The sequence below is a fragment of the Fibrobacter sp. UBA4309 genome (assembly GCF_002395745.1).
GTDB lineage: Bacteria > Fibrobacterota > Fibrobacteria > Fibrobacterales > Fibrobacteraceae > Fibrobacter.
In genome coordinates this window covers 57,672-113,836 of record NZ_DGUN01000046.1, presented here as the reverse complement: position 1 = coordinate 113,836, position 56,165 = coordinate 57,672, and the positions used below count along the sequence as shown (strand labels likewise).

The 56,165-nt window shown below is 54.5% G+C and carries 46 protein-coding genes and 1 pseudogene (1 of these 47 only partly in view); 29 read left to right on the top strand and 18 right to left on the bottom strand.

Annotation, left to right across the window (positions count from 1 at the left end; genetic code table 11):
* From B3M32_RS05810 to B3M32_RS05785, 6 genes are all read right to left on the bottom strand, one after another.
* The coding region (locus B3M32_RS05810) for a valine--tRNA ligase (RefSeq protein WP_290744156.1) at nucleotides 1-1,483 on the bottom strand (1,483 nt) is incomplete at its 3' end.
* Nucleotides 1,484-1,616: 133 nt separating this feature from the next.
* Entirely contained in the window at nucleotides 1,617-3,110 is a 1,494-nt protein-coding gene (locus B3M32_RS05805) for an FISUMP domain-containing protein (protein WP_290744155.1), read from the bottom strand.
* 93 nt (nucleotides 3,111-3,203) lie between these two features.
* Nucleotides 3,204-4,736, bottom strand: coding sequence for a hypothetical protein (locus tag B3M32_RS05800; RefSeq protein WP_290744154.1), 1,533 nt, complete (start codon nucleotides 4,734-4,736; stop codon nucleotides 3,204-3,206).
* Nucleotides 4,737-4,813: 77 nt separating this feature from the next.
* On the bottom strand, nucleotides 4,814-6,025 hold the full coding sequence (locus B3M32_RS05795; RefSeq protein WP_290744153.1) for a glycoside hydrolase family 18 protein: 1,212 nt from the start codon (nucleotides 6,023-6,025) through the stop codon (nucleotides 4,814-4,816).
* 84 nt (nucleotides 6,026-6,109) lie between these two features.
* Nucleotides 6,110-6,535 (bottom strand): ACT domain-containing protein, encoded by a 426-nt coding sequence (locus B3M32_RS05790; protein WP_173379659.1) that lies wholly within the window; start codon nucleotides 6,533-6,535, stop codon nucleotides 6,110-6,112.
* Nucleotides 6,536-6,546: 11 nt separating this feature from the next.
* Nucleotides 6,547-7,884 (bottom strand): phenylacetate--CoA ligase family protein, encoded by a 1,338-nt coding sequence (locus tag B3M32_RS05785; RefSeq protein WP_290744151.1) that lies wholly within the window; start codon nucleotides 7,882-7,884, stop codon nucleotides 6,547-6,549.
* Nucleotides 7,885-8,218: 334 nt separating this feature from the next.
* Between B3M32_RS05785 and B3M32_RS05780 the strand changes: the two genes are divergently transcribed.
* The 11 genes from B3M32_RS05780 to B3M32_RS12410 all read left to right on the top strand — a co-directional run bounded on the left by B3M32_RS05780 (nucleotide 8,219) and on the right by B3M32_RS12410 (nucleotide 21,370).
* Complete coding sequence (locus B3M32_RS05780) at nucleotides 8,219-10,906, top strand: BamA/OMP85 family outer membrane protein (protein WP_290744150.1); 2,688 nt, start codon at nucleotides 8,219-8,221, stop codon at nucleotides 10,904-10,906.
* A gap of 9 nt (nucleotides 10,907-10,915) precedes the next feature.
* Nucleotides 10,916-11,446 (top strand): OmpH family outer membrane protein, encoded by a 531-nt coding sequence (locus tag B3M32_RS05775; protein WP_290744149.1) that lies wholly within the window; start codon nucleotides 10,916-10,918, stop codon nucleotides 11,444-11,446.
* 59 nt (nucleotides 11,447-11,505) lie between these two features.
* Nucleotides 11,506-13,200 carry an energy-dependent translational throttle protein EttA gene (gene ettA / locus B3M32_RS05770; RefSeq protein WP_290744148.1) on the top strand — a complete coding sequence of 565 codons (1,695 nt, stop codon included), beginning with the start codon at nucleotides 11,506-11,508 and terminating at the stop codon, nucleotides 13,198-13,200.
* Nucleotides 13,201-13,349: 149 nt separating this feature from the next.
* Complete coding sequence (locus B3M32_RS05765; protein WP_290744147.1) at nucleotides 13,350-14,225, top strand: hypothetical protein; 876 nt, start codon at nucleotides 13,350-13,352, stop codon at nucleotides 14,223-14,225.
* 199 nt (nucleotides 14,226-14,424) lie between these two features.
* Nucleotides 14,425-15,456, top strand: coding sequence for a hypothetical protein (locus B3M32_RS05760; protein ID WP_290744145.1), 1,032 nt, complete (start codon nucleotides 14,425-14,427; stop codon nucleotides 15,454-15,456).
* A gap of 143 nt (nucleotides 15,457-15,599) precedes the next feature.
* Nucleotides 15,600-17,015, top strand: a complete 1,416-nt coding sequence (locus tag B3M32_RS05755; protein ID WP_290744144.1) for a hypothetical protein — start codon at nucleotides 15,600-15,602, stop codon at nucleotides 17,013-17,015.
* A 167-nt stretch (nucleotides 17,016-17,182) separates the two neighbouring features.
* On the top strand, nucleotides 17,183-18,949 hold the full coding sequence (locus B3M32_RS05750) for a type II secretion system protein GspD (protein ID WP_290744143.1): 1,767 nt from the start codon (nucleotides 17,183-17,185) through the stop codon (nucleotides 18,947-18,949).
* Nucleotides 18,930-19,955, top strand: coding sequence for a hypothetical protein (locus B3M32_RS05745; RefSeq protein ID WP_290744142.1), 1,026 nt, complete (start codon nucleotides 18,930-18,932; stop codon nucleotides 19,953-19,955). Before B3M32_RS05750 ends, B3M32_RS05745 begins: the two co-directional genes overlap by 20 nt.
* Before the next feature lies 1 nt (nucleotide 19,956).
* Complete coding sequence (locus tag B3M32_RS05740; RefSeq protein WP_290744141.1) at nucleotides 19,957-20,856, top strand: hypothetical protein; 900 nt, start codon at nucleotides 19,957-19,959, stop codon at nucleotides 20,854-20,856.
* Nucleotides 20,853-21,155, top strand: coding sequence for a type IV pilus modification PilV family protein (locus tag B3M32_RS05735; protein WP_290744139.1), 303 nt, complete (start codon nucleotides 20,853-20,855; stop codon nucleotides 21,153-21,155). Before B3M32_RS05740 ends, B3M32_RS05735 begins: the two co-directional genes overlap by 4 nt.
* The gene (locus B3M32_RS12410; protein ID WP_414655174.1) at nucleotides 21,146-21,370 is read left to right on the top strand and encodes a type II secretion system protein J; all 225 of its coding nucleotides are present in this window, start codon (nucleotides 21,146-21,148) and stop codon (nucleotides 21,368-21,370) included. Before B3M32_RS05735 ends, B3M32_RS12410 begins: the two co-directional genes overlap by 10 nt.
* 5 nt (nucleotides 21,371-21,375) lie before the next feature.
* Here B3M32_RS12410 and B3M32_RS05730 read toward each other — a convergent pair whose 3' ends face one another.
* Nucleotides 21,376-22,926, bottom strand: coding sequence for a glycosyltransferase (locus tag B3M32_RS05730; protein WP_290744138.1), 1,551 nt, complete (start codon nucleotides 22,924-22,926; stop codon nucleotides 21,376-21,378).
* 88 nt (nucleotides 22,927-23,014) lie between these two features.
* Here B3M32_RS05730 and B3M32_RS05725 point away from each other — a divergent pair, with 88 nt between their 5' ends.
* The 4 genes from B3M32_RS05725 (at nucleotide 23,015) to B3M32_RS05710 (ending at nucleotide 26,577) form a co-directional block, all read left to right on the top strand.
* Complete coding sequence (locus B3M32_RS05725; protein WP_290744137.1) at nucleotides 23,015-23,635, top strand: sulfurtransferase TusA family protein; 621 nt, start codon at nucleotides 23,015-23,017, stop codon at nucleotides 23,633-23,635.
* Between the two features lie 9 nt (nucleotides 23,636-23,644).
* Nucleotides 23,645-24,229, top strand: a complete 585-nt coding sequence (locus B3M32_RS05720; RefSeq protein ID WP_290744136.1) for a hypothetical protein — start codon at nucleotides 23,645-23,647, stop codon at nucleotides 24,227-24,229.
* 17 nt (nucleotides 24,230-24,246) lie between these two features.
* Nucleotides 24,247-24,585, top strand: a complete 339-nt coding sequence (locus B3M32_RS05715; protein ID WP_290744135.1) for a hypothetical protein — start codon at nucleotides 24,247-24,249, stop codon at nucleotides 24,583-24,585.
* Between the two features lie 84 nt (nucleotides 24,586-24,669).
* Nucleotides 24,670-26,577: a SulP family inorganic anion transporter gene (locus tag B3M32_RS05710; RefSeq protein ID WP_290744134.1), complete on the top strand. Its 1,908-nt coding sequence runs from the start codon at nucleotides 24,670-24,672 to the stop codon at nucleotides 26,575-26,577.
* Nucleotides 26,578-26,867: 290 nt separating this feature from the next.
* On the opposite strand, the gene B3M32_RS05705 is transcribed toward B3M32_RS05710, so the two are convergent.
* From B3M32_RS05705 to B3M32_RS12375, 5 genes are all read right to left on the bottom strand, one after another.
* Nucleotides 26,868-27,845 carry a SufB/SufD family protein gene (locus B3M32_RS05705; RefSeq protein WP_290744133.1) on the bottom strand — a complete coding sequence of 326 codons (978 nt, stop codon included), beginning with the start codon at nucleotides 27,843-27,845 and terminating at the stop codon, nucleotides 26,868-26,870.
* Complete coding sequence (sufC, locus tag B3M32_RS05700; RefSeq protein ID WP_290744131.1) at nucleotides 27,845-28,591, bottom strand: Fe-S cluster assembly ATPase SufC; 747 nt, start codon at nucleotides 28,589-28,591, stop codon at nucleotides 27,845-27,847. Before sufC ends, B3M32_RS05705 begins: the two co-directional genes overlap by 1 nt.
* Nucleotides 28,592-28,594: 3 nt before the next feature.
* Nucleotides 28,595-30,511, bottom strand: coding sequence for a DNA primase (gene dnaG, locus B3M32_RS05695; RefSeq protein ID WP_290744129.1), 1,917 nt, complete (start codon nucleotides 30,509-30,511; stop codon nucleotides 28,595-28,597).
* Nucleotides 30,512-30,705: 194 nt separating this feature from the next.
* Nucleotides 30,706-31,002: a HigA family addiction module antitoxin gene (locus B3M32_RS05690; protein WP_290744127.1), complete on the bottom strand. Its 297-nt coding sequence runs from the start codon at nucleotides 31,000-31,002 to the stop codon at nucleotides 30,706-30,708.
* 8 nt (nucleotides 31,003-31,010) lie between these two features.
* Complete coding sequence (locus tag B3M32_RS12375; RefSeq protein ID WP_349679860.1) at nucleotides 31,011-31,292, bottom strand: type II toxin-antitoxin system RelE/ParE family toxin; 282 nt, start codon at nucleotides 31,290-31,292, stop codon at nucleotides 31,011-31,013.
* A 180-nt stretch (nucleotides 31,293-31,472) separates the two neighbouring features.
* On the opposite strand from B3M32_RS12375, the gene B3M32_RS05685 reads away from it, so the two are divergent.
* Nucleotides 31,473-32,876 (top strand): FISUMP domain-containing protein, encoded by a 1,404-nt coding sequence (locus B3M32_RS05685; protein WP_290744125.1) that lies wholly within the window; start codon nucleotides 31,473-31,475, stop codon nucleotides 32,874-32,876.
* Here the strand turns inward: B3M32_RS05685 and B3M32_RS05680 are convergent.
* The 3 genes from B3M32_RS05680 to B3M32_RS05670 form a co-directional block, all read right to left on the bottom strand.
* Nucleotides 32,873-34,213 carry an MATE family efflux transporter gene (locus B3M32_RS05680; protein WP_290744123.1) on the bottom strand — a complete coding sequence of 447 codons (1,341 nt, stop codon included), beginning with the start codon at nucleotides 34,211-34,213 and terminating at the stop codon, nucleotides 32,873-32,875. The two genes, B3M32_RS05685 and B3M32_RS05680, sit on opposite strands and share 4 nt — an antisense overlap.
* A 76-nt stretch (nucleotides 34,214-34,289) precedes the next feature.
* Entirely contained in the window at nucleotides 34,290-34,802 is a 513-nt protein-coding gene (locus B3M32_RS05675; protein WP_290744121.1) for an acyl-CoA thioesterase, read from the bottom strand.
* A complete protein-coding gene (locus B3M32_RS05670; protein ID WP_290744119.1) occupies nucleotides 34,799-35,941 on the bottom strand; it encodes a DegT/DnrJ/EryC1/StrS family aminotransferase in 1,143 nt (380 codons plus the stop codon). Before B3M32_RS05670 ends, B3M32_RS05675 begins: the two co-directional genes overlap by 4 nt.
* A 126-nt stretch (nucleotides 35,942-36,067) precedes the next feature.
* On the opposite strand from B3M32_RS05670, the gene rpsT reads away from it, so the two are divergent.
* The 7 genes and pseudogenes from rpsT to B3M32_RS05635 all read left to right on the top strand — a co-directional run bounded on the left by rpsT (nucleotide 36,068) and on the right by B3M32_RS05635 (nucleotide 45,263).
* Complete coding sequence (rpsT, locus tag B3M32_RS05665) at nucleotides 36,068-36,328, top strand: 30S ribosomal protein S20 (RefSeq protein ID WP_173342198.1); 261 nt, start codon at nucleotides 36,068-36,070, stop codon at nucleotides 36,326-36,328.
* Between the two features lie 190 nt (nucleotides 36,329-36,518).
* Nucleotides 36,519-37,082 (top strand): annotated as a pseudogene (locus tag B3M32_RS12370) (GTP-binding protein); the annotation flags it as partial.
* A gap of 401 nt (nucleotides 37,083-37,483) precedes the next feature.
* A complete protein-coding gene (locus B3M32_RS05655) occupies nucleotides 37,484-37,900 on the top strand; it encodes a roadblock/LC7 domain-containing protein (RefSeq protein WP_290744114.1) in 417 nt (138 codons plus the stop codon).
* 38 nt (nucleotides 37,901-37,938) lie between these two features.
* The gene (locus B3M32_RS05650; RefSeq protein WP_290744113.1) at nucleotides 37,939-38,427 is read left to right on the top strand and encodes a hypothetical protein; all 489 of its coding nucleotides are present in this window, start codon (nucleotides 37,939-37,941) and stop codon (nucleotides 38,425-38,427) included.
* A 5-nt stretch (nucleotides 38,428-38,432) separates the two neighbouring features.
* Nucleotides 38,433-41,342 (top strand): hypothetical protein, encoded by a 2,910-nt coding sequence (locus tag B3M32_RS05645; protein ID WP_290744112.1) that lies wholly within the window; start codon nucleotides 38,433-38,435, stop codon nucleotides 41,340-41,342.
* A gap of 233 nt (nucleotides 41,343-41,575) precedes the next feature.
* Nucleotides 41,576-43,000, top strand: a complete 1,425-nt coding sequence (locus tag B3M32_RS05640) for a BamA/TamA family outer membrane protein (protein WP_290744111.1) — start codon at nucleotides 41,576-41,578, stop codon at nucleotides 42,998-43,000.
* A gap of 97 nt (nucleotides 43,001-43,097) precedes the next feature.
* Nucleotides 43,098-45,263: a fibrobacter succinogenes major paralogous domain-containing protein gene (locus B3M32_RS05635; RefSeq protein ID WP_290744110.1), complete on the top strand. Its 2,166-nt coding sequence runs from the start codon at nucleotides 43,098-43,100 to the stop codon at nucleotides 45,261-45,263.
* A gap of 28 nt (nucleotides 45,264-45,291) precedes the next feature.
* Here the strand turns inward: B3M32_RS05635 and B3M32_RS05630 are convergent, their stop codons facing one another.
* On the bottom strand, nucleotides 45,292-46,266 hold the full coding sequence (locus tag B3M32_RS05630; protein WP_290744108.1) for a KamA family radical SAM protein: 975 nt from the start codon (nucleotides 46,264-46,266) through the stop codon (nucleotides 45,292-45,294).
* Between the two features lie 41 nt (nucleotides 46,267-46,307).
* On the opposite strand from B3M32_RS05630, the gene efp reads away from it, so the two are divergent.
* Nucleotides 46,308-46,892 carry an elongation factor P gene (efp, locus tag B3M32_RS05625; RefSeq protein WP_290744107.1) on the top strand — a complete coding sequence of 195 codons (585 nt, stop codon included), beginning with the start codon at nucleotides 46,308-46,310 and terminating at the stop codon, nucleotides 46,890-46,892.
* A gap of 200 nt (nucleotides 46,893-47,092) precedes the next feature.
* Nucleotides 47,093-48,673 (top strand): carbohydrate-binding protein, encoded by a 1,581-nt coding sequence (locus B3M32_RS05620; RefSeq protein WP_290744106.1) that lies wholly within the window; start codon nucleotides 47,093-47,095, stop codon nucleotides 48,671-48,673.
* 35 nt (nucleotides 48,674-48,708) lie between these two features.
* Here B3M32_RS05620 and B3M32_RS05615 read toward each other — a convergent pair whose 3' ends face one another.
* Together B3M32_RS05615 and B3M32_RS05610 are read right to left on the bottom strand one after the other, a co-directional pair.
* Complete coding sequence (locus B3M32_RS05615) at nucleotides 48,709-49,746, bottom strand: hypothetical protein (RefSeq protein WP_290744105.1); 1,038 nt, start codon at nucleotides 49,744-49,746, stop codon at nucleotides 48,709-48,711.
* The gene (locus B3M32_RS05610; RefSeq protein WP_173799400.1) at nucleotides 49,683-50,102 is read right to left on the bottom strand and encodes a hypothetical protein; all 420 of its coding nucleotides are present in this window, start codon (nucleotides 50,100-50,102) and stop codon (nucleotides 49,683-49,685) included. Before B3M32_RS05610 ends, B3M32_RS05615 begins: the two co-directional genes overlap by 64 nt.
* Before the next feature lie 150 nt (nucleotides 50,103-50,252).
* Between B3M32_RS05610 and thiL the strand changes: the two genes are divergently transcribed.
* From thiL to B3M32_RS05590, 4 genes are all read left to right on the top strand, one after another.
* Nucleotides 50,253-51,233, top strand: a complete 981-nt coding sequence (thiL, locus tag B3M32_RS05605; protein ID WP_290744104.1) for a thiamine-phosphate kinase — start codon at nucleotides 50,253-50,255, stop codon at nucleotides 51,231-51,233.
* A gap of 14 nt (nucleotides 51,234-51,247) precedes the next feature.
* Entirely contained in the window at nucleotides 51,248-53,164 is a 1,917-nt protein-coding gene (locus B3M32_RS05600; protein WP_290744103.1) for a GspE/PulE family protein, read from the top strand.
* A 70-nt stretch (nucleotides 53,165-53,234) separates the two neighbouring features.
* Complete coding sequence (locus B3M32_RS05595) at nucleotides 53,235-55,334, top strand: FISUMP domain-containing protein (RefSeq protein ID WP_290744102.1); 2,100 nt, start codon at nucleotides 53,235-53,237, stop codon at nucleotides 55,332-55,334.
* On the top strand, nucleotides 55,335-56,165 hold the start of the coding sequence (locus B3M32_RS05590) for an ATP-dependent helicase (protein WP_290744101.1). It continues 1,581 nt past the right edge of the window; 831 of the gene's 2,412 nt are visible here — the first part of the coding sequence; its start codon is at nucleotides 55,335-55,337; its stop codon lies beyond the right edge, outside the window.

Genomic DNA, 56,165 nt, shown 5'->3' with positions numbered 1-56,165 from the left:
AGTAGCGCTTGAGCGTGTCGGTGTTGTCCGGCCAGCCCATGGTAGAATGCGGCCAGAGTCCACTGGAGAACCACGTGTCGAGCACGTCTTCTTCCTGCTTGAGCACGCGGCCCGGAACTGCGTCTTCCTTGAGGTCTTCTTCCTGGCTACACACCAGGTAGCCGCCGTTTTCGGCCTTGTAGAAGAAGATGTCGTCGCGGCCGGCAAATGCGGCCTTCAGTTCGTCTTCGCTTGCGTCCGTGTGCCAGATAGGAATGCGGTGGCCCCACCAGAGCTGACGGCTGATGCACCAGTCGCGCTTTTCGGCGAGCCAGTCCAGGTACTTGTTGGCGTAGCGTTCGGGGATAATCTTGATTTCGCCCGACTTCACGGCGTTCATCGCGTTTTCGGCGAGCACGTCCATCTTCACGAACCACTGGTCGCTGAGGTACGGCTCGATAACGGTCTTACTGCGGTCGGAGTGGCCCACGTCCATTTCGTGGTCTTCCACCTTGATCAAAAGTCCGAGTTCTTCGAGACCAGCCACCACGGCGTCGCGTGCGGCCTGGCCCTTGAGACCCTGGAACTTGCCGGCGTTCTCGTTCAGGCTGCCGTCGTCGTTCATGATGTTGATCATCGGGAGCTTGTGACGCAGGCCCGTCGCATAGTCGTTGGGGTCGTGTGCGGGCGTCACCTTCACGGAACCCGTACCGAAGTCCTTGTCCACCAAGATAGCGTCGGCAATCACCGGAATTTCGCGGTCAACGAACGGCACCTTCAGCATCTTGCCGATGTACTGCGCATAGCGTTCGTCGTTCGGGTGCACGGCGAGGGCGGTATCGCCCATGATCGTTTCCGGACGGGTCGTCGAAACGGGGATAAATCCCGAACCGTCGGCCAGGGGGTACTTGAACGTCCAGAAGTGGCCCTTCACGTGTTCGTAGTAGATTTCATCGTCGGCAACGGCGGTCTGGAGCTTGGTATCCCAGTTCACCAGGCGCTTGCCACGGTAAATCAGGCCTTTCTTGAACAGGTTGAAGAAGGCGTGACGTACGGCCTTTGCGCAGACCGGGTCCAGCGTGAAGCGCTGACGGCTCCAGTCGCAGCTGACGCCGAGGCTCTTGAGTTGCTTCGTGATACGGGCTTCGTATTCGTCCTTCCACTTCCAGATGCGTTCCACCAGCGCGTCGCGGCCGATGTCGTGGCGGGTCTTGTGTTCGTCCTGGAAAAGGCGCTTTTCGACGACTGCCTGCGTGGCAATGCCCGCGTGGTCCGTACCCGGAATCCACAGCGTGTCGCGGCCCGTCTTACGGCGGTAGCGTACCAAAATGTCCTGGAGCGTATCGTTGAGCGCGTGTCCCAGATGGAGCGCGCCGGTAACGTTCGGGGGCGGAATCACGACCGAGAACGGTTCGCCCTTTCCGCTGGGTGCAAAACTGTTATTCTCAGCCCAGGTCTTATGCCATCGGGCTTCCACATCTTTAGAATTGTAACGAGTTTCCATAGTGCGCCCAAAGATAGAAAAAGGCAGGCTCTACGGCAAAGTGACCTATTGCTTTGGCATGGTCATGTTATGCAAAAGGCGCCCCAAAAGGGCGCCTACATGTGCATTTTTCCTTAAAATATAGAGTTGCGCATTATAGTTTTTTTACGCAACGAACGTTTATGGCCTGTGTCGAATCAATGCTCCAGCTACTACCGTCAAAGTAGTGGTAGTAGACATCGAGTGAGAAGTCGGAACCGATAATGCCACCCTCTATGTTCAAACCGTCCCACTCGGGCCTGTAAGAATTGGGTCTTGTTTCGTGGATGCCCCCGTATACGAAGCTAAGCCCGGTAGTATTTTGATGGTTGTACATTTCATGGTTTGTATCGTAGCCGATAATTTTTGCATAAATGGTTTCTTGGGGGCGTTTGTCGCCGATCGCGGCACTGAACTCATCCATTGTTGGCAGGCGCCAGCCGTCGGGACAGATGCCCTGGATGTTTTCATCGTAGTCTGTAGGCTTTTTGCCATTTCTGGCCTGAGCTTTGGTATACATGCGTCCGTAAAGATCGCAGTACATGGAATCGTTTTCGAAGCAGACGGAACCTTCGGAGGCGTAGTTCAAGTGTTCGGCCATCCAGACAAGGGTGTCGATGACGATAGTCTTGTAGAATTGATTGTCGCGAGGATCCTGGAAAATGCCGTATTCCTTTTCGGGGTTGAGCCAAACCCAGGAGTATTTGTAGATACTGTCTGTTGCTATGCTATACAGCTGCTGGTCCCTGCAGACATAAGTGCCGCTGTCGTATTTGCGCCCCCTGCAAAGGGGATGGACTGTACTGTTCTGGCAGAAATGGGTGCGGTTGTTGTAGGCGACGGGGCCACAACTAGAAATGTTGCTAAGGCAGCGGACTGAAAGCTTTGTATCCGGTTCTGCATTCAGGAAGCAGGCGCTATCGGCGGACTGGCTACAGCGGTATTTAGATGTGGGATAAGGGTTGATTTTCAACATCATCCCCGTGCTGTACCTATGATAATCGTGGGTGGTTGTCCAGAAGTTTTCGTCGGTACCGCCGTCACCGCTATCGATGGGTATTGCGTTAAATCCAAATTCATCTGTGCCGTTCCAATCCCCAAGTTCGCCGTTAGGCCACCCCGAAGTGCTTTTGAGGGCCTTGGCTGCCACGGCAAATCCGCCCACAAAGTCTATAAGTTCCTGGAATTCCTCCATGCTGGGCAGGTGGAAGTTTTCGGGGCATACCTTTTGGGCGTCATCGAAGACGTAGATAAGGCTGTCGGCAAAGTGGAGGTTTTCTGCCATCCAGGTTTGGTCGCCGATTTTAACGAGCTTGTAGCTTTTCCCGTCGCGGGAATCCGTAAAGGAGTCCTTTGGTTCCTGGAGTACGGAAGATTCCGAGGAAACAATACTGCTTGATGAACCTGTAGAGGACGTGTCTGTAGAAGAAATCCCGGCGCTGGAAGATGTCGGGTTGACCCCGGAACTAAGAGTTGCCGGTTCATTGCCGCTAGAAACATTGTCAACGTTGTCAATGTTGTCAACATCATCTGCGCTGCTTCCGTTGTCTCCGCACGCTGCAATCATGGCAGCAATGCTCAATGTCGTCAAAAGAGAGATTTTTTTCATATGAAAAAATATAGCCCTTTTTGCCGATTCCGGCTAAGTTGAAACTTATCCGATGCACAATAATTGTTGTTTTATGACACTTATTGTACTAGACTATTTCACCAACGGATAATACGCCCCGCGAGCGGCCTTGCTCTGGACGCTGCGGCCCTTCAAGTCGGTTTTGGCACGGGATTTGCCGAAATTGCTCGCGTCCTTGCCTTTGTCGGGGGTTAAACTGCGCGCGCCTGCGATGCCTGTGGTTCCGCCTTCATCGAGCAGGCCCGCGATGATTTCGGCGTTTGCACTGAGGCTCGCCTTGTAGGGAATGGTCGCGTCTTTCAAAAGCTTGTCGCCGGTGATGGTGAGTTCGGGCGTTTCGCTGTCGCCGATTGTGAGGCCCGCGACGGTGAAGGTCGCTTCTTCGCCGGGGAGGAGTCCCTTGAGCGATTTCTCGCTGCGTACGCCGTTCACGGTCACGTAGGCGTTGTGGTACAGCGGGGCGATGCCGATGTTTTTCACGCGGACAGCGGCAGACACCTTGTTGACCGCGTAACCTGTGATTTCGAACTTGTAGCCCGCATAGGAACTGGCCTCGTACACGCGGTCCTTGGTGGCGTACTTGCCTTCGGGTGCGTCGTTGCCGATTACATACGTCATGTGGTACTTGGCGGCGGCATCTTCCCATGTGACGCCGTAAAGGCCTGCCGGGTTCAGGAACTCGTGCTGGTCCTTGTCTTCGTAGTAGCTGATTTCACCGCCGGCGGGAGCGGTTTTCCAGCGGTCCGTACCCAGGTCGCGCCAGTTACGCTCGTTGTCGCCGTTGCCCTGCGAAATGTCGTGTTCCTTGTGCATGAAGGAATCGTCGAACAGCCCGAAATTGAGCCCGAGCAGGGTCTTGTTGCCTGCGACGGGCGTGTAGTTGTTGTCTGCCGCATCGATGGAGATGCTCCACGGGGTCTCTTTGAACAAACTATCAAGATGCGTCAGGAATTCGGCCTGGTAATCCTTGGTAGCGAAGTTGACTCCGAAATTGAGCTTGGTGCCGTAAATATGATATTCGCCCCAGTGCCCGAAACCCGCCTGCACGAATGCGATACGCGGGTCGTTGTCGTATTTCGCGGCAAAGTCGGTGTAGAACTGCTTGTAGAACCACAGGAGTTCCTTGTTGCTCCAGTCGGCATAGTAGGTGGGGCCGTCGCCGCCCGGGTCTTCGGAATACGTCTCGGTGTAGGACTTGTTCGCCTTGATGTAGTTGGGGACTGCGGTGGCGCCCTTTACATTCTCGGTGCAGCCCGATGCGTTCGTGATAGTCTCGCTTGGGTACTCGATGCGGAAACGCACGATGGCCTGGTGCCCGCGGCTCTTGATGTCGTCGAGCATCTTTTCGAAACTGCTCCAGTCGTAGTCAATCTTGTCGTCGGTCTTGCCCTTCACCACGGCGCAGGGGAGGCAGTACGAGAATTCGAGCGAGATGGATTTTTGAAGGTCCTTCTGGTCTTTCGCCTGGTCGGGCCAGAACACGATGCCCTTCATGGGCTCAAGCGTCTCGATTTCTTTGTTGAGGGCAACGGAACGGTCCGCCGCGAATGCCGCTGTTGCCAAAAAGGCAACCGCGCTACCTGCGATTATCAAGTTTTTCACCATACACACTCCTGTCGGGAATACCCGTTACTCTAAATCTATCGTGTTGAATGGCTTAAGTCAAGTAAAAAATGAATCTTTTAAGGTTCGAAAATACGGATAAACTTCGGTTTGCCTTTCACGCTTTTGCCGAGGGCGTCTACCTGCTTGCCGGTGGCGTTTTGCTGGCGAAGTTGCTGTGAGGCGCGGACCTTGCGGGCGTTAAGAATTGCGGTTGTGGAACCGTCGCGCAGCACGACCGCGATGCTGTCGAGAATCGGGTTCCCGGTGCCTTCGATGTAGTCGTGCGAGACTTCCCACACCATGATGCCCGCGTAACCGTTGTCCTTGACCCAGCGGCTCTTGACGGCAGAGGAATGCGGGTCTTCGAAGGTCACGTAGCCGGTCGAAGATACGCCGTAAGGTGACATGGAGACGCTGTCGAAAAAGAATTCCCATTCGGAATTCGTGACAATGTCCTTGTACGGGACCTGCTTTGCCGTTCCCTTGGTGAAATCGGTGCCGGGGCCCGTGGCGCCCTTGAATTCAAACCCGAAGGAGGGAATGCCGAAGACCATCTTTTCGGTGGGAACGCCGCGTTTTTTCCAGTAGTCGCGTGTCTGTTCCCACGACCAGGTGGTGTAGCCTTCGTGCGGGTAGAGCGGCGAATCGAACATGGCCTTTTCGTCCCAGTCGCCGGTGATGTCGTAGGTCATGAACCCGAACCAGTCCAGATTTGCAATGAGGACTTCGGGCGTGAAGTATTTTCCGTAATACTGCGAGCACGGGAGCGCAGCCGAGAGCGTCTTGCCTTCGGGGAGTGCCGCGCGGAGCTCGGTGAGCAGCTTGTTGTAGGCGATGGTGTCGGCGTCGGGCACAGGATTGTATTCCCATTCCCAGTCCATGTCGAGGCCGTCCAGGTTGTGGTCGGCGACGAACTGCACGAGGTTCGCCACAAACTTTTGGCGGAGTGCGTCATTCGATGCGACGGGTACGAAGTTTTCGCTCTGTCCGCCACCGCCGAGCGATACGATGACCTTTGTTCCTGCGGCATGTCCGAGTGCGACCATTTCGTCGAGAGCGCTCGGGTCGTCTGCGGCGTCGCCACGCAAGCTGCCGTCGGTATCCGGCGTGATAAAACTCCACAGCACGTGAGTCAGCTTTTCGTATGGCACCTTGTCTACGGTGTAGGCGGGCTTGTGCCATTTTCCCCAGTCGGGGTAATAGCCGATAAACAGCGGTTCTGCCCACGCCGTGCAGGCGAGGGCGAGGGCGAAAAATAGGGTTGTCGTTGTTTCAATCTTATGGCTCATTTCATTTCTTAAAATACTCTATTTCCAACAAAAAAGCGCCGGGCAAAAGCCCGGCGTTTTATGAAAGACGCAGTTTTAAGCCTTTTACCCCAGCAGTTCTTCCTTGCTGATGGCCTTGAAGTTCGTCGCCTTCAGGGCTTCGATGGCCTTGTCCACGTCCTGGAAGCGCAGAATCATGATGTTGCTGCCGTTCAGGGTGGAGGGGTAGGCGTACATGTAGTCGATTTGCTGGCTCCCTACCGCGGTGGAGAGCAGTTCGGCGAGGCCACCGATGGCGGCGTTCACGGGGCAGGCGACCACGTCGGTGATGGTGGCGCTGAGGCCTGCCTTGGCGAGCACGTCCACTGCCTTTTCCGGGTCACTCACGATAAGGCGGATGAGCCCGAATTCGCCGGAGTCGGCAAGCGTGAGCGAAAGGAGGTTCACGCCGGCGTCGGCAAGCGAGCGGCACACCGCCTGGAGACGGCCCGGACGGTTGGAAACGAAAACGGATACTTGCGGAATCTTCATGTTGGACCTCCTTACATCTTCTTGCGGTTGTCGATAACTCTCTTGGCCTTGCCTTCGCTACGCGGCAGCGAATCGGGTTCGCACAGCGTGACAATGACGGAAATGCCGAGAATCTGCTCGATGGAGTGCTTGAACTTCTTGTTCAGCTGTTCCATGGCGCTCATGGAGTCGCTCACCATGTCGCGGGAGACTTCCACCTTGACCTCGAGCGTGTCCATGTTGTTCTTGGTGTCGAGCACGATCTGGTAGTGCGGCAAAGCCTTCTCCGCGCGGAGGAGGGCCGTCTCGATCTGACTCGGGAACACGTTCACGCCGCGCATGATAATCATGTCGTCGCTGCGGCGGCCGATGCGGCGGATACGGCGGATGGTACGGCCGCACTTGCACTTGGTCTTTTCGATGGCGGTGATGTCGCGGGTGCGATAGCGGATGATGGGCATGGCCTTCTTGCTGAGTGTAGAAAGCACGAGTTCACCCTCTTCGCCGTCCGGCAGCGGTTCAAGCGTTTCGGGGTCGACGATTTCGGGGTAGAAGTGGTCTTCGAAGATATGGATGCCGTCGCGGCACTCGCATTCGCAGCCCACGCCCGGGCCCACGATTTCGGAAAGGCCGTAGATGTCGTAAGCCTTGATGCCCGTCTTTTCTTCGATGTAGTCGCGCATGCCGTCGCTCCAGGGTTCAGCCCCGAAGATACCGCGCTTGACCTTCAAATCACGGATGTTGACGCCCATCTTCTCTGCGACGTCGATAATGCGGACAAAGTAACTCGGCGTTCCGCCCACCGCGGTGACGCCGAAATCCTTCATGAGCATCACCTGGCGTTCGGTATTGCCGCCGCTGATAGGAATGACGGTCGCACCGAGGGCTTCAAAGCCGCCGTGGATGCCAAGGCCGCCGGTAAAGAGGCCGTAGCCGTAGAAGTTCTGCACAATATCGGTGCTGCGGAACCCGCAGGCGAGTAGGCCGCGCTTCACGACCTGGGCCCACACGTCCATGTCTTCCTTGGTGTAGCCGACCACGATGGGCTTACCCGTGGTACCGGAACTTGCATGCAGGCGAACGACTTCGCTCAGGTCGACGGCGAACAGGCCATACGGGTAGGTGTCGCGCAAATCCTTCTTCATGGTGAAGGGGAGCTTAGCCACGTCCTTGAGGGTCTTGATGTCTTCGGGCTTGAGTCCCTTCTCGTCCATGCGGCTGCGGAACAGCGGGACCTTCTCGTAGGCGAGTTTCACGGTGGCGCGCATACGCTGCAGTTGCAGGTCGCGCAATTTTTCTTCGGGCATGAAGTCCAGGGCCATTTCGGGCAGGACCTTGTTTTCTTCGTCATTCCAGGCGGTTGAACGCATAGGGGTTCCTTTTCGTTAAATTTTGCGCCTATGAATATATAATTATTTCGAAAAAATCAAGAGTGCCCAAATGATGTTTTTCTTTTTTTTGCAAAAGGGGCAGAGTGAACGTTTTACACGGCGTGTAATAAGGTAATCGCGGAATGTGACATGCTTTTATAATCTGAGGGTGGGCTGCTCTGCCGTATTTTTTGTATTTTTGGTCGGTATTTTAATTTTTTTTGCATTTATAGGTAGGTTTATTCTGCGCTATCGTCTGATTACTTTGTTGCTCGTATTTGTTGGTGTCGTTCAGGCTCAGCTCCTAGACATGTCCCAACTGTCGCAAGATTATATGGCCGAAAATAAAATCAACCAGGTCAAGGTTGAAGGCAATCGGAACATGGACCAGCGTTCCGTCTTGAGCCGAATCGGCATTCGTGCTGGCCAGAGCTACTCCCCGACAGCGCTTACAGACAAGGTCCAGAGGGCCGTGACGGGACTTTACGAATCGGGCCTTTTTGACGACGTTACGGCGTGGATCGATTATTTGGACAACGGCACCGATGTCGACCTGATTTTCAAAATCAAGGAACTGCCTGCCCTGGATACCGCTATCCTGGACGGCTGTGACGAGATTGCCGAAGAGGACCTGCGCCTAAAAATCCGCATGGTTTCGGGGCAGGTGTATAGCAAGAGCCAGCTGGAGCGCGATCGTCAGGCCTTGCTCGATTACTACCATTCCGAGGGCTATCTCCTTGCCGAAGTCGGCTACAGGGAAGAACCGACTGACGAGAACATGAACAAGGTCACGTTCATTATCCGCGAAGGCGGCAAGGTGAAGGTCCGTGAATTCGTTATCAAGGGCAACGATCACGTGCCCGCCGAAGATATCAAGGAACATATGCTCACCAAGATGGACCAGTGGTGGGGCGGTGGCGAATTCAAGGAAGCCGTGTTCGAGGCTGACCGCGATACGGTGCTGAATGCCATTCGCCATTTTGGCTATCTCGATGCGGAACTGACGGAATATTATGCCGAATACATGCCGGATTCTTCTTGCCTGTTCTATCTTGGACGCATGGTCCCGGTCGGCAACGACCTGAAGGTCCTTTACGATCAGTTGAACCGCGCGATGGGTGATTCCGCTACGGCCCTTTACAAGATGGCCGGCAAGCCTACCATGGAAGTGACCCATTATTACCGCAAGGAACGTGTGGGCGCCCACGGTTACGTGTCCCGTCCGCTACCGCAGGTCAAGTCCGAAGAAGACGCCCTGAAGGCGTTGAACGACATTATCCGCTACGAGAAGTCCCGCAAGGAATGGCTCAAGATCGTGGCTGGCCGCAAGTTCAACAATCCGAAAATTTACGAACTGAGGGACAAGAAGAAGCTGTCGCATTACGAAGAAAAGCTCCTGGTGCGTTACATGCTCGAAGACATGTTCCCCGCATTGAACAAGTACGACGAAATCAAGACGTCGAGCGACGTGCGTATCCATATCTCGATGATCGAAGGCCGCCGTTACTACATGGGCTCTCTGCACTTCTCGGGCAACGAGGTCTTGAACGACGGTATTCTGAATTATGCCTTCCGCCTGGATAGTGGCGAGGTGTTCGACCAGTATGTCTACGACGCTTCCAAGAAGGCCTTGCTCGACGCCTACCGCGAAGACGGCTACCTGTTTGCGCAGTTCGAAGAAGAACGCACCTTTACGAACGATTCTATCGTGAACCTGACCTACCGCATGCGCGAAGGCTTGCCGGCGAGCATCCACAAGGTGCATATCCATGGCAACACCAAGACAAACGAGAAGGTCATTCGCCGCGAAGTGCGCCTGTATCCGGGCGACACCTACCGTCAGTCCGCTCTGGAACGTAGTTTCCGCGAAATCATGCAGCTCAACTACTTTGACATGGTGACGCCGGACATCAAGGTGGTGGGCGAACAGGATGTGGACCTCGACTTTACTGTGCAAGAGAAGGAGGCGGGCACCGGCCAGTTCAGTCTGGGTGTGTCCTATAGCGAAAGCGACGGTCTCGTGGGTACGGCCAGCATCTCTATTCCGAACTGCTGTATGGGTAACGGCCAGGCGGCTTCGCTTAGCCTGGAATACGGTGAAGATAAGAAGAGCGCCGCTATCAGCTTCCAGGAACCGTGGCTGTTCGACAAGCCGATTACCTTGGGCACAAGCCTCAGCTATAGCTGGTGGAATATGTCCAGGTACGACGACCCCGATATTACCCGTTACGGCGGTAGCGTCTATCTGGGCAAGCGTCTCAAGTGGCCCGATGACTACTTCTACGGCCAGATCGGTTACAGCTGGCTCATGAACAAGCAGGGCCCGAACATCGACGACAGCTACGTGGTGTACACTGGTGTCGAATCGGCCTTGAACTTCCGACTGGTGCGTGACGACAAGAACTTGCCACAGTTCCCCACGGAAGGATCCCGCTATGTACTCGACGTGCAGTGGGCCGACGGCAAGCTGTTCAGTGACTTTGAATTCGTCAAGACCGAACTCACTATCAAGTGGTGGTTCCCGCTGTTCCGCGACCGTCTCGCCATTGCTCTCACCAACGAGTACGGCGTCATCTTCGGCGACCAGCTGCAGTACCGTACGCTTTACACGATGGGTGGTGTGCTCGGTTACGAAGGCATGATGCGCGGTTATAGTTCCGGTTCTATCGGTTACCGCCGCCTGGGCCGCAGTTTCCAGTACGTGGGAGCCGAACTCCAGCTGGGCATCGTGCCGCAGGTGTTCTACCTGTTGCCGTTCTTCTTCGATGCGGGTAACGTGTTCGGTGAACGCTATGACCCGCGCACCAAGGTCCCCAAGCCGACGCGTAACCCGCTCAGCGAATGGGATCCGACAAGCTTGAAGAAAGATATGGGCTTCGGTTTCCGTGTGATTGTACCGATGCTTGGCATTATCGGCTTCGACTTTGCATGGCCAATGGATGTGGGTGAAACCTACAGTGGCCTGCAGCGCACCGAAGTCGGCGATATGGAATTCAACTTCGTTATCGGCCAGGGATTCTAAGGAGGCGATATGCTGAAAAAATCTTTGATTCGTCGTCTGGTGGTTTTGCTCGTGATGCTGTTTGCGTGCACGGGCTTTGCCGAGGATGGGCTCCGTATCGCCCATGTGGATTCCAAGCTGATCTTTGACGGCTACAAGGGCACCAAGAAGGCGCAAGAAGAATATGATCGCCAGGTGGCCAAGTGGGAACAGCAGGGCAACCTGTTGCAGAAGGAACTTTCTGCCATCAAGGAAAAGCTCGACAAGCAGGTGTTGATGCTCAGCGACGAAAAGAAGCGCGAGCTCGAAGCCGAATACAACAAGAAAGATACCGAACTCAAGAATTTCATTGACCGCGTATACGGTCGTAAGGGCGAACTCATCAGCGAAAATGAAAAGGTGAGCGCCCCGATTATCCAGCTTATCCGCAAGGCGATTACCGAAATTGCCTTGCAGGAAGGCTACGATATGGTTGTTGACCGTGCTACCGGTGCGGTTGTTTTCTGGAAAAAGGAAAACGACCTCACGAACAAGGTGTTGGAATATTTGAACAATAGATAGGCTAGAGATTCTCATGCCTCAAAGGCACGAAGTGCCGACCTCACAACCGCGGAGCCCCCATGGCCGAACAGAATAAAGCAGAAAAATTCGTTTTCTACATGTACAAGATGACCAAGTCGTACCCGCCCAACAAGGAGGTGCTGAAGGATATTTCCCTCAGTTTCTACTATGGCGCAAAGATTGGCATCATCGGCCAGAACGGTGCCGGTAAGTCTACGCTGTTGCGCATCATGGCGGGCATCGACAAGGAATTCCAGGGCGAAGCGTGGATTGAACCGGGCCGCACCGCAGGCTACCTGCCGCAGGAACCGCAGCTGGACCCGAACCTGACCGTCAAGGAAAACGTGATGCAGGCTGTCGCGAAAAAGCAGGCCGTGCTCGACCGCTTCAACGAGATTTCCATGAAGTTCGCCGAACCCATGGAAGACGACGAGATGAACAAGCTCCTCGACGAACAGGCGAAGCTTCAGGACATCATTGATGCACAGGACTTGTGGAGCCTCGACCGCAATATCGAAATTGCAATGGACGCACTCCGCTGCCCGCCGGGCGATTGGCCGGTGACGAACCTCTCCGGCGGTGAAAAGCGCCGTGTGGCCCTCTGCCGCCTGCTCCTCGAAGAACCGGATTTGTTGCTCTTGGACGAACCGACGAACCACCTGGATGCCGAAACGGTTGCCTGGCTCGAACGCCACCTCCGTGAATACAAGGGCTCCGTGATTTTGGTGACCCATGACCGTTACTTCCTCGACAACGTGACGAACTGGATTCTGGAAATCGACCGCGGTCGCGGCATTCCTTGGGAAGGCAATTACGCCCAGTGGCTTGACCAGAAACTCGAACGCCTCCGTGGCGAAGAGAAGGGCGAATCCGACAGACAGAAGCGTTTGGCTCGTGAACAGGAATGGGTCAAGCAGAGCCCGAAAGCGCGCCAGGCCAAGAGTAAGGCCCGTCTCAAGGCTTACGAGGAACTCTTGGCCGAGGATTCTCGCGAACAGATCAAGGTGGCGCAGATTCACATTGCGAACGGCAAGCGCTTGGGCGATATCGTTATCCAGGCGGAGCACTTGCAGAAGGCCTTTGGCGACAAGGTGCTGTTCGACGACTTGAATTTCAACCTGCCGCGCTCCGGCATTGTGGGCATTATCGGCCCGAACGGTGCGGGTAAGACGACTTTGTTCAAGATGATTATGGGCCAGGAAAAGCCCGATGGCGGTACGCTCAAGATTGGCGAAACTGTCGAAATCATCAGCATGGAACAGGGCCGCGACAGCCTCGACGACAGTAAGACCGTGTGGGAAGAAATCACCGGCGGGAACGACGAAATCATGGTGGGCGACCGCAAGATGAACGGCCGCGCCTACTGCGGACTCTTCAACTTTACCGGTGCTGCCCAGCAGAAGAAGCTTACGACGCTTTCGGGCGGTGAACGCAACCGCGTGCTCATGGCGAAGAACCTGCAGAAGCCGGGCAACCTCTTGTTCCTCGACGAACCGACGAACGACTTGGACATCGAAACGTTGCAGGCTCTGGAACAGGCTATCCTCAAGTTCGCAGGCTGTGCCGTGATTATCTCGCATGACCGCTGGTTCCTGGACCGCATCGCTACGCACATCCTCGCTTACGAAGGCGATTCCAAGGTCGTGTGGTTCGAAGGCAACTGGAGCGAGTACGAAGCCGACCGCAAGAAGCGCCTCGGCGAAGACGCCGATAACCCGAAGCCCATCAAGTACAAGACTCTCACACGTCAGTAAGGCGGAGCCTTATCGCTTCAGTAGACTAAAAAACGTCATGGCGGCCTCCGAGCCGCCATCTTTTGTATTAAATCATTTTTTACGAACAACCGTCCGGAAAAATGTCTATATTATTTAATGAGGGGTGAGTAAAATAGAAGGAAATTCCTATGAAGAAATCGTTTGTCTTTGGCGCGGCTCTTGCCTTGGCGCTCGTAGCTTGTGGCGATGATTCGCCTTCATCCTCAAATTCTGTAGGTCCGGAACACGACAGCTCGAGTTCTGTAGAAGAAACTCCGTCTTCTTCGTCGGAAAAGGCATCCTCGTCATCAGAGAAAAGCAAGGAAACTTCTTCGTCGGAAATGGCTTCCTCGTCATCGGAGAAAAGCAAGGAATCTTCTTCGTCAAAGGGAGTGTCGTCATCATCAAAAGAAGAGGCGAAATCGTCGTCATCTGTAGCTGAACAGAAATCTTCTTCGTCAGAAAAAGTTCCGTCGTCTTCGGAAGTCGTCGAGGAGTCCTCTAGCTCGGAACCGGGCGATACGACTACTGTGAATTCAAGTTCGTCTGCGGAGGTCGTTTCTTCGTCTTCGGGACCGCAGGAATTGGATGTCCAAGTGTCAACGAAATGTTTTGCAGATTATCCTTTTGGGAATGTGCCGACGCTTGCCACCAAGGCGTATATGCAGCCGGATTCGAGCGGAAGGTTCTCGGGTTCGCTGTGGTATGTTGTAGATAACTGCCAAAGGCTGGGAGGAACCCTATCCAAGACGATGTCTGGGGACACCTTGGTCTTGAAATTTGTTGATGTCGAAGAGATTGCCAATTGTCTCTGCTGGTCTGATTTCGCTATAAGTTATGGATCTGAGCTTGAAAATATCAAGTATATCGATTACTCGGCACCTTATGCCAAGCATAGCACTTACGAAGTTGCGCATGAGCCGGATCCGGGCAAACCGTCCATGGCTGGATCATCGAGCTCAAGCGGCGGTAGAGATTTGCTGTCGAGTGCGCAGGCACAGCAGTCTTCGTCAAGTTCTGACTAGTGGCTAGCCCTCAAATTGCAGAGGGCCTTTTTTAAAACGCTTCGTTTGTTGTGACGTCGCCAATCAGGTAGCGGTGTATAGCCTCTGCCCTTTGCCTGGTTGCAAAAACAGGTGACGGGAATTGCGCTTTTTTGTTATTTCCCGAGATAGGCTGTTATTCTTTTTACAATAAACTAAATTTACACTGTTAGGAGGTTTTATGAATTTTCCTGGTGTAAAAAGATGTGGCGTAGTTTTGGGAGCGTCTCTCCTGGTTTCGTTGTTTTGGGCCTGCTCGCAGGAAGATCTGTTGACGACATCGTTGCAGGAAGATGCTGCCCAGTCGGCCGGGGCCGATACCGCAGGAACTTTCGATACGGCAGGTCAATCCCTTCCCGATACGGGGGCTTTGCCGCCTCCCGACACGGTGGTGCGTGATTCTGTACAGGAACAGGAAGATGAATTTACGGATCCCGTTAAGGTAAAAGACACTGTTTTCTTTATGGATACGTTGGTGGTTTACAGGGATACAGTCTATGATACGACTGAGGTTGTGACCCGGCATTATACGAGTTTTGTCTATCGGCTCGAAAACGGGCTACTCGATACGGTGCTTAGCAAATCTGCGCTATTGGACTGCGATGTTCGGGACAGTGCTTTTTCTTGTTCGCAGAGAGATGTTGTGTTTATGGAGGATCTTTGCTGTGGTCCTTTGGATTTTATAAAATATGATTCTCTGACGGACTTCGTCCTGGTTGGTGAGGAACATGTTTTTATAGATCTCGTAGATACGCTCTATTTGGATACACTCCATTTGCCCTATACGCATTTTGTCTATGATACGACCTTTATCAATTATACCGAAAACCGTCAAACCGATTTCATTCCGCCGGAATTCTATTATGATGCGTCTGCTCATCCCTTCGATTCTACGGAAATCCGCTCGCTTTTGGATACCCTCGACTTTAGTTCGGAAGGTAAGGGCGTGACAATAGGGGTTTGTTCGGACTTGGATTTTCATGACCTTCCTGGCATCGTGATGGTATTAGGCTTAAAGGGTTCGGATGGGTCAAGTATGTTGTGGCGGACGTGGCCCTCGGTGAGGATGGTGAAAGAGAGGCGTTATAGCTTCACCAGTGCGGGTGTGGATTCGGATACGACGGTCACGTGGACTCTGGGTTATACGCATTACGAGAACGGCGTAGAACAATCCGATTCCATAGAGGTGACGACGTTTATCAAGGTGGAATAGCGCTCCGCCGCCAGGGTCCTGTATTACAAAAATCATACATGTTTCGTACTGACATAAATAAGTAAGCAAATTATAATAAAACTTTTAAAATCCTTTTCTACCTTATCGCCCAGCTAAAAATCCTGACCGATAGGAGAAAGGATATGAGACTTCACGAAGCGACCTTGGCGATGTGCCTCGCAGCCTCCTTTGCGGCCGAGTCTTTTGCCGGCGGCCTCAATACCAACACCAACCAGTCCGTGCTTTTCCAGCGTAGCGTGGCGCGCGACGCGAGCACCGACGTGGACGCCCCTTATGCGAACCCGTCGGGCACGGCTTTCATGGAAGATGGCCTGTACATCTCCGTCAACAACCAGACATTCTGGCAGACCCGTAGCGCGACGGTGGAAAAAACCACGATATTCGACGAAGGCGAAGAGTTCGAGGGCGAGGCCTTCGTTCCTTCGCTTCCCAGCGCGCTCGTGACATGGCACAAGGGCAACTTTGCACTTTCCGGTCACTTTGGTGTTATCGGCGGTGGCGGCAAGGTGAACTTCGATGATGGCATTCCGAGTTTCTATGCGCTGACTTATTCGCCGCTGAAGCAGATGGAAGCGGGCCTTACGGAAAAGGGACTCAAGACGGATGCGAGTTCCATAGATGTTTCGCTCGAGGCGAGCTCCTATATTTTTGGCGCGACACTCGGTGCCGCTTACGAATTTAACAAGATGTTCTCCGTGTATGCGGGCGCACGCTTCAACTATGCGATGAACAGCTATGACGGCTCCGTTGGAAACCTCCAGCTGAATACGAGGGTTCCCGGCGTGAATCCCGACGGCAAGATGATGGAGGCTTCCAAGCTTTCCGAAACGTTCGCGACGCTAGCCGAGAACGCGAAGACTGCCGAGGAGAAAACGCAGTACGCGACGCTTGCGAAAACGTTCGAGACCATGGACGACAAGATGTCCATGGAACTGGAATTGGAACAGACCGGCTGGGGAATCACTCCCATTGTAGGCCTCGGTTTCAAGTACAAGCGCCTGACGGTTGGCGCGAAGTTCGAGTATAACACTTCCATCGAGATGGAAAACGATACCAAGAAGAATGATACTCCGCTTGAACAGTTCGACGACGGCAAGAAGGACCACAATGACATTCCCTCGCTCTTGGCGGTGGGCCTGAACTATGCGCTGCTCGACAATGTGCGCATTGCCTTCGGTTACCACCACTGGTTCGACAGCAAGGCCGATTTCAGTGGCGATCTGGAAGATCATGTGGACGATACTAACGAGTTCCTGTACGGTATCGAGGTGGATTTCTTGAAGCGCTTCACGCTGAGCGGTGGCCTGCAGGTGACGCGTTTCGGTATCAAGGATGAGTACATCAGCGACATGAACATCAATATTTCGTCGACGAGCTTCGGTTTTGGCATTGCCTGCTGGGCGACGGACTGGATGCGCGTGAACCTGAGCTACTTCCACACGCTATACCAGGATTATGACGAGACTGTCGAATACGGGCGTGATACCTATAATCGCGACAGCCGCGGATTCGGTATAGGGATGGATTTCAAGATTTAACAACCTTTCGAGGGTTGCTGTTTGAGAATACCCGGCTTTATCGCCGGGTATTTTTTTATATTGGACATGACGGAATAAGTCCCGTTCTCCAGTGGCGATAGATTCCGCCCATTTATACATCCCGGGCAGGGGCCGCTTTGCGGGCATGCTTTCCTAGGGGTGGCAAGATGCCTCCAAAAAAACAATACTCCCGTCAGGGCTGTTTCCAGCCCGCCATGGCCGCGCTTGTGCTTGCGCTATTGTTGATTGTCGCAGCACGTCTGGATGCGGCGACGTTCGATTTCGTGGATACGCCGATAAGCGAGGTAGCCCGCTCTCTTTCGCTGGCCTACGATACGCCGATTCTGGTAGACAAGGATATCGAAAACAAGGTGACCTTCCACCTGGACGGAGTCGGCGTGCTGGAAGGCCTGTCGGCTCTTTGTGCGTCCTTGGGCCTGCAGGTCGTAGAAGAAGGACATGTGTTCCATATAAGGCGCGTGCAGGAACGCGGGGAGAATTTCTTTGCCGAGAAGGATTCCCTGGTGAGCGTTTCGCTCCGGAATAAGGATGTCGTGGAATTTATCCATGAGTATGCCGCCAATACGGGGCTGAACATCCTGTACGCGCCGGACATTTCAGGAAGGGTCTCCGGCAATTTGCGAGGCTTGCCGGCCGAGGCCGCTTTCCGCGCCTTGATGGAGTCGCAGGGCTTTCGGGTGTACCGGGAATCAGGTTGCTTGCGCGTCGAAAGGCGTAAGGAACGGCCCGTCACCGTGAATGCCGCCCTGGTCGAAATCGAGAGGAATGGCGATTTATATTCGGCTGACCTGGAATCGGTCCCGCTCGTAGATGTCCTGGGCGAGCTGGCTCGAGTTGCCGGATTGAATCTCGCCGTTTACGGGAATGTCCAGGAATCGGTGCGGTTGCATTTTTCCGCTGTGCGTCTGGACCAACTGCTGGAAGCCCTATTTAGGGGAAACCGTTTCGTGTATTCCCTGGATTCGTTGAATTTGCTTGTCGCGGAGCGGGGCGCAAAAAATGCGCTTTCGATGACGCGCCTGTATCCGCTGAAACACGTGCATTCCGAAAAGGCCGTGGCGCAACTGGGCAAGCTATTGCCAGAAGGCAATCTGGCTGTTTCCGAAGTCAAGGAGCAGAATGCCCTGCTGCTGGGTGGTTCCGCAGTAGAAATCGCCGCGGCGGAATCGGTGCTCGTACTTGTGGACGCTCCCGCCATGCAGGTGACGCTTTCGTGCGTCCTTGTGGAGTTCAGGCGGGGGAGGAATTTCGAAATCGGCCTGCATAGCGGGGCGACACGGAAGACGGGGCAGAACGATATCGGTGTCCGGGGCTTCTACGACTTTTTGGGAAAGAATGTCTCGAAATCGGGTGCGTTCGGCAGTGTGGGGATTCTTCCGGACCGCTTCGAGGTGGAACTCGCGAGTCTCGAAGAAAACAACATGGCAGAGGTCCTGGCGCGTCCGAAACTCACGACAATCAACGGCAACAAGGCCGAGCTGAACGTCACGAATACAGTCTACTACCTGGTGAGCCAGGTGTCGGCGGACGGGTATCCGATTACGGATTACCGCTCGTTCAACGACGGAATTTCTCTGGAGTTGACCCCTTCGGTGACGCGGTCCGGGAGCATTACGCTGGAGGTGGCCCCGGAAATTAAGACGGCGGGCCGCAGTACCGGAGATGGCCCGCGCGATATCAGTACGCGAAATCTCAAGACGACGGTCGTCCTTAAAAACGGCGAGACGCTTTGCTTGGGCGGGCTTCGCCGCAGGAGCAAGACGGAGGTGCGTCGCGCGGTGCCGTTCTTGGGGAGCCTCCCGTTGATAGGCCGCCTGTTCAGCTATACGAGCGAAGAAGAGGACGAAAGCGAACTGGCCATATTCATAACGCCGGAAGTCGATAGGAGTGCCGATGCTGTTCCTGAGAAATAAGGCACTTGCCTGTAAAGCCCGGATGTTTACGTGGGAAGTCGTTACCGGGTTTGACCGGGAAGTTTCGGATGCGGAACTGCTTGCCGCGTTTGCGAAGGATTTCCCGAACATGCGGCAGGGCGGGACTCCCGTGTTCTGGAAAATGGTTGCCTTCAATGCGGCAGAAGGACGGCGCCACCGGTTCTTGGTGGCGGTGCTGTGCGATTTGGCGACAAAGCTCGATAGCGGCAGGGTCCTGCCGGAATCTGTCGGCTTATATGCCCTTGCAGACCGCTCGGTACGCCAATGCGATTGTGGTGGCAACATGCGGTATGCCGCTGTTGTCGGCGGGACGCTCTACGTACTTGTCTTTATGGAAGGGCGGCTGTGCCATTGGTCCGAAGAATCCGGCTATGGCGGGGAATCCGGGAAGCTTGTCGAAGAACGGCTTGGACGGTTCGATACCTTCCTGGAAAAGGATTTCCTTTTTTCCCGCATAGATTCGTTTGCAAAGGTGACGGAAACGGATGCGTCTTTTGATTTTTTCCAGGCGGCGTCGCAGGATCCGTTCTGGGAAAATCTGAGCCTGTTCGAATACCGCGGGTGGACGCCCCGGTATTCCCGCCTTGTGCTGTTCCTGGTCTTGGCGTTTTCGGTGATGTTGTGGCGGGGTGTCGGGCCTTGGCTAAGGAAAGTGCCCGAAACGGTTGCCCGCGTACCCGCCGTAGATGCTCCCGAATTGGAGCGTCCCGTTGACGAACTCCCGGATCACGGGGAATGGCTCATGAAAAAGCCGAAACCGGCGGTGAACGAAAGGGCGTGCTCGACAGAAATCCTGAAAATCCAGGGAACGATAGCGGGGAAGATTGCGCAGATCCGTGAAGGCGACGGGAATACGCTTTGGCTTGGCATCGGAGATTCCATAGAAAATTTGACCGTGCATGATATCGGGAGAGATTATGTTGAGTTTGTATGTAACGGCAGGAATTATGTGCTGAGGAATGGGGGCAATGGCGGGAATAATTGAAATGCGGAATTCTGGACCGCGCTCCGGCTATATCTTGGCGCTCGTCATGGGAATCCTGCTCGTATTGGGGATTCTGCTTTCGGCTTTGTTGCGTTTGCCCGGAGGGTTGCGCCATCTAGTGATGCGGGAATCCCGCGAGGTGCAGAAGGTGTACGATGCGGAATCGGCCCTGCTCCTGCATTTGGAGTCCATGTCCTCCGCGTTGTTGCCGGGCGTCCCGCCCGTGTGGCATGCGGACGTAGGTCCTTACGGACGGCTCTGTTCCGGTGACTCGTCGCTGCAGGTTTGCGTCATGACCGTTTCGGCGTTGCAGAAGCTCGACTTTGGCGAATGGCTTACGGGCGTGCAGGCGTACAGGGCCCGGCTGCGTGAAGGGATTCTCTCGGCTCCCGGCCTACGGCGCTATTCCGGTAACAGGCGCTTTTTCGATGTCCCCGGGAATGCCTATATGATGGTGAACGACGGGGACTTGCGCCTGGATTTTTCGGGCAGTATGAAATCGCTGAATGCATATGTCAGTGGCGATGTAACTGTAGAAGGAAGCGTCCGTTTTGATACGCTCCGGATATTTTCCCTGGGTAACGTGAGGATGGGCGGTAATGTTTGCGTGGGCTTCCTGGAAACAGTCGGCAACGAATCGGTGGAAATTGGTGGCCAGGTGCATTTCCGGGGCATCGCCGTGGCGGGACACGAAATCGTGTTGCGGGGCAACGCCGTCGCGGAATACCCGAGCATGGCGATTGCCATTGGGCAAAACGGGACATCCGTTACGCAGTCTGATGGCGTAGTCTTCTCCGGACTCCGTGCGTCGCTGCCGGGAAACATCGTCGCCGAAGATTCCGTGATGCCGTCGTTCCTGGGAGGGTCTCCGGTTATTTTTGAACGGGAGGTATTGCGATGAACCGCAGTTCTGTAGCCGGCTTTACTCTGCCGGAGGTCTGCGTCGCCATGGTGACGTTGTTCTTGGGACTACTGGCCTTGGGCTACTTCGTAGAAAGCTTCGCCAAGTTGCGTGCCCTGGAAAAAGACCGCGTGGAATCGTTTGTCGAAGCTGTCGGTTCCATGGAGCGAAAAATTGCCGACCCGCCGCCATGCACCGATTCGTTGCTGTCCCAGCCCCTGCTGGCCAGACGGAAACTTGTCTACGTGACTGAGGAAAATGAACATGTGCGATTGAGGAGGCTTGTACGTTGCCGGTAAGAAACACGGGCGGATATACCCTTATAGAAGTACTTGTCGCGACAGCCTGTGCGGCAATCCTTTCCCTTGCTGCGTGGAACGGCTTTGTCACGTTTCACAAGGTGCATTCTTATTTTGTAAGGACTTACGACGGCGACTCCAGGAACGCCCTGGAAAAGATTCGCCATACAAAAAGGGCCGTCCTTGAAGAACGGCCTGGAGAAAATCGTTTCTAGGAATCCTAGGCTTCCTGGCCCTCTACGTTTCCGTGTTCCTTGCGGACCTTGTGGATTTCGAAGAGGTTGCTGATGAAGTGCATGAAGCTCAATACGCCCACGGAAAGGAACCCGACGGAGTAGAGGGCGAGGAACGGTCCGATGATGAACTTCTGCGCGCCGATGTATTCCAGAAGACCGAAGATGCAGTAGACGCCTACGCCCAGTTCCAGGATAGCCTGCCACGGGAACTTCTGTGCGTAATGGCTCTTGGCCTTCTTCTTCGAGCCGCCGCTCTTCGGGGTGCGGACGAAACTTCCCTTGGTGCCGAGGACGGCAGAGAATACGGCACGGGAGTTGCTCACGGCGATGCCCACGCCCAGGGCCATGAGAATGGGGAGGCTCAAGAGGCGGATTTTCCAACCGGTATAGCCGGAGCAGCGCTGTGCAACGAAATAAAGAACAGAAGGAGCGATAGCGGCGAGGAAAATAAAGCTGAACCCGACAGTGTAGACCCAGGTGGGCAGGTGGGCGACCGGTTCAAAGAACGCGAGCAGCGGCCATGCGCAAAGGGCGGTAAAGAGCATGCAGGGGTGGATGGAGTAGTGCGTCGTGTGGAGGATGGCGCCGATCTTGACGCGGAGGGGAACCTTGGCCTTGAGGACGCGCGGCAAAATCTTGATGGCAGTCTGGATGGAACCCTTTGCCCAGCGGAACTGCTGTGCCTTGAACGCGTTGATGTCGTTCGGGAGTTCGGCCGGAACGATCACGTCGAATACGAACTTCATCTTCCAACCGGCGAGCTGAGAACGGTAAGAAAGGTCCATGTCTTCGGTCAGCGTATCGCCTTCCCAGCCGCCACCGCCGTAGATGGCCTGCTTGCGCCATACGCCTGCGGTACCGTTGAAGTTCATGAAGAGCTTGCCCCAGCTACGGGCGGACTGTTCCACCACGAAGTGTCCGTCGATACCGATGGACTGGGCGAGCGTAAGACCGGATTCGGTGCGGTTCAGGTGACCCCAGCGGCCCTGGACCAGGCCGATCTGATCGTCCATCACCAGGTAGGGGATGGTCTTGAGGAGGAAGTCCTTCTCGGGGACGAAGTCGGCGTCGAAAATCGCGAGGAAATCGCCCTTGGCGACGGCCATGGCTTCCTTGAGGGCGCCGGCCTTGAATTCGGAACGGTTCGTACGGTGGATGAGCTTGATGTCGTAGCCGCGGGCGGCGAGTTCGTCTACCTTCTTCTTGGCCACTTCGTAGCATTCGTCGGTGGAGTCGTCCAGGACCTGGATTTCGTGCTTGTCCTTGGGGTAGTCGATGGCGCAGACGGCCTCGAGCAGGCGTTCGACACAGTTGGCTTCGTTAAAGACCGGGAGCTGGGTAGTGACTTGCGGCAGTTCGTTGATGGAATGTTCGCGATAGAACTGGAGAATCTTTTTGCGGTCGGCGAGACGCGTGGTGCGGCTGTTTTTTAGGAAAAGGTATATGCTATAATAGCAGCTGAAACCGTAAATCACCAATCCCACACCGGCGATACAATAGACTACGAACATTGCGTAGAGAAGTACAGTACTCATCCTTTCAAAAACCTTTGCATAATTGAATGCTTGCGGCCAAATATAGAAACCATTAGCAGACTTTGCTATGTTTCGTGCGTAAAAAAGTGTGAAAAAAGTTGAATACGCTCAAATTTGGCGAAAATTCAAAATTTTAGGCGTTTTTGAAAAAAAACAATTAAATTGTAAGTTTGGAAACCGGATGTATAAAATGGAACAGTCTCCCATAGAAAAATGGATAGAAACCAACCGTGGAAGCGATAAATTCGACGAGGCCTTGCGTACTCTCGTCTCTTATGCCTGTGCGGAATGGTTCAGGCGGTGTACGGGGATGCTCTTGCAACCTGGAGAAGCCCTTTCCCGGGCGGTCCTTTCGGGAGCTCTTGGCGGCTCGCTGGGGGAATGGCTCGAAAAACCGGACCAGTTTTGTAGGGAAATAGCTGATTTTTGCCAAAAGATACGTTCCTGTCCGCTTCCGGAACAGTTGAAGGAAGGGATTCCGCACTTGCTGGACCTGCGTGGGGTCAAGTGCCCGTCCAATGCCGCCCGTTCAAGGCTTGTCATGGCCGGGTTTCCCTACGACACGGAACTGGAAATCTGGCTTGATGACGGGTCTCCTATAGAAAATGTGCCTGGAGCCCTGGTCGCAGATGGCCATAAAGTGGTTTTTCGCGAAAAAAAGGCGAATTATTGGGCAATCAAGGTGGTCAGACCGAATAATAAAGAGTAAATTATTGGTGTGGAAAACAGGCTGCTTATCATAGGTGACGAATTGTTGGGCCCGCAGGGGGAAGCCGCTGCGCGTTGCGTGGAAATGCTTCTCTGCCGTAAGCCCAACCGCCCGATGCAGTTTTCTGTCAATGCGCCGCTCCTGCCTTCGATTCCGCAGCTTTTGGCGAGAGCCTCCTCCGATATTATCGGCAAGCAGGCCGGACGTATCGTATTTGCGCTCGGTCTCAGCGAAATGAAGCGGGAAGGCTGCGATGTGGTCAAGGTGACCGCGAATTACGAAGCCCTTGTCGACGAAATACTGAAAAAGACGCAGTCTTTTGTCCATTTCGTTACTATCCCGAAGGAATTGCTCCCGGAAGTCTCCGATCGAGTCTCGGAACTGAACGAAGCCATCCGCGGGTTCGCCTCGAAGTCGCCGGAGCGTTTTAGCGTGATGGATTTCGAAGTCCATGCCGAAAAATTCAGGGAAATGCAGGCGGAAAGGGGCAAGTTTGCCCGGAGTCTCTATTCCGAGGACGCAAAACCGACGTCTTTGTGCCTGACGCTCTTATCTTTGTTTTTGCAAGATTGTATATTAGAAACGATGAAATAAAAAAGAAAGGAGTCATTATGAGCTTGTTTGACGACCATTTCGCTTCAAAGAATGCAGCTAGCGCAAGAGCCTGGGCGATGGATGACGATAAGAACGCCAAGAAGGACAAACGCCGTGAACCGGCAGCCCCGAAGATGGGGGTCTGTGACAAGTGCCACCGGGAGGCCCTGGTGCGCTCTTACCGCACGCGCCAGACGGATTTGGGCAACGGCGCAGCAAGTTTCGGTACGGTCATCAAGTACTATTGCGAAGAATGCGCGCCCAAGTCCCGCCGCGAACGCGATGCGGATGTCCCGCAGCTCAGCAACAAGCAGGTGAAGAACCTGATGAAGAGTGCGAAGAAGGGACTCCTCTAGCTCACATTACTTTTTTCTTTCTCCCCCTTAACAGGGTATGTAAATTTTCCTAAATTTGGCGCCGTTCCTAAGAACGGAGTGACCATGTCCAATATTCACGCCAAAGAATCCGTCAAGAGTTTCCTTGCTGGCGTCAAGACGACGATTGTCCCCGAATTGTTCCGTACGGTTCGCCGGGGCTATACCAAGAAGAATTTCATGAGCGACCTGATGTCGGGTCTCATCGTGGGTATCCTCGCGCTCCCGCTTGCCATCGCTTTCGCCATCGCCTCGGGCGTCGGCCCCGAACAGGGCCTCTACACCGCGATTATCGCGGGTTTCACAATTTCCCTCCTGGGCGGTTCCCGCTTCCAGATTGGCGGCCCCACGGGCGCCTTCATCGTGATTGTCTACGGCATCGTGAGCCAGTACGGCTACGACGGCCTCGCTTCCGCTACGCTTCTGGCGGGTATTCTCCTTATCATTTTCGGCATTGCCAAGTTCGGCGCCATCATCAAGTTCATCCCGTACCCGGTGACGGTCGGCTTTACCGCGGGTATCGCCATCATCATCGCGCTCGGCCAGGTCCCGAATTTCTTCGGCCTGCGTTTTTTGGCGAAGGACCCGGCCGACGCTGTCGGCAAGATCAAGCTTTACGCGACCTCCTTCGATACCGTTAACGGCTATGCCGTCATCGTGGGCCTCGTGGCGCTCGCCGTGTGCATCCTGTGGCCGAAAATCACCACCAAGGTGCCCGGCTCCCTCATCGCCATTATCGTCGCGACCGTGCTCGTGAAAGTGCTGGGCTGGGACGATCCCATTACCGGTCACGGCGTGGTGACCATCGGCATGAAAAACCACATCCCGAGCGGCTTCCCGGTTCCGCACTTGCCGAACATCAGTCTCGAGATGATGCAGAAGGTGTTCCAGCCGGCACTCACGATCGCCATCCTCGGCGCTATCGAATCCCTGCTTTCGGCGGTGGTGGCCGACGGTATGACCTCCACCAAGCACCGCTCCAACACCGAACTCTTCGGACAGGGCGTGGCGAACGTGCTTTCGCCGATGTTCGGCGGCATTCCCGCTACGGGCGCCATTGCCCGTACCGCGACCAACATCCGTAACGGCGCCGTGAGCCCGATTTCGGGCCTCGTGCATGCGGTAGTGCTTTTGCTCATTATGCTCGTACTCGGCAAGTATGCCGAGATGATTCCGATGGCGGCCCTTGCCGCCGTGCTGTTCCAGGTGGCCTTCAACATGTGCGGTTACCGCAGCTTCATCAAGATGTTCAAGGCTCCCAAGAGCGACGTCATCGTGATGCTCGTGGCCTTCTTCCTTACGGTCATCATCGACCTCACGGTTGCCATCGAAGTCGGCGTGCTGCTGGCCGCGGTGCTGTTCATCAAGCGCATGAGCGACGTTTCCGAGATGGAGGCGGTGACCGAAGCCCTCAAGGAAGACGACGAGGAAGCCGCCCACAACGAGCTCAGCCGTCAGGTGCCGAAGGGCGTGGTGGTTTACGAACTCGCCGGTTCGCTGTTCTTCGGTGCGGTTGACAAGTTCAAGGATACCATGGCGCGCATTTCGGACAAGCCGAAAATCCTCATCTTGCGCATGCGTAGCGTCTCGAGCATCGATGCCGCCGGTATCCAGATGATCGAGGACTTGCTGAACCGCTGTAACCGCGAAGGCACGCAGCTGTTGCTTAGTGGCGTGCATGCCCAGCCTGTGGTGGCGCTGACCCGCGCAGGCGTCTTGAAGCAGCTCGGTGAAGAGAACGCTCTCGGCAACATCGACGCCGCCCTGAACCGCGCCCGCGAACTCCTTGGCCTTCCTGTCGTGGATACCTCGCACGAGGCTGTCGCTGCGCCCACGGTTTCTTGGGAAAAGAGCCTCGACAAGCCGTGGATGCCCGAGGAATCGAACGCCGCGATTGCCGAGGAAACTCCCGAAGTTATCGCCGAAAAGATGATGGACGAACCGGTCGTGAAAATCGAGGAAAAAACGCCGTAATCTGCGTAAGTTTTTTGGCACTTTGTGACGCAAATCGCACTGTGATTTTTGATACTTGAATCGCCATGAACCCTAATCTATATTTGAGTCAACAAGGGAAAGGGATAAACATGATGAATCAAATCAGAAAGGATCTCTGCAGCAACGCATTCTACAACAACTTCATAATGGCTTTCTCGGGCGTAGCCCTGCTCCTCTACGCCGTGTTTATTTAAAAAGTTCTCATTCCCCTAAGAAAGCGGTCCCTCTTTGAGGGGCCGCTTTTCCGTTTTCAAACTGATCTTGGCGTGCTAGCCTAGAACCTGCAACAGGCGTCTTTTGGCGGGGGAGTCGGGTAGCGGGTAGAACAGTTCCCGGGCAAAGCTTGAAATAAGCATTTTCTTCGCTTTTTCTGCCGGGATGCCGCGACTCACGAGGTAGAACATCTGATCCGCGTCGAGTTCGCCCACGGTATTGCCGTGCGTGCATTCCACGTCGTCGTGGTATATCTTGAGCACCGGCTTCACGGAAACGGAACTGTCTTCCGAGAGCAGGATCGTGTTCACGAGCTGGCTGGAAAACGCCTTGGTACATCCGTTCCCTACGATGACGCTGCCGTCGTAGCTGGCGCGGGAACTGCCGTCCAGGAGGTTGCGGGAGAACTGGATGCTTGTGGTCTCGGGGACATCGTGGTAAATATGTAGCCTATGATGGCTTTCGGAGCTGCCGCCGAGAACGTTCAGCGTGCGGATTTCGAAACGGGCTCCGTTGCCGCGCAGGTGACAGTCGAGGCTAACGCGGGAAATGCCGTTGCCGCGTTCGATGGACGAGAAACGTACGGTAGAATTCGCCGATTGCTCGATGCTGAAATGGCGGAATTTGAGCGGGAGATCGTTTGCGGGATTCGCGAAGAAGATTTCCACGTCGGCGCCTTCGCCTACATGCAGGTCAAAGCGTTCCGCGCTTATCTGGTGCTCGACCTTGTTGTCCAGGATTTCGAAACTGGCCTTGGCGTTCTTGCCGATATTAAGGACGGTGCGGCCGAAATCGTTGTTGCATTTGAGGAGCGCCATCTCTTCGGAACCGTCGGCGATGTTCTGGACCATCGTGCGCGCGTTTTGCGCCACCGGCAGGAGGGCCGCGAAATCGGTTTCACCGGAAAAGTCCTCTTCGCTGGCGCAGGCGTCGGGAAATTCCGGTGCGGGAATCTTGGCTACGGGGAAAAACGTCCACAGTTCGTCGTTGCGGCGGGGCATCCCCAGTTGCTTTATGCGGGCTATGGCGTCCATTACTTCTCCTCGATCCAGTCGTAACCCTGTTCTTCGAGCTTCAGGGCGAGTTCCGGGCCGCCGCTCAGGATAATCTTCCCGTGGCGCAACACGTGCACGTAGGTGGGCTTGATGTAGTCCAGCAGCCTCTGGTAGTGCGTCACGAGGATGACCGCCTTTTCGGGGCTCATGATGTGGTTGATGCCGTTTGCCACGATGCGGAGCGCGTCGATGTCGAGGCCGGAGTCCGTCTCGTCGAGGAAACTCACCTTCGGGTCGAGAATCGCCATCTGGAGAATCTCGTTCCTCTTCTTCTCACCGCCGGAGTAGCCGTCGTTCACGCCGCGGTCGCGGTAGCGCTCGTCCATCTCGAGCAGGGCCATCTTCTCGTCGATAAGCTTCTTGAACTCGTCGTCGCCAATTTCGGGCTGTCCGAGGTAGGCGCGCTTGCTGTTGAGCGCCATCTTCAGGAATTCCACGTTGTTCACGCCCGGGATTTCGGTGGGGTACTGCGTGCTGATGAACAGCCCCGAGTTCGCGCGGTCACAGATTTCCATCTCGAGCAGGTTCTTGCCGTCGAGCTCTACGGCACCTTCGTCCACGTGATAGGCGGGGTGGCCCATGATGACTTTAGAGAGCGTGCTCTTGCCTGAACCGTTCGGACCCATGATGGCGTGAACTTCGCCGGGCTTCACTTCGAGATTGATTCCCTTCAGGATTTGGGTTCCGTCTTCGATACTTGCCTTGAGGTTTTTTATAGATAACATAGTTTATCCTTGTGTGTCGGCCAGGATGCGGATTAAAGATAGCTTGCTTTTAATGATTTGGTCTGCCAGGTAGTCGATGGATAGCGAGCCTTTCTTGTATTGTGAATCCAGCTTTTGCATATTTTGCGAGAACTGGTTCAGCCTGAGGCGCTTTTCCATGCCCTCCTGGGTAGAAAGAGGAATCTGTTTCTTGCATCGGTCGCAGAGTCGCATCGTAAGGACCATCAGGGTCTCGTAGAACTCGATGATTTCCTTGGGCGGCGTCCACGATTCTTCGGGCAGGTTTTCCAGGAATAGCTGGAGCGTGGGTGAAAGCTGCTCGTACAGGAGCTTTGCGGAGAATGTTCCGGTTTCGGCGTAACTGGCGATGACCGTGTTTACGAACTCGTCGATGAGCGAGGATTCGAACAGCTGTATTCCGCTTGCGGCAAGGTCCATGTCGAAATATTCGCAGGCGCGGTCCAGTAGCGTCGGGTTGTGTACGAGCAGGTTCGCAAAGCGGATTTCTATGGGCGACAGGATTTCCCAGGGTACGCGGGCCTGTTCCTGCACCGGTTCGGAGAAATCCCCGTCGAATCCGTCGGGCAGCGGTTGTGGCTGCGACTGCGGGACGACTTTCTTTGCCGGCTTGATACTCTTGATGCCGTTCAGGGAACGGCTCGTCTCGAATCGTTCTGCCAAGAGGTTCAAGTACTGGTTCTGCAGCTCCTTGTTTTCGATGCTCTTGACAATGGATTTCGCATAGGTGATGAATTCCGCCCTGGCTTCGATACTCTGCAGGTCTTTTTTGCGAGCAAGGTAGCTGAGCCAGTCTTCTGCATTGGAAAGTTCTGCGCGGAAAGCGTCGGCACCGCGCTCGTTTACGAAGTTGTCCGGATCTATCTTGGTACCGTCCGGTCGCGAAAGGGCGAAAATTCTCGGGTTGATTCCCTTGGGGAGAACTATTTCGAGGGAACGGAGCGTTGCCTTCTGTCCGGCGGCGTCGCCGTCGAATACCAGGTATGCCGTCTTGGCGTATCGGGCGAGGATGCTGGCGTGAGTTTCGGTAAGGGCCGTTCCGGATGCGGCCACCACGTTCTGGATGCCGCCCTGGTAGAGACTGATGAGGTCGAAGTAGCCTTCGACGATGATGACCGCGTTCTCCTTGGCGATGGCCGTGCGGCTATGGTTCAGCCCAAAAAGGATGTCGCTCTTGTTGTACAGTGCCGTGTCGGGACTGTTCATGTACTTGGGGCGTTCGAAGCCTTCCTGTTTCGGGGCGAGGTCGCGACCGCCAAAGGCGACAACGACTCCGGACAGGTTCTGGATGGCGATCATCAGGCGGTCGCGGAACTTGTCCGATATGCCGCCGTTTTCCTTTTCGACGGCAAGGCCTGCCTTGACGCAGTCCCTGGGTGAGAAACCGTTCCTGGCGGCGTATCCGATAAATCCTTCTCTGCCACCGGGGGCGTAACCGATATGGAATTGCTTGCGGGTCTCTTCGGAAATATTCCTCTTGGCGAGATATTCCAGTGCTTTCGGACTCAATGCGAGTTGCTGTTCGAACCATTCGCAGGCAAGTTCGTTCAGCTTGCGGACCATCCCGCGTTCTTCGGCGACTTCGGGATTCTCGTTGTGACCGACTTTTTTCAGGGGGAACCCGATGAAGTTGGCGACCCATTCCACCGCGCCGTTGAAATCGATTTTTTCGTGTTCTTGGACGAACTTGAACACGTCTCCGCCGGCACCGCAGGCAAAGCACTTGTAGATGCCGATGGTGGGATTCACCGTCATGGAGGGGGAGTGGTCGTCGTGGAAGGGGCATACGCCCACGTAGCGGTTCGTACCCGTCTTTTTCAGCGGCACGAACTGCTGGACTACAAGCGAAATATCCGCCTGTGACTTGAGCTGCTGAATGACTTCATTCGGGTAAAAGGGCATGCCATAAAATTTAGCATTTTCTTTGATTTGTGTTTGCTTCAATGACAGCCTTACACGCTCACACATTCGCTTCGCTCGAGCGTTCGCTTTGTAAGGCTGTCATCTCCGCAAAAAAACACGATAAGGGCTCTGTATGGGAATAGCTTATTGCTATGGCATGCGCAAGGCGGTGGCTGCGAAGCCCTTGTGACTAGCTAAGCAACAGCAAAAGGCTTGATTTCGTCGAGTTCTGCTGAAAGTTGAATCTTGAGGTTTCGGATGTCGATATCATCTTGCAGGGAGATGAAGTAGTCGTCCGATACGCCAAGAAACTTGGCGAGCCTCAAGGAAGTATCGACGGTTATTCGCCTGCGGTCGTGAAGGATGTCCTGAATCCTAGAAACGGGAACGTTGATTGCCTGGGCGACCTTGTAGGCGGAGAGCCCCATGGGCGTGAAAAACTCTTCGTTCAGAATCTCTCCGATTGTCGGTGTCTTGATGTGCTTTCTCATAAAAACTCCTAGTGGTAATCGACTATTTCAACATTGTAGAACTGTCCGTCATTCGTCGTAAAACAAATACGCCATTGGTCGTTAATCCGAATAGAATACTGTCCTTCTCGATCTCCATACAGAGGCTCTAATCGGTTGTTTGGTGGAACGCGTAAATCATTCAATGATTTTGCGTTATCTATCATCATCAACTTTCTCAAAGCGACTTTTTGGATTGTGTTAGGTAATCGTCGCGAAAACTCCTGGTTGTAAATGAGTTCGGTTTCTCTGTCTGCAAAGCTTTGTATCATATAATATACCTATTTCACGTGTATATGTCAAGCGGGTAGATTTTTAAGAGACTTTGGAACTGCCTCTATCCTTAAAACGGAGAAATGGGGAAAAATGTGCCTGAAATATTTGTTTATATGCGTTTTTTTACATTGTGGAAACATAAGATGTTATATTTATCGCGGATAATAGGAGGAATTATGCGTTCCCTTTGGCTTGGTGCTTTTCTTTGTGCGGCGATGCTTGTCGCGTGTAGCGATGACGATAGCGATTTCTTGATTAGCCCTTCGAAAGAATCGTCTTCGAGTGCCAAATCCTGCAGCTCGGCGAAGTCGTCTGCCAAATCCAGTTCGTCTTCCGCGAAATCTTCGTCTAGCGATGTGTCCAGCAGCAGTTATGAAGAGTCATCGAGTTCCGCCGAATCATCGAGTTCGCTGGCGGTGCGGCAACAATGCAATGTTAAAACGGTCGAGAACTGCTTTATGGATGAACGCGACGGCCAGACGTATAGGACCGTGAAGATTGGTAATAAGTTGTGGATGGCAGAAAACTTGGCATATGGTATTTATACGGATACTTCATTGTGTCCGTATTATGATAAACTCAACGATTGCGTCAAATATGGGGGCCTTTACTATTGGGAAAAGGCGATGAAGTCTTGTCCGTTCGGCTGGCATTTGCCTGATTCAACGGAATGGGAGGAATTGTTTAAAACGGTTGGTAAACGCTCGGAGGCTGCGAAAATTCTCAGGTCAAAGACTGACTGGCTCTTTGAAGAAAATGGTACGGATGATTTTGGTTTCTCGGCACTCCCTGCTGGCTCTCGGAGTGGTTCCGGCAGGTATTCCGGTTTTGGTGATGTTGCGGCCTTTTGGGCCTATGATAAATGGGTCTATCAAAAAGATTGGTCTTTATCGGTATGGTTGTATAGAAATGATGACGAGCCGGAAATAGGCTCCGTCTTTAACGCGTATGACTTGTCTGTTCGTTGTATTAGAGATGAAGATTACTTTAAGAGGGAACAGTGCGACGTGGAAACAGACGAACACTGTTTTATGGATGAACGTGACGGCCGGACCTATAGGACAACGAAAATTGGTGACCAGGTATGGATGGCGGAAAATCTGAATTATGACACGTATCGGGATTATTGTTATCTGGGAACTATTAGCAACTGTGAACGTTTTGGAATGCGCTACCGCTGGGCTGCTGCGATCGACGAAGACGAGAGAACGTGTGGCCCTAACAAGGATTGTCCTTTGCGCTCGGGAAATATTCAGGGCGTTTGCCCCAATGGTTGGCACTTGCCTGATTCAACGGAGTGGGTCGTGCTAATCAATACTGTCAAAGCAGATTCCGCTTCGGGGGAGAACGCTCTTATGTCCGCCAGCGGATGGAATGCAGGATCTCTTTTCGAATTATTGCAGCCAAATGGCTATCGCTATTTTGGAAGAATGCGGTTCTGGAGCTCTACGGAGTATTGGGCCGGTTGGGATAGGGTCGTGGACAACTCGTATGGTATGGATCTGGACAACTTGGGCAGACCGTCTGTGAATCTCTTTAATAAGGGTGACAGTCTCTTTGTCCGTTGTATCCAGGACTAAACCACGGCCTTGCTTTTCCAGCGGCCGCTACGCCAGCGCCAGATATTCGCGAACGAGCGGTAGAATTCGTCGGCGGCCATGCCGAGCCAGAGTCCGGGAAGTCCTAACCCCACGACAAACGCGAGAATGAGCGCGGTCACGAGCCCGAGCGTCCACATCATGCCGCTCCCAACAATAGCGGGGAACTTGGAATCGCCCGCGGCCCTGAGCGATGTGGTGAGGATGAAGTTTACCGCCTTGAACGGCTGTACGGCCACGTCGCACCAGAGACAGATTTTACCGAGCCTGAGAACTTCGGGATTGTCGGTGTAGAGCCGTAGCAGATGCTCGCCCAAGAGGGCGACGATTATCGAGAGCAAGAGCCCGCTTGCGACGCCCACGGCGAGCGTCTGGTAAACGCGGCGGTTCGCCTTCACAAAGTCGTGAGCGCCCACGAGGTGCGCCACGAGAATCTGGTTTCCGCTGCCCAGGCCGACCCCGAGAATCACGGAAAGGGCGGCGAAATTGCCTGCAAACACGCGGGCGGTCATCGCAGTGGTACCCACGTACACGACCATCGCGGTGATGAACACCTGGAAAAGCTGGAAGCTGATGGGTTCCGCGGCGGCGGGGAGGCCGATGCGGATCCAGTCGGGGAGGAGTATGCGGGAGCGCTTCCAGTCGCGGGCCTTGCTCTGGTGCTTTACCTTGAACTTGAGCACCATCCACAAAATGCCCGAAGATATCAGCCACGAGAGCGCGGTGGCGAGGGCCACGCCGTAAACGCCCATCTTGGGGAGACCGAAGAGCCCTTCCAAAAAGACAACGTTCAGGGCGGCGTTCGAGGCGATGGTGAGCGTGTTGCCCACGAGGTTCCATATGGTAAGGCCGTGCGTGGCGATGAGGGCGGTGAGGATGGTCTGCAGCGCGCGGAAGGCGAATCCGAACGAGACGACGCTCAGGAACATCATCGCGTATTTTGCGGGTTCCTCGGTGAGGCCCATCCATTGCGGGATATGTTCTGAAAGCGGGAAAATGACGAGCGTGAGCGCCACCCCGAGCAAGATGCTTCCGAAGAGGACCATTGTCTGCGTGCTATTTGCGTGGCTGTTCTGCTTGGCACCGATGTACTGCGAGACGATGCTTGCGCCGGACTGTGCAAAGGCGTGGAGTGCGGTAAAGAGCGCCCCGAGAATCGGGAGCATGGCGCCGACGCCCGCGGCCGCGGTTTCGGAAGTGCGCGAGAGGAACCAGCTGTCCATCATGGGCTGGATCATGCCCACGGCGAACGTGAGGATAAGCGGCCAGGAGAGGCTTATCAGGGAGCGGTCTTTGACGTCTTTTTGGGGTCCGCGCATGGCACAATTTTAGAAATGGGAAGGGGGCTCAGAAAGAGCCCCGGACATAAATAATGGTTCCGCCTGTATACAGGATTTACTGGAGCTGGTTTCCAAGCGCTATCCTTGCTTCGCGGCGGATGAGGGCCTGGTCAAAACGGCGCTTTTCCTCTTCGGTTTCGGGCTCCACGGGGGCGACCGCGGTGGGGCGGCCGTCTTCGCCGATGGCGACGAACGTGAAGTAGCCGTGCGCGATGGGCAGTTCGCACTTGTTTACCGGGTCGGTTTCGGTGATTTTCAGGCCGATTTCCATGGAGGTGTTGAAGGCGCGGTTCAGGCTCGCGTGGATGTTGAGGATAGTCCCGAGCGTTGCCGGGCGGAAGAACCGCACCCCGTCGATGGAGATGGTGTTCACCTTGCGGCCCGCATGGTTGAACGCGACTACGCAGGCGGCCACGTCCATGAGGCCCATCAGGTACCCGCCGAAGGCGTTGTGGAGTGCGTTCGTGTTGTCCGGGTGCACGATGGCGTGCGTCTCGGTCTGCGAATCCCTCACCTTGCGGGGAGTCTTGTCGTTGGCGATTTCGGGTATCAGGCCTGTGTTTCTCATAGGACGGACCTCAGCTTGTTTATGATAAAATCTACATCGGTAAAGGCGCAGACGGGGAGGCTTACAACTAGTTCTGCAGCTCGCTCCGCATGCCTATTTTCGTTCTCTGATATCGTCCTGGCTATACCGCGTGTACCATACAAAGGCGCTGGCACATAGTCCGATAGGAATTTTATAAAGCAGGGCTGTTCGTGCAGCGCTTGCGGGTAGTGGATGCAGTGCGGGATTCCCGCTTTGTCCAGCTTCTTGATAAATGCTTCGCGGTCATCGGCCAGCACGGTGTACTGTGCGTAGGTACTCGTGTTTCCGCGGGCGATTTTCTGCGGCACGATTTTTGCACCCGTGGAAGCGAAAAACTCGTCGTACTTGCGGGCGTTCTCTCGGCGTACCTTCAGTTCTTCTTCGAGGTGGCGGAGCTTTACCCGTAGCACTGCCGCCTGCAGTGCGTCGAGCCTGCTGTTCATGCCCACGGTCTCGTGCAGGTAGCGTTCCCTGCTCCCGTGGTTCGCGATTTGACGGATTTTTGTGGCGAGTTCGTTATTCTGCGTGAATAAAGCGCCGCCGTCCCCGTAGCAACCGAGAGGCTTGCTTGGGTAGAAACTCGTGATGGAAATGTCTCCGAATGTGCAGGCATGCTGTGTGCCGGCGGTCGCCCCGAAGGCCTGTGCCGCATCTTCTATAACCCATAGCCCGTGTTTGTCTGCAATCCGGCGCAGTTCCGTGAATGGCGCGCACTGCCCGAACAGGTCCACGCCGATAATCCCGCGCGTCTTGGGGCCGATCCGCGCTTTTACGCTTTCCGGGTCGATCTGGAGCGTTTCGGGGTCGATGTCCGCGAAACGCGGTATGCCGCCTAAAAACGTGACGCATTCCGCCGGTGCAATGAACGTGAAATCCGGTACGATGACCTCGTCCTCCGGTTTAAGCCCGAGGGCCATGAGGGCGATGGTGAGGGCGTCGGTGCCGCTCGCGCAGGTGATGGCGGAAATGCCACCGCAAAACTCTCCCAGTTCCCTTTCGAGTTCGGAGACTTCAGGACCGCCTATATAACAGCCGCTGTCCAAAACGGATCTTTCCGCTTTTTCCAGTTCTTCGCGGTAGGCATCCCTCTGCCCGGCAAGGTTCACGAAAGGCTTCATAACGCTTGAAATTTAGCAAATTGAACAATAATTAGCAATTTTAGACGAAACAGGGGGGTTGACAAAAAACGGAGCTTTACTATCTTTGTGCCTACAATTTTTTAAGTTTTCACCCGGAGATATAAGGTGCCGCAACATAAATCTTGTAAAAAGCGTTTGCGTCAGGCCGAAAAGGCCAATGCTATGAACCGCGCAGCCCGCGCAGAAATCCGTGCTAGCCTCAAGGTTATCCGTACCGCAACCACGAAGGAAGCTGCCCTCGCCGAAATGCCGAAGCTCTTCAGCAAGCTCGACAAGGCCGCATGCTCCAAGCGCGCCGGTTTCAACGCAAATCGCGCTGCTAACTACAAGGCCAAGGTCGCTAAGGTCATTAACGGCTTCGCTTAATAGCTAGCGAACTCCTTGATTCATGGAATGCCGATGCATTTATGTGCACCGGTATTTTGTGATTTTATGCACAAATGTATAATGGTGTTTGACGGCGGAATGCCGAAAAAACACCCTTTTTTTATGCCTCCTGAATGCTTGCGTCAAAAGCTTTTTACTAGATTAACACGTAGAGTATTAAGGATTTAAGATGTCTTCGATTAATTTTGCTACACGTGAAATAAGTTGTAAAGTGGTTTATTACGGGCCGGGTCTTAGCGGTAAGACTACGAATTTGCAGGTCATACACCAGAAGATGCCCCAGGATAAGCGCACGGACATGGTGTCCTTGGCTACGGAAGGCGACCGAACGCTCTTTTTTGACTTTTTGCCTTTGAACCTTGGCGATATCAAGGGGTTCAAGACTCGTTTCCAGCTTTATACCGTTCCCGGTCAGGTCTATTACAACAGTACGCGTAAGCTCGTTCTTCGCGGTGTCGACGGAATAGTCTTTGTTGCCGACTCCCAGCGTTCGCGTCAGGCAGAAAACCTGGAAAGCCTCCAGAACCTGCGTCAGAACCTCCAGGATTACGGCATGGATCTCGACGATATGCCTTTCGTGCTGCAGTACAACAAGCGCGACATGGACAGCGTGTTTACTTTGGACGAGATGAACGCCGAACTCAATCCGCGCAATGTCCCGTTCTTCCCGGCGACCGCCCATAACGGAAAGGGCGTTGTCACTACGCTCAAGACCATCGCGATGCTCGTTATCGAAAAGTTCAACGTGAAGCAGGGGTTCCTCCGCAAGGCTGCCGAAAGCGTGAACAATACGGGCGTCCACGACGTGAGCCTCACTAAGGAAGGAGTCTCGGTGACGCAGGCCGCGCCCAAGCCGCAGGCATCCGCTCCGCAGGCTTCTCCGTTCAAGATGCCGTCTTTTGCTGCCAAACCGCCTGCTGCCGGAGCGTCGTCTAGTGGTAGTGGTTCGGGCTTGTTCCAAAAGGGTGCGATGTCCTCGCCTTTCGGTCGGCCGCGTGCCGCCGCCCCGGTTACACGTATGCCGACGTTCGGTCGTGTCGTTGATAAGCCGCAGGATTCCTCGGATGACGATATTGAATTGCGTCCGTACGTTCCCAAGAAGAAGTAAAATTTTTTGCTAAGAATAGGTGCAGAATGAGTGATTTTACCATTTATTCCGATGATGTGGGTAAAGTACGCCGATTGATGCTGGCCTATCAGGCGAGCGTCAAGGCCGAGTATATCGTTCTTTGCCATCGAGACGGCTCGATTATTGCAGAAGTAGGTTCTCTCGGGATCGACGCGACTCCGCTTGCCGTGCTGAGTACGGCTTCGTTCGATTCGGCAAAGCAAGTGGGATTGATGCTCGGTGGCGAGAACTTCCAATCGGTTTCCTATTCCGGAGAAAATCGTTCCATCTACATCGCTCCGGTGGACGAAGCTCTCCTGCTGGTTCAGGTGTTCCAGGGATCCAGGCTTCCGAACCGCATCGACGACTTCAACCGCCTGTTGGTCGAAAAACTCGTTGACGCCGTTCCTGCGTTCACCCAGAATACGAGCAAGCTCATTTAGTCGAGGTTCTTGTGGCCGGCATTCCGCCACTTCGTAATTTGAGAAAGACGACCGTGCTTGTCATGGCCGTTTTCCTGGCGTTCTTTGCCCACAGGATCATTTACATCTGGATTGAAGACCATGCGATCAGCGATGTCGCCGAGACGGAACTGTCGCCTGCACAGAGCGTGGTCTGCCGTAACGTGGTGCGCGGTACGCCTTTTGGCGTAGACAGCGTTTTCGAAGAAAATACCCGTCTTTACTTTTATTCCACGATATCGAATGTCTCGCAGGTGTCGAAAGATTCCCTGGTGCATATTTGGTTCTGGGGAACAGATACCATACAGATTCTGCCTTGCGAAATAAAAATTGCAGACAACAGAAAAGGCCTGGAAGGCAAGACAGAGAACGTACAGTCCGAGTTCAGCGTTTGCCATACGGAAATTTCGCCCGCGCTGCTTAAACCCGGCGAGTGGAGCGTCGATCTGGTCGCGGGCCGCAAGTTGCTTTCGAGCAAGCAGTTTATGATTGATTCTACCGGTAGGTAGCATCTATGGGTGCAAAGAATTGGCTCTTTGCCCTTCTGGTGACAATATCGCTGGGTAAAGCCCTGGCTATGGATGTGGATTCCCTTCCGGTGTGGAATCCTGATTACCTAGTTCGAAATAAGTCTGTTGCGGAAGCCGTGGCACAAGATGACAGCGGGAATTCGAAACTGGAAACCCATGGCTACAAGATGATGCAGGTGACCGTCGGTGATGGCGGTACGCAAGTAGACCAGGAAATGCGCCTTTCTATACAGGGCATGGTGGGAGACAGCATCTATATAGACGCGCTCCTTTCGGATGTGGACCGCAAGGCGGGAAACCAGACGACGGCGACGTTGCAAGAAGTGGACCAGATCTATTTCAGGATGGAAGCGCGCCACTGGATGCTCCATCTGGGCGACCTTACGTGGAAAGATGAAAACATGGGGCTTTTCTCGATAGAACGCTCCACGCTCGGCGCCATGGCAGGTGCCCGCGCCGGATACACCGAGATTCGCGGCGCCGTAGGTACGGATGAGACGAATAGAAAGGTCCTGGTGATGAACGGTGTAAGCGGCCAGAGGGAAGGGTATTCCATCAGCGATGGCGGCTATATTTCCGTTGTCCCGAAATCGGAAACGGTCTGGCTCAATGGAGAGAAACTTACCCGCGACAGGGACTATGTGGTGAATTATGCGGGAGGCCTGCTGGATTTCAAGGGCCGCCGTGTGCCGGGTCCCGATGACGAAATCCGCGTTGAATACGACGCCTACGAAGACGAAAATATCTACAACCTGTATGCCGCGAAGGCCAAGTACCGTCATCCGAACATTTACCTGGATCTTTCCGGGTTCCGCCTGGAAAACGACCGCGATCGCCTAAAGCGTGGCGTCTGGACCGATGACGATTACGCCGCATTGAAATCGGATAAGGGAAACCGGCTGTTCCGTTCAGATGATTCCCTGCCTGGTGGTGTTGATTCGCTGTCGCCGTTGCTCAGGCCGGAACGTACGGACCGTTTTGGTGCACGGATGCGCCTGCAGGCGGAACGCCGCTATTACGCCGACCTGGAAATCGCCATGAACCGCCGCGATTCCAATATCGTGTCGCACGACGTCGACGGCCCCGAAGGCAAGGCCTATCGCTGGTTCCTCACGACCGACTCTACGGAACAGATGAAATCCTTGCCTGTAGCCTTCTCGGTATACGGGAACTACGTGGAGGACGGTTTCGATATAGGCACCTTCCCCGGTAGCGATATGGACTGGAATTCGTACAAGTTGATGGACGAATGGGATCTGGACAGTTCGGCGATATCGTCGGGAAACCTACGCCACGATGAATTCGGAATGCGTACGCGGTTGGGCTCCGGCTGGTATACCAACATGCTTTGGGGATACCGCCAGGGAGAAAACGAAGAATGGAATTCTTCACGGGCCAAGATCTCGTTGGTCCACAAGACGCGCGATATCAAGAGTGACGTGGGCGTCGTGCGTGTGGCGAGTGTACAGGAAAATGAAATGGAACGCCTCCAGGCATTGGGCTCTACGGAATACTTGCAGGGGCTGTGGCGTCCCTTTGGCAATTTTGACGTGCGCTATACAAAAATCGATGGCAAGGAAACAGGTGCGGATTCCTGGGAAAACGAAGTCGCCTACGGAAAATCGGGGACGGGATTCCTGCTGGTGGGGGAACGCTGGAATGCAAGCGAAGGCGTTGAGACGAAACTGGCGAAACGCCGTGGCGATACGTATGGCGAGGATTGGAGCGATTCCCTGCAGTCGGTGGCATGGACGCAGACGGCGGAATTCCGTAACCGTTATTTCGAACTGGACCATTTCTTGCAATACGAACGCCGAAAACTGGATTCCACGGATGCGGAGCATTCCTGGATGGGCGATTTGAATATGCGGTTTGGCGACGATGACCGCGGCATTTCGGGAACCATGAACTATAAGCTCGGACTTACGGAAGAACAGACTTATACGGCGGTCTACAGGGCTGTGGCTCCCGGTACCGGCGATGTCCGCTACGACAGCCTGACGGGCATGTTTATCGAAGGCGTGGACAATGGCGATTTCGTGTACGAAGGCATGGGCCGCAACGATTCTGTCGGCGTGACGCGGGCTTCGAATGCCGCGTTCGGGGTGGACCTGGAATGGAATCCCGGATTGTTTTTGGGAGTGCGCGAGGGCATTCTGCGCGACATTACCCTGGGCGGGATGTATAGTGCTACAGGAGAGGACACTACCGGGAAAAAACTGTATTTTCCGCCGGTGACGCCGCATGAACTCCGGAAAATTTCGTCGGGCACGGTTTCGTGGGAAGCCCGTGTCAACTGGTCGCATCCGTCCGGGGTCTCGGTCACGTACAAGCCTGGCGCCGATTACGACAAGAAGTTGAGTGCCATGGGCTATTTTGAAACAGTCTTCCATCACGATATCGATGTCGGTTTCCAGATAAACGACAGGCATTTTGTTGGGGCGACGGCCTTGCTCGAAGAAGAAAAACTGGAGGCCTTGCAGGACCTGGAATGGGATACGCGGGATTTTTCCGCACGGTACCGCTATAGCTTTGGGGACGGATTCCATGTGCAGCCCGGCGGGCGCTACCGTCTTGGCGAAGGTAGCGATGATGCGGATTATGAATTCGATGCGTACCTGTGGGAAGCTTCGCTACGGTTCGGGTATACGAAGGACCGCTTTGCCGATGCGTTTGTGCAGTTCTCCGCAGTCCAGATGGAAAGCGGGGGAGACATTATCCCGTACCAGATGATGCAGGGCTATGGCGATGGACGTACGTATCGTGTAGAAGCTTCGGCATCTGTCGAGGCGAACGATTTCTTGTCGTTCGGACTTTATTACGTGATTCGCTTCGGTGATGCGGAAGAGAATATTTTCCAGAAGCTGAGCACGGAAGCGAGGGCGATGTTCTGATAATTGATAATGGATGATTGATAATGGATGATTGATGATGGATAATGGATAATGGATAATGGATGATGGATAATGGATAATGGATGATTGATGATGGATAATGGATGATGGAGAATGGATGATGTGTAATGTGGAATGTGAGGTGTGGGGTGTGTCATCCTGAGCGAAGCAACGTAGTTGCGGAGTCGAAGGATCCAGACTAGAGGAATTAATTAGTTGGTAGAACCTAGGATATGAAAAAAACGGTGCTGTACATATTGTTCTTGACTGCCTTCGCGCTGGCGAAGGGCGGGGACGTGTGTACTGTCGACAGCGTCGCATGGGTTAGTGAACACGATGCCTTTGACGAAGTGCAGATGGAAACTGCAAAGGGCGCGCCTTGCGACGCATGGAAACCGCTGGCTGATAAACTTGTGCGCTATTACGAGAATAGAGGCTTTATTGCGGCGCGATTGCAGGGGACTCTGAACGAAACCGACGGAAAACATGTTTTAACGTTAAAGCTGGACCGTGGTTTCGCCTGGGTATGGGCGCCTGCCGAGAATCTGGATTCCAGCGGGACAAAGCCCGAAGTTTTCCGGAGGCTTACGGGCATTTCTGCCGGCGAGCCCGTCTCCCTTACGGATTTGGAACGCTCGGAACAGAAACTTGCCCGTATAGGCTATTTCGAAAAGACTGCTCCCGTGCGTCTTTTCCGGGACCCCGCAAGGAACAGGATTGTTCCCGCCTACAGCATGCGCAAGGCGAATTTCTCTACTGCCGAAGGAATTCTCACCTATTCGAGCGAAGAAGATGTTTGGGAAGGACAAGTCGATATCAACCTGTTCAATATCGCCGGGACGGCTCGCGACTTGCAGCTGGAAGGATTTACGGGAGAAGACTCGCGCCATCTCGAAGGTTATTACAAGGAACCGTGGGTATTTGGTAGCGCCTGGAATGTCGTGCTGCGTGGCCGTTTTGACGAAGAAACGCTTGTCGCAGACGTACAGGAACCGGATTCCGGAGCGGGAGAATATATAGAAAGGCTTATCGTTGGCGAGGCGGGCGTTACGCGCGATATCGGTTTCGATTTTACGGTAGGCGTGTTTTTCGGAATCAGCGAAGACGACAAGCATTCCTCCTTCGAAATGTCTTATGTTTCGCTGGATAGGTTCGTGCTGCCCCGCAGGGGTTGGCGCTTGAATGCTGCGGCCACATGGAAAATGGATCGCCCCGATTCGCTGGACAATTTTTTGTCCGCGGCTGCGTCGGCAGTGGCGTACTATCCGTTATACGGCAATTTTATCAGCCGTTTTTCGGGCATGGCGGGAGGAATCTTCCCGACAGACGCGGCTCTCCGCCGGACCGACCTCTTTGCGCTTGGCGGTCCCGAGAACTTCAAGGGCTTGCATTACCGTTCGCTCCGCAGCCGCGCTTACGGACTCTCTGAATTTGCCGTTCTGTGGCAGGACGGTTACGACCTGAGCGTCGAAATCTTTTACTTGCCGGGATTGTACCGCCGTATGGCCCCGGGACATGGTTGGGCGCGTGAGCAGGATTACGGCGTTGGCTTTACGCAATATCGGGGCAACTGGAGTGTCAACCTGTACTATGCCCTGCGAAATGGCGAAAATTACCTTGACGGTATTATCGGTTTCGGCTTGAAAACGCTGTTCTAGTGTGATTTTCCGCATTTTGTGGAGAAGGGTAAGCCTACTTAGTTGCTTTTTCTCATAAAGAACATATATTAATGGGTACAAATAAATCGAGGTCCATATGAAAAAGAACCTTTATGCCCTGTTGCCGATTTCCCTTGCTGTGCTTTTGGGAGGGTGCAGCGGAGACTCCTCTTCTGATAACATCGTTACGTCCGACAGTTACCCTGCGGATGGCTCCAGCGTAGAATCGATTTACGATCTGGGTTCCTGTAATTCCGATAGGGACGGCGATATTATCTTCGTCGAAGACGAAGAGCACAATTTCTTGTGCCACAAGGAAAAGTGGGAAGACATTGGCGAACCGGAATCTTCGTCGTCAAAGAAAGGTTCTTCGGATTCCAAGGACAAGTCCTCTTCATCAAAAGGCGGTTCTGCGGATTCCAAGGACAACTCGTCTTCGTCCAAGGGCAGTTCTTCTTCGAAGGGCGGCTCCGCTGACTCTGGCGACAAGTCGAGCAGTTCCGCGAAGTCCAGCTCGAGCAAGGTTTCTGAATCGAGTTCCAGCGTGAATGGTGCCGGAGAAACGGTAAAGACGGTTGCCATCAGCAAGCAGACTTTTAAGGGCGTTGCCGAAAAGGGCCCCTTCCTGGCCGGGAGTACCGTCAGGCTGTCCGAACTCGACGAAGAGCTTGACCTTACGGGTACGAACTTCGAATGGGAAGTGACCGATGACAAGGGCGGCTTTACTTCTCCCAAGGTGACGCTTTCGAATCAGTATGCGCAGTTGCAAGTCAGCGGTAGTTACTACAACGAAAACTTTTTCAAGAATTCTACCGGGACCATAACGTTGCGCGGCATTGTCGATTTGAAGGACCGTGAAAGCGTGAACATCAACGTTCTGATGCACTTGATTCACAAGCGTGTCGTGTATCTGTTTACCCAGAGCGGCAAGTACAAGAATGTGCCTGCGGCAAAGGCTGCCGCGGAACAGGAAATCATGAAGGCGTTCAGTTTTGGCGGGGCGAACCATTCCTTCGAAACCCTGTCCATTTTCGGGACGACCGAGGATGACGCCAAGTTGCTTGCGGCATCGATTCTTTTGCTGGGAGACCTTTCGGAATCCGACCTCTTGAGCCGCCTCACGAGCATTGCCGACAACATCGAAGAGGACGGTACGTGGGACAATAGCGAAAAGACCCGTGTCGCCATGGCCGACTGGATTATGTCCTATAACTATGGAACCTCCGGCATTCGCCAGATGCTCGAAGAAATCCAGAAACCGGTTCCCGATTTCGAACAGTATATAAGCCTCTTCGTAGGTGAAGCCTATGGATTTGGCGCTTGTACCGACAAAAAGGATGGCGAGTTTGTCCAGTTGAAGGACGGCAACAGCGCTAACCTGGGCAATTACTATGTCTGCGAAGATGGTCAGTGGCGCCTTATGCTTTCGACCGAGAAGCTTTATCAGGCCTCGTGCACGGCCAAGAAGTCGGGCGAATTCATGAAGCCCGAGTCCTCCACTTCCACCTATATATGCGATGGCGGTAAAGGCTACTGGCGCCCTGCGACCCTTTACGATTATCCGACAGAACACTACATGAATAGCGAGGTGGAATACGGCAAGTTCAAGGATACCCGCGACGGGAAGGAATACAGGACGGTCGTTATCGGCACCCAGACCTGGATGGCCGAAAACCTGAACTACTATAGTAAGGATAATGACAACCTGGTCGGAAACGCCTGGTGCTATAAGAATGTCGATAAGAACTGCAATATGGGCGGAAGGCTCTATACGTGGACGGCGGCCATGGACTTGTCGTCTTCATACTTGACGACATCTGCCGCCGAAGAAGTTAAAAAGCCGCATCAGGGCATCTGTCCCGATGGCTGGCATGTCCCAGATTCTACGGAATGGTATAAGCTGGGCAATTACGTCTACAAGGTGGATGGGGCTTCGGGGCTCCTGAAGTCATCGAAGGGCTGGACGACCTATTCGAGTGTGAAGGTGTCGACGGACCCCTATGGATTCTCGGTGATTCCGACGGGGGCCTATTACGGAGCATTTGCAGATCCGTATGATGACTATAGCCAGACAGAATTCGACGATGACGGCTATTTTGCAAACTTCTGGACTTCCGATGAAGCGAAAACGGCTACAGGGGCGAAGTATGCGTATTTTGATTACCGCCAAACGGCCATGGGCTTCTATACGACTCAATACAACCAGAAGAAACGCGGATTCTCGCTCCGCTGCGTAAAGACCGAGCCGGAGGAAGAGGAGTAACTATTAACTAGTAACTGCGCCGAAGGCGCTATAAAGGTGTCTTGCTCTTTTCGCCCGCGATTTCGCGCACGAGTTTCGGGACAAGGTAACCGGGCAGTCTAGTCCGGATTTCGGCGATGAGCCTGCGGGCTTCGTCGTCGTTTACTTCAAAATGGGCAACGCCGTTCGCGTGGTCCAGCTGGTGCAGGTAGTAGGGGAGGACGCCTTGCGTAAAGAGCCCGCGGCACAGTTTTTCGAGTGTCGCGGCACTGTCGTTCACGCCTTTTAGCAGCACGCCCTGGTTCAAAAGAGTCCAGCCGGAATACTTGAGCTGTGCAAAAACCATCTGCGATTCGCCGTCAAGTTCGTCGGGGTGGTCCACGTGCGATACCAGCACGCAGTCAAAGCGGGCGGGCAGTTCGCGTAAAAGCTCGAAATGTTGCATCACGAGGTCAGGCCGCATGACCGGGGTCCTCGTATGGATGCGCAGCGTCGTCACCGAGCCGTGCATGGCGATGGCTTCCACGAGGTCGCGGAAGGCCCCTGGGCCGAGCGTCAGCGGGTCGCCTCCCGAAAGGATTACCTCCCAGATGTCGCTGTGCGTGTCGAGCCAGCTGCCGACTTCGAGAGCGATGTCCGGGACACTCCGGAACGGGTAGTTCTTGCGGAAACAGAAGCGGCAACGGGCACCGCAGGTGGCGGTCGAGACTATCAGGGCGCGCCGGTCGTATTTCTGGATGATGCTTTCCGCCTTGCCCGCGGGCAGGTCTCCTACGGGATCGTCCACGAACCCGGGGACGCTTGCAAGTTCTTCCGTTGTCGGTAGGATTTCGCGCAGCAGTGCCGCTGGCTCGCTTGCCTTCTTGATAAGGTCGGCGTAGTGGCGCGAACACAGGAACGGGAACTTTGGGTTGCGGTCTAGCCCCGCGATGGTGCCGGCGACGGCTTCGTTTGCGGTAAAATCGTCGCCGAGATACTCCAAAAAGTCAGAAATTTGCGTGAATGCGGTTACGGGGCTTTCCATTATATTGCTAAATTTAGAATCAAAATCAACAAGAGGATAATATGGGTACTGTAAGCACCAACGAATTCCGCAAGAAGTTAAAAATTATGGTCGACGGCCAGCCGTACGAAATCATCGAAAACCAGTTTGTGAAGCCGGGTAAGGGCCAGGCCTTTAACCGCGTCCGCATCAAGAACCTGGTGACGGGCCGCACGCTCGAACGCACCTGGAAGAGCGGCGACACGGTCGAAGAAGCCGAAGTGACCTACACCGAAATGACGTACCTCTACAACGACGGTGCTACTTGGTACTTCTTGAACAACGAAAATCAGGAAACCGAAGAAATCTCGAAGGATCACCTCAACGGCTGCGAAGTGTGGCTGCTTGACGGCGCTACCGTCGAAGTCACCTGGTGGAAGGACCCGAAGAGCGGCGATACCCTGCCTATCGAAGTGATTCCGCCGACCTTCGTTGACCTCATGATCATCGACGCTCCTCCGGCTGTGCAGGGCAACACCAGCGGTAACGTTCTCCGCGAATGCACCGTTGAAACCGGCGCCAAGGTGATGATTCCGCTGTTCATCGAGAACAACACCAAGATCCGCGTGGACACCCGCGACGGTTCTTACCTCGAACGCGCGAAATAAGACCGCTCGTTCGTCGTTTTGTCATGCCCGCGAAGGCGGGCATCTCCCTTTCGCCTCGTCCATGCGACGGGGCTTTTTATTTGAGGGCAGAGCCCTCCCTTGTCTACGCATGGACAATCTGTCTATAAAACAAGGGCGCTCCGGGCGCATTTTTCGCGTTTTGGAGGGTAGATTTAGAATGTTGTTTGAAAGGAGTATGTATGGGATTTTTTAAACAACTCACCCGGTTTACGTCCGTGGCGTGTTTCGCCGCGGGCTTTCTTGCGTTCGGAACCGCGCCTGCTGGTGCCGCTCCGGACCCGAATTTCCACATCTACATCGCGTACGGCCAGTCCAACATGGGCGGTACGGCGAACGCCGAGAACGCAGACAAGGTCGAAAACCCGCGTTTCAAGATTTTTGCGACGCAAAAGTGCTCGGGTAAGGGGCGCAACACCATCGGCGAGGTCTACCCGGCGGTGCCTTCGCTCTTTAACTGCGGCAACACGATTTCGATTGCCGACTGGTTCGGGCGCACGATGGCCGACAGCATGCCGGACGTGACCATCGGGATTATCCCGGTCGCGGTGGGTGGCGCAAGCATCAAGCTGTTCGACCAGGACCAATATGCGAGTTACCTCTCTACGGCGGAGGATTGGCTCAAGAACTACGCGAAGGAATACGCGAGCGACGGCAACGTCACCAAGACGATTATCGATATCGCGAAGAAGGCGCAACAGGTGGGCGTCATCAAGGGTTTCATCTTCCATCAGGGCGAAACCGACGGCGGCTACCCGGACTGGCCGAAAATCGTGAAGAAGACCCGCGACGATATCCTCAAGGCGCTCGACATGAGTTCCGATACGGTGCCGTTCGTGGCGGGCGAGCTCCTGCGTTCGGGCTGCTGCTATTCCGACCGCGTGTCGAAACTCCCGAACACGATGGACAATACTTACTACGCGTCGTCCGAGGGCCTTGGCGGCAATGGCGTGGACCGCTACCACTTCGGTCACGATGCCTACGTGACATTTGGCAAGCGTTATGCGGAACAAATGCTCAAGGCGGTGAACCGCGCTCCGGTGGTTCCCGAACCGCAAAAGCCGTTCAAGGACAAGCCGTTTGAAATTCCGGGCAAGATTGAGGCGGAAGACTTCGACATTCCGGGTGTCGGCTCGGGCAACGACTCCTACAAGGAAAACGATTCCGAAGACCATGGCGGTAGCAATTACCGCGAAGGTACGGGCGTCGACATTTACAAGAAGGCGACGGGCTACATCGTGGGCTACAACCAGGAAGGCGAATGGCTCGAATACACCGTGAACGTGAAGGATGCGGGCGAATATTCCTTCTACGCGTCGGTCGCATCCGCAAACGAGACTTCAGGCTTCCAGATGTCGCTCGACGGCAAGAACATCACGGAAGTAATCTCTGTCCCGAAAAACGAAGGCGAGGACAACTACGACGACTACAACAAGGTGCGGGCGACGGTGAACCTCCCTGCGGGCGAACACATATTGCGCTTTACGGTGACCGGTTCCTGGATGGACGTGGATTACTTTGTGTTCGGAGAAGACGAAATCGTTTGCGTTGACGGATGCTCTGACTTTATCAAACCCGCGCTATCGCACGCAGCCGGAGCCGAAAATTACAGCATCTTCGACATGAACGGCAACTATCTGGGAAAGGTGCGAGCCTCTGGAATGCAGGAACTCCGCGCCAGCGCGAAAGCTCTCGTGAAAACCGGCGGCACGTTCATCGCAAAATCCCGCGCAGGTTCTGCGACGATACGCGTGATGAGGTGATGGATCCTTCGACGCGATGCCTAGCGGCATCTTGCTCAGGATGACACGGCAGTTCTGAACACCCGGGCGACTTCGTCCGGGTTGTCGCTTTTTAGCCAGCTGTGCGTTTCTGTGCCGCGGTAGCTCCATGCAAAGATGTTGTCGATACCTGCGGCGCGACTTTCTTCGACGGCGATGGCCAAGTCGTTCTCGCGGCCCGCCTCGATCTGGTAGGCCTTCACCCACATCTGCACGGCCTTGCCGTACTTGGCGGCAACTTCTGTCAGCTTGCGAGCTGTCTCGGCGTATTTTTCGCGCACCCATTCTTCGGTGGCGCCACGTTCCCAGTACGGGTCGCTTGCCACTTCGTCTACGCTTTCAAGGCTTGCAACGCGGCCCCAGTCGTCAAGACCTGCGGGGAACCACGGCGGCAGCATGCAAACGCAGTTGCGCTTGCCGCGGGCGTGCACATCCTCGGTCATTTCCTTCAAGAAGTCGATGAGCGAATCCTCGCGGAATTTCTTCACGTCGTCCGTAAGTTCTGCGGGCATGTTGTACCCGAATTGCTTGCGGAATTTGACCTGGCATTTCTCGCAGCGGCAACTCCAGTTCTGGAGTCCGCCCTTCTCAAAATAAAAATGCGGTTCGTCCCAGAAAATCGTGCTTACTTTGGTCGCACAAACGGATTCAATCCACTTGTGCATGTAGGCGCGGAACTCCGGATGGTTCGGGCAGGCGGCCACCTTGGGCTTGCCGTCTAGCGCCACCTGGCACAAGTCGTGGTTGCGTGCGGTGAGTTCCGAATACGCCTCGCCGCCAAACACACGGCCTACACCCCACGGGTTCACGTAGACTGTCAGACCGAGCTCTGCGGAGCGGTCCACGATTTCCTTCATGGTGTCAAAGTAATATTGCTGGTCTTCTTCGCTCCAGGTGTGGAGCACCGCGTTGAATCCTGCGGCCTTGATGTCGGCCATGTCGGCAAGCGCATGCTTTGGCGAGCGCACTCCGAAATAGCTAACGCCCTTGATCATGTTTCTGCCCACTGCGGGGTCGGCGTACGGAGCAGAACCTGTTCCAGCGTCTCGTTCCACTCGTCCTCGTCGGCGGGGCGGCGGATCCAGTATAGGCTCCCGTCGCTCTTTTCGACGGGCATGTCGTCGGGGACAATTTCCACAATCCAGGATTCAGGAATCGCCTCGTGCAGTTTCTTGCTGAACTTGAGGTTTACGTCCTTGGCCCTGTCGGCGTGGTCGAATACGATGAGCGCGGGAGACTCGCCTTCGATGAGGGCGGTTTCCAGAATGTCCTGCGCGTCTTCGATGGAATTGCAGGTGTACATCGTGGCGTCGTCGGCCATGTCGTTCTGCAACAGCCAGCGGAGAGTCCATTGACTCATCTTGTCCAGGCTGCCTGGCGATGACGGCGTTATGAAGAATATGTGTCCCACGGGCGTAAAAATAGGTTATTTAGGGCGATTTGTGGATAAACAAAATGACCTATTTTTGCATTTTCTTCTCTATGACAAACTTGTAACCGACTTATCCACAGAAAATCGCCAAGATGTTTTTTCGGCCGGATAAATTGCTACATTCTAGACATGTTTCCAAACCTCGGCGAATTCAATCTTGTCTCGAAAATCCTCGAAAATCGCGTCGCCCTGACCGAACGTTCTCCCCAGTTTAGGGGGTGGCTCCCCGTCGGTGACGACTGTGCCATCTTTGACGGGTGGCTCGTGACCAAGGACCTCTCCGTGGAAGGGACCCATTTCCGCCTCGACTGGTCTTCGCCGGAGCAGGCGGTGGAAAAGCATATCGTCTCGAACGTCTCGGACATCTCTTCCATGGGAGGCCGCCCGCGCCTTGCGCTGTTTGGCCTGTGCGTGAACAAGAGCTGGAGCGCAGAAGTGCGCGACCGCGTGGCGAAGGCGGTATCGGAAGGCTTTGCGAAGCGCGGTATTACGCTGATTGGCGGCGATACGGTTGCGGGCGAGGTGGGCATGTTCTCCACGACACTCCTGGGCGAACAGGTGGCCGCGACTCCGCTCCTCCGCAGTAGCGCGAAGCCGGGGGATTCCCTTTACGTGACGGGCACGCTCGGCAAGTCGGCTGCCGGCCTGTGGCTGCTCATGAACCGCCCGGAAGACGCGCCGGAATTCCCCGAACTTGTGCGGTTCCACCTCTGTCCCGAAATCGACGAAAGCATGGGCGAGCGCCTGGTTCGCGCTGGCGTGGACGGGGCTTGCATGGACATAAGCGACGGGGTTTCCTCGGAACTGAACCATTTGGCGCTCTCGTCGGGCGTAAAAATCGAAATCCAGGAGGATTTGCTCCCCGTCGATGCGGAAGTGTGCCGCATGTCACGGCGGTATGGCCTAAATCCGCTTGATTTCGCCATGAATGGCGGGGAGGAATACGGACTTTTGTGTTCTGTTTCTTTCAAAAATGATATATTTCAGTTAGATAGTGTCCCCGGGGACGTCACCAGGATAGGCTCGGTTAGCGAAGGCGCCGGTGTGTTCATGGCCCGTCCGGACGGAGAAAAAGTTTCAGTTAACGCGCAGGCTTGGTCGCATTTATGATATCGAATACAAAAATGAATTTAGGGGAGTTGCTGCTTCGCCAGGGTGTTCTGGACGAAGACCAGTTGAACCACGCCGTATCGGAACACAAGCGTACGGGAATGGCCTTGGCCAAGATTCTCATCCGTTTGGGAATGGTCAGCGAAGATACCCTCACGAGCATTTTGGGTGTGCAGATGCAGTCTGCGACCAAGATGCGTATCGGCGAGATGCTCCTCGCGCAGAAGTACATCACCCGCGAACAGCTGGAACAGGCCCTTGAAACGCAGAAGAATACGGGCAAGCGCCTTGGCCGTACTCTGGTGGATTTGGGATTCATGCCCGAAGAACGCCTTATTGAAATTCTCTCGAGGCAGTTCGAAGTCCCCTATGTAAAACTCGACAGTTTTGCGATCGACCCGGAAGCGTACACCTACCTGCCCGAAGACCTTTGCAAGGCGTACAAGGTGGTGCCGCTGTTTGTCTCCAAGTCCGAAGACGATCGCAGGATAATCCGCGAATCCTTGACGCTCGCGATGACCGACCCCACCAACATGCGTGTCATCAACATCGTGAAGTTCAAGGTCAAGATGGAAGTGGACGTGGTGATGGCGTCCGATTCCGACGTGCAGAAGGCCATCGAACGCGTGTTTGCCGGCCACGGCTCTCAGGAAGAATCCCTTGCCGAATTGATTAGCGAGACCAAGGACGGCGAGGAACTCGAGACCGTCGAACGCGGTCAGGGCGGTAATGACGAGCCCGAACTGAGCGACGAAGAAGGCCGCGCGGTCGTGAAGATCGTGACGACGCTTATCCACGAAGCCATTGCCCGCCATGCTTCCGATATTCACCTGGAGCCGCAGGAGACGTTCCTCAAGCTCCGCTACCGCATTGACGGTGACCTGCAGGTGCAACCGCCTATTCCGGCGCGCCTTATGCCGCAAATCCTTTCGCGTATCAAGCTCCTTTCCAAGATGGACATCGCCGAAAAGCGTAAGCCTTTGGACGGCCGCTTTACCGTGCGTTACAAGGGTGCCGAAGTCGACCTTCGTGTGAGCTCGTTCCCGATTTCTTTGCGTAAGCGCGGCGTTTGCGAAAAGATCGTTATGCGTATCTTGGACCCGAACTCGGGTCAGTTCCCGCTGAAGGACATGGGCTTCGACCCGCGCGTTCTCAAACAGTTCATCGACGCGATTAACGCTCCTAACGGCATTGTGCTGGTGACCGGTCCGACGGGTTCCGGTAAGTCTACCACGCTTTACGCTTCTATTCGTGAAATTCTTGACAGTACGATTAACATTTCTACCATGGAAGACCCGGTCGAATTGAATATCGACGGCGTTAACCAAGGACAAATTAACAATGCGGCGGGCTTTACCTTCGCCGCGGGCATCCGTGCCTTGCTCCGTCAGGACCCGGACGTCATCATGATCGGTGAAATGCGTGACCAGGAGACATCGTCCATGGCTATCGAAGCCGCCTTGACGGGTCACTTGGTCTTCAGTACGTTGCATACAAACGATGCTGCCGGTGCATTCCCCCGTCTGTTGGAAATGGGCCTGGAACCGTTCCTTGTGTCTACCGCTATCAAGGGCGTGCTTGCCCAGCGTCTTGTGCGCCGAATCTGCAAGTACTGCAAGGAACCTGTGGAAATCTCGCAGGCCATGCGCGACGAGCTCCACCTGTCTCCTGAAATGCAGTTCTATCACGGCCGAGGCTGTGAAAAGTGCGACGGTTCCGGTTACAAGGGCCGTTGCGGTATCTACGAATTCCTGGTGCCGAACGAGACGGTGCGTAACCTCATCATCAAGCGTTCTTCGGGCGACGTCATCAAGCGTGCCGCCATGAAGGAATGCGGCATGATTACGCTGCGTATGGACGGTATCCAGAAGGCCCTGGATGGTCACACCACGCTCGAACAGGCCGTGGGCGCATCCGCTGCCGACGATTAGTTTTTGACACAAGATTGACGCAGATAAATTCTATATTTGCAGGAGTGCTTTTATAGGGGGATTTATCTGAATGACATCGAAAAATCTGTTTTTGTTCTTGGCTGTAGCGGGGCTTGTCCCGTTTATGGCTCAGTCGTGTTCTAACGGAACATATGTCGATGGCGAGGATTTTACCGATATTTCGGAAAATTCATCTTCCCTGTTGTCTTCTTCTTCGGAAACGTCCTCTTCCGATTTGGAAAAGCCGAGTTCTTCTAGCCAGGACTCTACGGAAATGGCCAAGTGGCCCAAAGACAGCGTCTTCGATCTCTCCGGCTTTATCAGCAGGGGCATGCCCAAGGTCGGTTCTCCGGTCTTGGTAGAGGAACTGGACAGTGCCTTGAACAAGACGGGGGTCAAGTATACGGGTGTCGTGGATTCTTCGGGGCATTATGTCGTACGTGATGTGAAGTTCTCTTCGCCGCACGTACTTGTTTCGACAAGCGCGCCTACGATTCCGCTGTGCTATGAAGATGACCGCTATGAGCCCACCTATGTCGATGCGTTGCTCGATTTGCGTCAGGGAACCGATGCGAATTTGAATAGCCTTACCACGCTGCAGACTATGACTATCTTGGGGCTCGTCCGTAACGGGATGGACGTTGAACAGGCCAGGAAGAAGGCTTACGATGATCTTCGCGGACTGTTCCTGATGGATTCGGTAAGTCTGCGGTTCGAACAGATGAACCTGGTGCAAAACATTGAAGGGAACTTCTATTTGCTGGGTGTCGAAACCATGTCGCCCGTTTACGAATTCACCCAAGCGTATGACCGGGAAAACTTCAAGGAGCTTATCCTGGCCGATTCCTATTTCGGCGAGTACTGGCGTACCGCCCACGGGAAACTGGATGACAATGACTGCTTTAAGCTGGAAGCCCATGTGAAGAGCTGGAAGTACACGGCCCTGATCGGCAAGGCGAAGGAATACCTGAAGACAATCAACGAAACCAAGATGAACTTCGGGGATTGCGGTCGCGATAACTATGGAGTGGTGAAAAAGCCTTTCTATTCTAAGGATTCTTCGGATAGCTACCAGTATTTCTGCGATTCGACCCATTGGATTATGATGACCAAGTTCAACTGCCATATGCCGATGCAGATGTACATCGATACGCTCCCGGCCGGCGAGATGGGTGAAATTATCAAGGCACCATATTGCACAGATGAATATTTCAAGTACATCGGATTCTGGAAACGTGCTGACCAGCTGGATGTCGGCCTGAAAACGGCCTGTTACGAAGGGACGAAGGACCTTTACATGTCCAGCGGCCGTAAGTGCTACTACTGTGGCGGTAGTTCGTGGAGCGAACCCCTGCCCCGGTATGTCGACTGTGATACGGTTCTGCATGTCTGCGAGAAAGCGGGCGAGGTGTTCAAGGGCATTATAAATCCGGACAGCAACTATGTCTGCGAAAATTCCAAGCCCAGAAAATTCAACAGCCGTGAAAACGCTTTCAACCTGGCCTGTGTCGCATCGACAGAAAAGCAATCCTTCACGGTGGGCAAGACGACGTTTACCTGCGATCAGGGAACGTGGACTGTAGAATCGGGGACCGACGAAGAAAATACGCTGGTCGATACCCGTGACGGGAAAACGTACCGTACGGTGGGCCTGGGAGATCAGCGCTGGATGGCCGAGAACCTGGATTACTACGATACGCTCACCACCGCGGCGCTTGCGGGCAGCATTTTCAGGGCTTCGCGGACGCCGGATACTTCTGTCACGCTGTACAAGGGAAAAGTCGCGCTGATGGACGATATCTGCCCCAAGGGCTACCATGTTCCCTCCGTGGACGAATGGCAGGCATTGGGCCGTTTTGCAGAAAAGTATGGACTCGATACGAATTTGGTCATGTCCTTGACTTCTCGCAAGTATGTTAAGACAGAATTGAATTGGAAGATGTATCCTTACGACCAGTTCGGTTTCTCCCTTCAGATGATGGGCTATATCGCTTCGAAGGGCGAACACGTGCATTACGGGGAATCGGCGTACTTGTGGGCGTCGGATCTTCAGGACGGCAGCAACCTTATGGTCCATGCGGATGCGACCAAGGATAGCCTTGTGTTCATAAAGTCCTCGCTTGATGCAATTCATTCTGCAATCCGTTGCGTAGAAGATTCGGAGCAATAAATGGCGAATATCGTCGATGCTGGTGTCCTTGACCGGGAATTGAATCCGGAACAGTCTGCCGCTGCAAAGAAAATTGATGGCCCCATGCTGATTCTGGCGGGTGCCGGTTCGGGAAAGACCCGTGCAATCACTTACAAGATTGCCCACCTGGTCTCGTGTTATGGCGTTGAACCCGACAGGATTCTCGCGGTGACGTTCACGAACAAGGCCGCCCGCGAGATGACGGGGCGTATCCAGACTTTGCTCGATACGCCGATGCGTTTCGCATGGATGGGAACGTTCCATTCCGTGTGTCTGCGCATGCTCAAGATGTGCCTCAACAGGGACTTCGTGCTCAGGGAATTTGGCGGACAGTGGTACGATGGCAATTTCTCGATTTACGACGATGACGACCAGAAACGCCTGCTGAAGCAGATTCTCAAGGAAGACCTGGGCGACGATTGCGATGCCGCCGAAATCAAGCGCGTACACGGGGCGATTTCGCGTTACAAGAATACGGTACTCTACGAACATGGTTCCGCGGTGTTGCAGACTCCCGAAGTGGCGATGGCCAGGGCCGAATTCGCCGATGAAGAACGCCGTGCCCGCTACTACGCTGAATACCAGAAGCGTTTGCGTGAATCGAACGCGATGGACTTCGACGATTTGCTTTTCAATACGGTGCTCATGCTGCAGAAGGTACCGAAACTGGCCGAGCAGCTGGCGTCCCGCTTCCGGTATGTTGTCGTGGACGAATACCAGGACACGAACGATGTGCAGTACGAACTGTTGAAGTTGCTGATCAACGAAGACAATAACGTGACGGTGGTGGGCGACGACGACCAGAGCATT

Bases quoted from the DNA above. Each gene is read 5' to 3' on its own strand.
- B3M32_RS05710 (WP_290744134.1), top strand. From the start codon at position 24,670: ATGTCCAATATTCACGCCAAAGAATCCGTCAAGAGTTTCCTTGCTGGC.
- B3M32_RS05630 (WP_290744108.1), bottom strand. From the start codon at position 46,266: ATGGAAAGCCCCGTAACCGCATTCACGCAAATTTCTGACTTTTTGGAG.
- B3M32_RS05635 (WP_290744110.1), top strand. From the start codon at position 43,098: ATGAAAAAGAACCTTTATGCCCTGTTGCCGATTTCCCTTGCTGTGCTT.
- B3M32_RS05745 (WP_290744142.1), top strand. From the start codon at position 18,930: ATGCTGTTCCTGAGAAATAAGGCACTTGCCTGTAAAGCCCGGATGTTT.
- B3M32_RS05680 (WP_290744123.1), bottom strand. From the start codon at position 34,213: ATGCGCGGACCCCAAAAAGACGTCAAAGACCGCTCCCTGATAAGCCTC.
- B3M32_RS05640 (WP_290744111.1), top strand. From the start codon at position 41,576: ATGAAAAAAACGGTGCTGTACATATTGTTCTTGACTGCCTTCGCGCTG.
- B3M32_RS05690 (WP_290744127.1), bottom strand. From the start codon at position 31,002: ATGAGAAAGCACATCAAGACACCGACAATCGGAGAGATTCTGAACGAA.
- B3M32_RS05740 (WP_290744141.1), top strand. From the start codon at position 19,957: ATGCGGAATTCTGGACCGCGCTCCGGCTATATCTTGGCGCTCGTCATG.
- B3M32_RS12375 (WP_349679860.1), bottom strand. From the start codon at position 31,292: ATGATACAAAGCTTTGCAGACAGAGAAACCGAACTCATTTACAACCAG.
- B3M32_RS05595 (WP_290744102.1), top strand. From the start codon at position 53,235: ATGACATCGAAAAATCTGTTTTTGTTCTTGGCTGTAGCGGGGCTTGTC.
- B3M32_RS05755 (WP_290744144.1), top strand. From the start codon at position 15,600: ATGAGACTTCACGAAGCGACCTTGGCGATGTGCCTCGCAGCCTCCTTT.
- B3M32_RS05780 (WP_290744150.1), top strand. From the start codon at position 8,219: ATGGCCGAAAATAAAATCAACCAGGTCAAGGTTGAAGGCAATCGGAAC.
- B3M32_RS05730 (WP_290744138.1), bottom strand. From the start codon at position 22,926: ATGAGTACTGTACTTCTCTACGCAATGTTCGTAGTCTATTGTATCGCC.
- B3M32_RS05645 (WP_290744112.1), top strand. From the start codon at position 38,433: ATGGGTGCAAAGAATTGGCTCTTTGCCCTTCTGGTGACAATATCGCTG.
- B3M32_RS05775 (WP_290744149.1), top strand. From the start codon at position 10,916: ATGCTGAAAAAATCTTTGATTCGTCGTCTGGTGGTTTTGCTCGTGATG.
- ettA (WP_290744148.1), top strand. From the start codon at position 11,506: ATGGCCGAACAGAATAAAGCAGAAAAATTCGTTTTCTACATGTACAAG.
- B3M32_RS05705 (WP_290744133.1), bottom strand. From the start codon at position 27,845: ATGGACGCCATAGCCCGCATAAAGCAACTGGGGATGCCCCGCCGCAAC.
- B3M32_RS05735 (WP_290744139.1), top strand. From the start codon at position 20,853: ATGAACCGCAGTTCTGTAGCCGGCTTTACTCTGCCGGAGGTCTGCGTC.
- B3M32_RS05655 (WP_290744114.1), top strand. From the start codon at position 37,484: ATGAGTGATTTTACCATTTATTCCGATGATGTGGGTAAAGTACGCCGA.
- B3M32_RS05795 (WP_290744153.1), bottom strand. From the start codon at position 6,025: ATGAGCCATAAGATTGAAACAACGACAACCCTATTTTTCGCCCTCGCC.
- B3M32_RS05805 (WP_290744155.1), bottom strand. From the start codon at position 3,110: ATGAAAAAAATCTCTCTTTTGACGACATTGAGCATTGCTGCCATGATT.
- B3M32_RS05670 (WP_290744119.1), bottom strand. From the start codon at position 35,941: ATGAAGCCTTTCGTGAACCTTGCCGGGCAGAGGGATGCCTACCGCGAA.
- B3M32_RS05750 (WP_290744143.1), top strand. From the start codon at position 17,183: ATGCCTCCAAAAAAACAATACTCCCGTCAGGGCTGTTTCCAGCCCGCC.
- B3M32_RS05790 (WP_173379659.1), bottom strand. From the start codon at position 6,535: ATGAAGATTCCGCAAGTATCCGTTTTCGTTTCCAACCGTCCGGGCCGT.
- B3M32_RS05785 (WP_290744151.1), bottom strand. From the start codon at position 7,884: ATGCGTTCAACCGCCTGGAATGACGAAGAAAACAAGGTCCTGCCCGAA.
- dnaG (WP_290744129.1), bottom strand. From the start codon at position 30,511: ATGCCCTTTTACCCGAATGAAGTCATTCAGCAGCTCAAGTCACAGGCG.
- efp (WP_290744107.1), top strand. From the start codon at position 46,308: ATGGGTACTGTAAGCACCAACGAATTCCGCAAGAAGTTAAAAATTATG.
- B3M32_RS05675 (WP_290744121.1), bottom strand. From the start codon at position 34,802: ATGAGAAACACAGGCCTGATACCCGAAATCGCCAACGACAAGACTCCC.
- B3M32_RS05715 (WP_290744135.1), top strand. From the start codon at position 24,247: ATGAGCTTGTTTGACGACCATTTCGCTTCAAAGAATGCAGCTAGCGCA.
- sufC (WP_290744131.1), bottom strand. From the start codon at position 28,591: ATGTTATCTATAAAAAACCTCAAGGCAAGTATCGAAGACGGAACCCAA.
- B3M32_RS05800 (WP_290744154.1), bottom strand. From the start codon at position 4,736: ATGGTGAAAAACTTGATAATCGCAGGTAGCGCGGTTGCCTTTTTGGCA.
- B3M32_RS05765 (WP_290744147.1), top strand. From the start codon at position 13,350: ATGAAGAAATCGTTTGTCTTTGGCGCGGCTCTTGCCTTGGCGCTCGTA.
- B3M32_RS05620 (WP_290744106.1), top strand. From the start codon at position 47,093: ATGGGATTTTTTAAACAACTCACCCGGTTTACGTCCGTGGCGTGTTTC.
- thiL (WP_290744104.1), top strand. From the start codon at position 50,253: ATGTTTCCAAACCTCGGCGAATTCAATCTTGTCTCGAAAATCCTCGAA.
- B3M32_RS05760 (WP_290744145.1), top strand. From the start codon at position 14,425: ATGAATTTTCCTGGTGTAAAAAGATGTGGCGTAGTTTTGGGAGCGTCT.
- B3M32_RS05685 (WP_290744125.1), top strand. From the start codon at position 31,473: ATGCGTTCCCTTTGGCTTGGTGCTTTTCTTTGTGCGGCGATGCTTGTC.
- B3M32_RS05600 (WP_290744103.1), top strand. From the start codon at position 51,248: ATGAATTTAGGGGAGTTGCTGCTTCGCCAGGGTGTTCTGGACGAAGAC.